Annotated in this window: 58 protein-coding genes and 6 pseudogenes (2 of these 64 running past the window's edge); 30 read left to right on the forward strand and 34 right to left on the reverse strand. The window is 65.6% G+C overall.

Going from position 1 to position 55,031, the window contains the following annotated elements; all coding sequences use genetic code 11:
• From BIO17B3_RS17235 to BIO17B3_RS17290, 12 genes are all read left to right on the forward strand, one after another.
• Positions 1–451 carry the 3' portion of an arsenate reductase (azurin) small subunit gene (locus BIO17B3_RS17235; protein ID WP_013107017.1) on the forward strand. The gene continues 89 nt to the left of window position 1, outside the view, so only the last 451 of its 540 coding nucleotides appear in the window; its start codon lies beyond the left edge, outside the window; its stop codon occupies positions 449–451.
• A 27-nt stretch (positions 452–478) separates the two neighbouring features.
• Entirely contained in the window at positions 479–3,004 is a 2,526-nt protein-coding gene (locus tag BIO17B3_RS17240; protein ID WP_156054951.1) for an arsenate reductase (azurin) large subunit, read from the forward strand.
• A gap of 150 nt (positions 3,005–3,154) precedes the next feature.
• Entirely contained in the window at positions 3,155–3,466 is a 312-nt protein-coding gene (locus BIO17B3_RS17245; protein WP_156054952.1) for a c-type cytochrome, read from the forward strand.
• Between the two features lie 108 nt (positions 3,467–3,574).
• Positions 3,575–3,943: a metalloregulator ArsR/SmtB family transcription factor gene (locus BIO17B3_RS17250; protein WP_232054331.1), complete on the forward strand. Its 369-nt coding sequence runs from the start codon at positions 3,575–3,577 to the stop codon at positions 3,941–3,943.
• 37 nt (positions 3,944–3,980) lie between these two features.
• A complete protein-coding gene (locus BIO17B3_RS19510) occupies positions 3,981–4,571 on the forward strand; it encodes a hypothetical protein (protein ID WP_232054559.1) in 591 nt (196 codons plus the stop codon).
• A 19-nt stretch (positions 4,572–4,590) separates the two neighbouring features.
• Complete coding sequence (locus BIO17B3_RS17260) at positions 4,591–5,187, forward strand: nitroreductase (protein ID WP_031406930.1); 597 nt, start codon at positions 4,591–4,593, stop codon at positions 5,185–5,187.
• A 28-nt stretch (positions 5,188–5,215) separates the two neighbouring features.
• Positions 5,216–5,512: a hypothetical protein gene (locus tag BIO17B3_RS17265; protein WP_051849131.1), complete on the forward strand. Its 297-nt coding sequence runs from the start codon at positions 5,216–5,218 to the stop codon at positions 5,510–5,512.
• Positions 5,509–5,850, forward strand: a complete 342-nt coding sequence (locus tag BIO17B3_RS17270; RefSeq protein ID WP_031406935.1) for a helix-turn-helix transcriptional regulator — start codon at positions 5,509–5,511, stop codon at positions 5,848–5,850. The genes BIO17B3_RS17265 and BIO17B3_RS17270 overlap by 4 nt, the downstream gene beginning before the upstream one ends.
• 41 nt (positions 5,851–5,891) lie before the next feature.
• Positions 5,892–7,028, forward strand: a complete 1,137-nt coding sequence (moaA, locus tag BIO17B3_RS17275) for a GTP 3',8-cyclase MoaA (RefSeq protein WP_094159107.1) — start codon at positions 5,892–5,894, stop codon at positions 7,026–7,028.
• A gap of 4 nt (positions 7,029–7,032) precedes the next feature.
• Positions 7,033–8,328, forward strand: a complete 1,296-nt coding sequence (glp, locus tag BIO17B3_RS17280; RefSeq protein ID WP_094161279.1) for a gephyrin-like molybdotransferase Glp — start codon at positions 7,033–7,035, stop codon at positions 8,326–8,328.
• A 136-nt stretch (positions 8,329–8,464) separates the two neighbouring features.
• Positions 8,465–8,962 (forward strand): Rrf2 family transcriptional regulator, encoded by a 498-nt coding sequence (locus BIO17B3_RS17285; RefSeq protein WP_172978991.1) that lies wholly within the window; start codon positions 8,465–8,467, stop codon positions 8,960–8,962.
• Positions 8,929–9,858, forward strand: coding sequence for a Crp/Fnr family transcriptional regulator (locus BIO17B3_RS17290; protein WP_094161281.1), 930 nt, complete (start codon positions 8,929–8,931; stop codon positions 9,856–9,858). Before BIO17B3_RS17285 ends, BIO17B3_RS17290 begins: the two co-directional genes overlap by 34 nt.
• Before the next feature lie 15 nt (positions 9,859–9,873).
• On the opposite strand, the pseudogene BIO17B3_RS17295 reads toward BIO17B3_RS17290, so the two are convergent.
• The 18 genes and pseudogenes from BIO17B3_RS17295 to BIO17B3_RS17380 form a co-directional block, all read right to left on the reverse strand.
• Positions 9,874–10,487, reverse strand: a pseudogene (locus BIO17B3_RS17295) (transposase); the annotation flags it as partial.
• 371 nt (positions 10,488–10,858) lie between these two features.
• Positions 10,859–12,145, reverse strand: a complete 1,287-nt coding sequence (locus tag BIO17B3_RS17300) for an arsenic transporter (RefSeq protein WP_094161282.1) — start codon at positions 12,143–12,145, stop codon at positions 10,859–10,861.
• 4 nt (positions 12,146–12,149) lie between these two features.
• On the reverse strand, positions 12,150–12,632 hold the full coding sequence (locus BIO17B3_RS17305) for a CBS domain-containing protein (protein ID WP_156054953.1): 483 nt from the start codon (positions 12,630–12,632) through the stop codon (positions 12,150–12,152).
• Entirely contained in the window at positions 12,619–14,043 is a 1,425-nt protein-coding gene (locus BIO17B3_RS17310; protein WP_141202417.1) for an FAD-dependent oxidoreductase, read from the reverse strand. Before BIO17B3_RS17310 ends, BIO17B3_RS17305 begins: the two co-directional genes overlap by 14 nt.
• Before the next feature lie 10 nt (positions 14,044–14,053).
• Positions 14,054–14,563, reverse strand: coding sequence for an arsenate reductase ArsC (locus BIO17B3_RS17315; RefSeq protein WP_156054954.1), 510 nt, complete (start codon positions 14,561–14,563; stop codon positions 14,054–14,056).
• 1 nt (position 14,564) lies between these two features.
• On the reverse strand, positions 14,565–16,343 hold the full coding sequence (gene arsA, locus BIO17B3_RS17320) for an arsenical pump-driving ATPase (protein ID WP_094161283.1): 1,779 nt from the start codon (positions 16,341–16,343) through the stop codon (positions 14,565–14,567).
• Between the two features lie 17 nt (positions 16,344–16,360).
• Positions 16,361–16,705, reverse strand: coding sequence for an arsenite efflux transporter metallochaperone ArsD (arsD, locus tag BIO17B3_RS17325; RefSeq protein WP_094161284.1), 345 nt, complete (start codon positions 16,703–16,705; stop codon positions 16,361–16,363).
• Positions 16,706–16,783: 78 nt separating this feature from the next.
• Positions 16,784–17,263 carry an arsenate reductase ArsC gene (locus BIO17B3_RS17330; protein WP_013106999.1) on the reverse strand — a complete coding sequence of 160 codons (480 nt, stop codon included), beginning with the start codon at positions 17,261–17,263 and terminating at the stop codon, positions 16,784–16,786.
• 4 nt (positions 17,264–17,267) lie between these two features.
• Positions 17,268–17,639 carry a helix-turn-helix transcriptional regulator gene (locus BIO17B3_RS17335; protein WP_013106998.1) on the reverse strand — a complete coding sequence of 124 codons (372 nt, stop codon included), beginning with the start codon at positions 17,637–17,639 and terminating at the stop codon, positions 17,268–17,270.
• 175 nt (positions 17,640–17,814) lie between these two features.
• A complete protein-coding gene (locus BIO17B3_RS17340; RefSeq protein ID WP_156054955.1) occupies positions 17,815–18,918 on the reverse strand; it encodes an NAD(P)/FAD-dependent oxidoreductase in 1,104 nt (367 codons plus the stop codon).
• Positions 18,919–18,950: 32 nt separating this feature from the next.
• Positions 18,951–19,274, reverse strand: coding sequence for a ferredoxin FdxA (fdxA, locus tag BIO17B3_RS17345; RefSeq protein WP_013106996.1), 324 nt, complete (start codon positions 19,272–19,274; stop codon positions 18,951–18,953).
• Positions 19,271–20,083: a uroporphyrinogen-III C-methyltransferase gene (gene cobA / locus BIO17B3_RS17350; protein ID WP_013106995.1), complete on the reverse strand. Its 813-nt coding sequence runs from the start codon at positions 20,081–20,083 to the stop codon at positions 19,271–19,273. Before cobA ends, fdxA begins: the two co-directional genes overlap by 4 nt.
• Positions 20,083–21,393 carry a sulfate adenylyltransferase subunit 1 gene (locus tag BIO17B3_RS17355; RefSeq protein WP_156054956.1) on the reverse strand — a complete coding sequence of 437 codons (1,311 nt, stop codon included), beginning with the start codon at positions 21,391–21,393 and terminating at the stop codon, positions 20,083–20,085. Before BIO17B3_RS17355 ends, cobA begins: the two co-directional genes overlap by 1 nt.
• Complete coding sequence (gene cysD / locus BIO17B3_RS17360; RefSeq protein ID WP_156054957.1) at positions 21,393–22,352, reverse strand: sulfate adenylyltransferase subunit CysD; 960 nt, start codon at positions 22,350–22,352, stop codon at positions 21,393–21,395. The genes BIO17B3_RS17355 and cysD overlap by 1 nt, the downstream gene beginning before the upstream one ends.
• The gene (locus BIO17B3_RS17365; RefSeq protein ID WP_156054958.1) at positions 22,349–23,209 is read right to left on the reverse strand and encodes a phosphoadenylyl-sulfate reductase; all 861 of its coding nucleotides are present in this window, start codon (positions 23,207–23,209) and stop codon (positions 22,349–22,351) included. Before BIO17B3_RS17365 ends, cysD begins: the two co-directional genes overlap by 4 nt.
• Positions 23,206–23,892 carry a DUF934 domain-containing protein gene (locus BIO17B3_RS17370; RefSeq protein ID WP_156054959.1) on the reverse strand — a complete coding sequence of 229 codons (687 nt, stop codon included), beginning with the start codon at positions 23,890–23,892 and terminating at the stop codon, positions 23,206–23,208. Before BIO17B3_RS17370 ends, BIO17B3_RS17365 begins: the two co-directional genes overlap by 4 nt.
• A gap of 12 nt (positions 23,893–23,904) precedes the next feature.
• Positions 23,905–25,764, reverse strand: a complete 1,860-nt coding sequence (locus BIO17B3_RS17375; RefSeq protein WP_156054960.1) for a nitrite/sulfite reductase — start codon at positions 25,762–25,764, stop codon at positions 23,905–23,907.
• A 5-nt stretch (positions 25,765–25,769) separates the two neighbouring features.
• Entirely contained in the window at positions 25,770–26,537 is a 768-nt protein-coding gene (locus BIO17B3_RS17380) for a sulfite exporter TauE/SafE family protein (protein ID WP_013106989.1), read from the reverse strand.
• On the opposite strand from BIO17B3_RS17380, the gene BIO17B3_RS17385 reads away from it, so the two are divergent.
• Positions 26,532–27,098, forward strand: a complete 567-nt coding sequence (locus tag BIO17B3_RS17385; protein WP_141130616.1) for a hypothetical protein — start codon at positions 26,532–26,534, stop codon at positions 27,096–27,098. The genes BIO17B3_RS17380 and BIO17B3_RS17385 overlap by 6 nt on opposite strands.
• A 102-nt stretch (positions 27,099–27,200) precedes the next feature.
• On the opposite strand, the gene BIO17B3_RS17390 is transcribed toward BIO17B3_RS17385, so the two are convergent.
• From BIO17B3_RS17390 to BIO17B3_RS17415, 6 genes and pseudogenes are all read right to left on the reverse strand, one after another.
• Positions 27,201–28,244, reverse strand: a complete 1,044-nt coding sequence (locus BIO17B3_RS17390; protein WP_013106987.1) for an alkaline phosphatase family protein — start codon at positions 28,242–28,244, stop codon at positions 27,201–27,203.
• 538 nt (positions 28,245–28,782) lie between these two features.
• The gene (locus BIO17B3_RS17395; RefSeq protein ID WP_094161291.1) at positions 28,783–29,490 is read right to left on the reverse strand and encodes a hypothetical protein; all 708 of its coding nucleotides are present in this window, start codon (positions 29,488–29,490) and stop codon (positions 28,783–28,785) included.
• Between the two features lie 78 nt (positions 29,491–29,568).
• A complete protein-coding gene (locus tag BIO17B3_RS17400; RefSeq protein WP_013106984.1) occupies positions 29,569–29,742 on the reverse strand; it encodes a hypothetical protein in 174 nt (57 codons plus the stop codon).
• A gap of 162 nt (positions 29,743–29,904) precedes the next feature.
• Positions 29,905–30,144 (reverse strand): annotated as a pseudogene (locus tag BIO17B3_RS17405) (winged helix-turn-helix domain-containing protein); the annotation flags it as partial.
• Between the two features lie 48 nt (positions 30,145–30,192).
• Positions 30,193–31,665: an ATP-binding protein gene (locus tag BIO17B3_RS17410; protein ID WP_041609031.1), complete on the reverse strand. Its 1,473-nt coding sequence runs from the start codon at positions 31,663–31,665 to the stop codon at positions 30,193–30,195.
• Positions 31,665–32,387, reverse strand: a complete 723-nt coding sequence (locus BIO17B3_RS17415) for a response regulator (protein ID WP_094161292.1) — start codon at positions 32,385–32,387, stop codon at positions 31,665–31,667. The genes BIO17B3_RS17410 and BIO17B3_RS17415 overlap by 1 nt, the downstream gene beginning before the upstream one ends.
• Before the next feature lie 221 nt (positions 32,388–32,608).
• On the opposite strand from BIO17B3_RS17415, the gene BIO17B3_RS17420 reads away from it, so the two are divergent.
• Positions 32,609–33,181 carry a Spy/CpxP family protein refolding chaperone gene (locus tag BIO17B3_RS17420; RefSeq protein ID WP_013106981.1) on the forward strand — a complete coding sequence of 191 codons (573 nt, stop codon included), beginning with the start codon at positions 32,609–32,611 and terminating at the stop codon, positions 33,179–33,181.
• Between the two features lie 174 nt (positions 33,182–33,355).
• On the opposite strand, the gene BIO17B3_RS17425 is transcribed toward BIO17B3_RS17420, so the two are convergent.
• From BIO17B3_RS17425 to BIO17B3_RS17440, 4 genes are all read right to left on the reverse strand, one after another.
• On the reverse strand, positions 33,356–34,855 hold the full coding sequence (locus BIO17B3_RS17425; protein WP_076611973.1) for an IS1182-like element ISThsp22 family transposase: 1,500 nt from the start codon (positions 34,853–34,855) through the stop codon (positions 33,356–33,358).
• A 270-nt stretch (positions 34,856–35,125) separates the two neighbouring features.
• A complete protein-coding gene (locus BIO17B3_RS17430; protein WP_141202419.1) occupies positions 35,126–35,353 on the reverse strand; it encodes a hypothetical protein in 228 nt (75 codons plus the stop codon).
• Positions 35,354–35,399: 46 nt separating this feature from the next.
• Positions 35,400–35,633 (reverse strand): zf-TFIIB domain-containing protein, encoded by a 234-nt coding sequence (locus tag BIO17B3_RS17435; RefSeq protein WP_232054332.1) that lies wholly within the window; start codon positions 35,631–35,633, stop codon positions 35,400–35,402.
• Between the two features lie 99 nt (positions 35,634–35,732).
• The gene (locus BIO17B3_RS17440; protein ID WP_156054961.1) at positions 35,733–38,075 is read right to left on the reverse strand and encodes a heavy metal translocating P-type ATPase; all 2,343 of its coding nucleotides are present in this window, start codon (positions 38,073–38,075) and stop codon (positions 35,733–35,735) included.
• Between the two features lie 87 nt (positions 38,076–38,162).
• On the opposite strand from BIO17B3_RS17440, the gene BIO17B3_RS17445 reads away from it, so the two are divergent.
• Together BIO17B3_RS17445 and BIO17B3_RS17450 are read left to right on the forward strand one after the other, a co-directional pair.
• The gene (locus BIO17B3_RS17445; RefSeq protein ID WP_156054962.1) at positions 38,163–38,591 is read left to right on the forward strand and encodes a Cd(II)/Pb(II)-responsive transcriptional regulator; all 429 of its coding nucleotides are present in this window, start codon (positions 38,163–38,165) and stop codon (positions 38,589–38,591) included.
• 58 nt (positions 38,592–38,649) lie between these two features.
• Positions 38,650–39,413 (forward strand): annotated as a pseudogene (locus tag BIO17B3_RS17450) (IS5 family transposase).
• Positions 39,414–39,423: 10 nt separating this feature from the next.
• Here BIO17B3_RS17450 and BIO17B3_RS19295 read toward each other — a convergent pair.
• From BIO17B3_RS19295 to BIO17B3_RS17465, 4 genes and pseudogenes are all read right to left on the reverse strand, one after another.
• Positions 39,424–39,516 (reverse strand): annotated as a pseudogene (locus BIO17B3_RS19295) (aryl-sulfate sulfotransferase); the annotation flags it as partial.
• A 32-nt stretch (positions 39,517–39,548) separates the two neighbouring features.
• Positions 39,549–40,124 carry a DJ-1/PfpI family protein gene (locus tag BIO17B3_RS17455; RefSeq protein ID WP_013106973.1) on the reverse strand — a complete coding sequence of 192 codons (576 nt, stop codon included), beginning with the start codon at positions 40,122–40,124 and terminating at the stop codon, positions 39,549–39,551.
• A gap of 479 nt (positions 40,125–40,603) precedes the next feature.
• Entirely contained in the window at positions 40,604–41,539 is a 936-nt protein-coding gene (locus tag BIO17B3_RS17460) for an oxidoreductase (RefSeq protein ID WP_094161301.1), read from the reverse strand.
• A 2-nt stretch (positions 41,540–41,541) separates the two neighbouring features.
• Positions 41,542–42,363, reverse strand: a complete 822-nt coding sequence (locus BIO17B3_RS17465) for an enoyl-CoA hydratase/isomerase family protein (protein ID WP_172978990.1) — start codon at positions 42,361–42,363, stop codon at positions 41,542–41,544.
• 208 nt (positions 42,364–42,571) lie between these two features.
• On the opposite strand from BIO17B3_RS17465, the gene BIO17B3_RS17470 reads away from it, so the two are divergent.
• Both BIO17B3_RS17470 and BIO17B3_RS17480 read left to right on the forward strand, forming a co-directional pair.
• On the forward strand, positions 42,572–43,018 hold the full coding sequence (locus BIO17B3_RS17470; protein ID WP_013106970.1) for a helix-turn-helix domain-containing protein: 447 nt from the start codon (positions 42,572–42,574) through the stop codon (positions 43,016–43,018).
• A gap of 548 nt (positions 43,019–43,566) precedes the next feature.
• Positions 43,567–44,253: pseudogene (locus BIO17B3_RS17480) on the forward strand (IS5 family transposase); the annotation flags it as partial.
• Between the two features lie 156 nt (positions 44,254–44,409).
• Here the strand turns inward: BIO17B3_RS17480 and BIO17B3_RS17485 are convergent.
• Both BIO17B3_RS17485 and BIO17B3_RS17490 read right to left on the reverse strand, forming a co-directional pair.
• Positions 44,410–44,991 (reverse strand): annotated as a pseudogene (locus BIO17B3_RS17485) (transposase); the annotation flags it as partial.
• A gap of 77 nt (positions 44,992–45,068) precedes the next feature.
• Positions 45,069–45,272 carry a hypothetical protein gene (locus tag BIO17B3_RS17490; protein WP_157869590.1) on the reverse strand — a complete coding sequence of 68 codons (204 nt, stop codon included), beginning with the start codon at positions 45,270–45,272 and terminating at the stop codon, positions 45,069–45,071.
• Between BIO17B3_RS17490 and BIO17B3_RS17495 the strand changes: the two genes are divergently transcribed.
• From BIO17B3_RS17495 to BIO17B3_RS17550, 12 genes are all read left to right on the forward strand, one after another.
• Complete coding sequence (locus tag BIO17B3_RS17495) at positions 45,256–45,474, forward strand: hypothetical protein (protein WP_172981022.1); 219 nt, start codon at positions 45,256–45,258, stop codon at positions 45,472–45,474. The genes BIO17B3_RS17490 and BIO17B3_RS17495 overlap by 17 nt on opposite strands.
• 172 nt (positions 45,475–45,646) lie before the next feature.
• The gene (locus tag BIO17B3_RS17500; RefSeq protein WP_050986058.1) at positions 45,647–45,976 is read left to right on the forward strand and encodes a YHS domain-containing protein; all 330 of its coding nucleotides are present in this window, start codon (positions 45,647–45,649) and stop codon (positions 45,974–45,976) included.
• Positions 45,966–46,256 (forward strand): DUF5676 family membrane protein, encoded by a 291-nt coding sequence (locus tag BIO17B3_RS17505; protein WP_013106969.1) that lies wholly within the window; start codon positions 45,966–45,968, stop codon positions 46,254–46,256. Before BIO17B3_RS17500 ends, BIO17B3_RS17505 begins: the two co-directional genes overlap by 11 nt.
• Before the next feature lie 23 nt (positions 46,257–46,279).
• Positions 46,280–48,112, forward strand: coding sequence for a DUF3141 domain-containing protein (locus BIO17B3_RS17510; protein ID WP_172978989.1), 1,833 nt, complete (start codon positions 46,280–46,282; stop codon positions 48,110–48,112).
• Positions 48,113–48,151: 39 nt separating this feature from the next.
• The gene (locus tag BIO17B3_RS17515; protein WP_013106967.1) at positions 48,152–48,577 is read left to right on the forward strand and encodes a hypothetical protein; all 426 of its coding nucleotides are present in this window, start codon (positions 48,152–48,154) and stop codon (positions 48,575–48,577) included.
• Complete coding sequence (locus BIO17B3_RS17520) at positions 48,526–48,975, forward strand: potassium channel family protein (protein WP_050985967.1); 450 nt, start codon at positions 48,526–48,528, stop codon at positions 48,973–48,975. Before BIO17B3_RS17515 ends, BIO17B3_RS17520 begins: the two co-directional genes overlap by 52 nt.
• A gap of 42 nt (positions 48,976–49,017) precedes the next feature.
• Positions 49,018–49,398: a hypothetical protein gene (locus BIO17B3_RS17525; protein WP_013106965.1), complete on the forward strand. Its 381-nt coding sequence runs from the start codon at positions 49,018–49,020 to the stop codon at positions 49,396–49,398.
• A 103-nt stretch (positions 49,399–49,501) separates the two neighbouring features.
• Positions 49,502–50,005, forward strand: coding sequence for a TlpA disulfide reductase family protein (locus BIO17B3_RS17530; protein WP_013106964.1), 504 nt, complete (start codon positions 49,502–49,504; stop codon positions 50,003–50,005).
• Positions 50,006–50,019: 14 nt separating this feature from the next.
• Positions 50,020–51,579, forward strand: coding sequence for a cytochrome c biogenesis protein CcdA (locus BIO17B3_RS17535; protein ID WP_041609028.1), 1,560 nt, complete (start codon positions 50,020–50,022; stop codon positions 51,577–51,579).
• Entirely contained in the window at positions 51,576–52,523 is a 948-nt protein-coding gene (locus BIO17B3_RS17540; protein ID WP_013106962.1) for a F510_1955 family glycosylhydrolase, read from the forward strand. The genes BIO17B3_RS17535 and BIO17B3_RS17540 overlap by 4 nt, the downstream gene beginning before the upstream one ends.
• A 165-nt stretch (positions 52,524–52,688) precedes the next feature.
• Positions 52,689–54,884, forward strand: a complete 2,196-nt coding sequence (locus BIO17B3_RS17545) for a copper-translocating P-type ATPase (protein ID WP_050985964.1) — start codon at positions 52,689–52,691, stop codon at positions 54,882–54,884.
• Between the two features lie 55 nt (positions 54,885–54,939).
• Positions 54,940–55,031: the beginning of a DUF302 domain-containing protein gene (locus BIO17B3_RS17550; protein ID WP_013106960.1), read on the forward strand. It continues 304 nt past the right edge of the window; the window shows 92 of its 396 coding nt (coding positions 1–92); the start codon lies at positions 54,940–54,942; its stop codon lies off the right edge, out of view.

Here is a 55,031-nt window from a genome sequence, read left to right on the forward strand (position 1 = left end):
CGCAATGGCCGCAGGCGGTGACCAAGCTGCGATTCAGGCGGCAGCCGGCATGGCTGTGCTGCCCTACCCGAAAACCGCGGTGGGCAAGGCCAAGGCGATGCAGGCCAACACCCCGGTGTCGTTCAGCTACCCGGACGCCGATTCGCCCTGTGTGGCGATCAAGATGGGCCAGCGCGTGGCCGGCGGTGTTGGCCCGGACGGCGACATCGTCGCTTACAGCAATCTTTGCACCCACATGGGCTGCCCCTTGATGTACGACCCGGCCACGCAGCGTTTCAAGTGCCCCTGTCACTACAGCATGTTCGATCCCGAGAAGTCGGGTCAGATGATCTGCGGCCAGGCGACCGAAGATCTGCCGCAAATCCAACTCGAGTACGACCCGGCCTCCGACAGTGTTCGCGCCGTGGCCGTCACCGGCCTGATCTACGGCCGCCAGGCCAACGTGCTGTAAGCCCATCACCGTCAGGAGACGAACACCATGTCGCAATTCAAGGATCGTGTCGCGCTGCCGCCGGCAGATGCGCAAAAAACCAATTTGACCTGCCATTTCTGCATCGTGGGCTGTGGCTACCACGCCTACACCTGGGATGCCGACCGCGAGGGCGGGCGAGCGCCCCACCAGAACGCGCTGGGGCTTGATTTTCGCAAGCAGCTTCCGCCCTTCGCCACCATCATGACCCCGGCGATGACCAATGTCCTGACCGACAAGAACGGCAAGCGTAAAGCCGTCATGATCGTGCCTGACAAGGCCTGCGTCGTCAACCAGGGGCTGAGCTCAACCCGCGGGGGCAAAATGGCGTCCTACTTCTACAACGCAGATGGCCTCACCAAAGAGCGTCTGCTTCACCCCCGTGTCTACTATGGTGACCAATGGATGGACACCTCCTGGGACTACGCCCTCCAAGTTTATAGTGGCATGGTCAAAAAAATTCTGGACGAAGATGGTCCAGACGAAATCGCTGTGGCCATGTTTGATCACGGGGGCGCCGGTGGAGGTTTCGAGAACACCTGGGGCACCGGCAAGCTGATCTTCACCGGTATCCAGACCCCGACGGTACGCATCCATAACCGTCCGGCGTACAACTCCGAATGCTTCGGCAACCGTGACATGGGCATATTCGAGCTCAACAACAGCTACGAAGACGCCGAACTCGCCGACGTGATCTGGTCGATCGGCAACAACCCCTACGAGAACCAGACCAACTACTTCCTCGTGCACTGGCTGCCCAATCTGCAGGGCGGCACGGTGGACAAGAAGAAGAAAATGTTCCCCGGCGAACCGGTCGGTCCGGGCAAATTCATCTTCGTCGACCCGCGTCGCAATCCGTCGATTTCGATTTGTGAGGATCTGGCCAAGGATCAGGTTCTGCACTTGGCGATCAATCCTGGCAGCGATGGCGCCCTGTTCAATGGCTTGTTGACCTACATCGTCGATCAAGGCTGGATCAACAAGGACTTCATCGCCAAGCATACGGAAGGTTTCGAGGCCGCCGTCAAGGCCAACGCCATGTCGTTGGACGAGTGCAGTCGCATCACCGGCGTTCCGGTGGCGCAGATCAAGCAGGCTGCGGAGTGGAGCTACAAACCCAAGGCTCCGGGTAAGCAGCCACGCACCATGCATGCCTTCGAGAAAGGCATCATCTGTGGCAACAACAACTACGTCACTGAACAAGCCATCGGTGCCGTTGTCGTGGCCACGCACAATGTGGGCAGCCGACGTGGGACAGGCTGGGTGCGCATGGGCGGTCACCAGGAAGGTTACACACGGCCCCCATATCCGGAACCCAAGTCCCGCTATCCGGCCGCCGACTTTCCCATTCCGCGCCATGACAAGTTGATCGAGGTTGATACCTACCTCATCAATGGCAAGGGCAAGATGATGACGTTCTGGGCGTGCAACACATTCCAGACCACCAACAATGCCCAGGCTCTGCGCGAAGCCGTCATTCGCCGCAGTCAGATCGTCAAACAGGCCATGGGCCAGGCCCGTGGCGCCACGCCCAAGGAGATGGTGGACGTCATCTACAAGGCAACGCAAAAGGGCGGGTTGTTTGTCGGGATGATGGATATCTACCCCACGATGATTGCCGAGGCGGCCCATGTGATGTTTCCGGGTGCTCTGCCGGGAGAAATGAACCACACCTCGATGAACGGTGAGCGCCGCCTGCGCATGTCCGAGAAGTTCATCGATCCCCCAGGCGAAGCCTTGCCCGACTGTCTGACCGCCGCGCGTATCGCCAACACCATTCGCGTGATGTACGAGGCCGAAGGCAATGCCAAGATGGCCAAGCGCTTCGAAGGTTTCGAGTGGACAACCCCAGAAGATGCCTTCAATGATGGATTCCGCCAGGTCGGTCGACCGGGCGCGCCCAAAATCGACAGCGAGGGTTACGCCACGGGCTACATGGCCACGTATGCACTGCTGCGCAAAGCTGGCAACAACGGCGTGCAGATGCCGATCAAGCAGGTTGATGGAGACAAGCTGCTGGGTTCGCCGACGCTTTATCCCGACGACAAGTTCGACACGCCCAATGGCAAGATCCAGGTCTTTCCAGCGAAGTGGGATGGTTGGCTCAAACAGGCAGCCGAGGTCAAGGCCAAGTACAAATTCTGGATCAACAACGGCCGGTTCAACGAAGTCTGGCAGTCTTGGTACAACAACCAATACGACCCCTTCATCATGGACCGTTACCCGATGGCGGTGATCCAGATGAATCCTGCGGATATGGCGACCCTCGGCGTCAAGCCGACCGATGTGGTCGAAATCTACAACGACTACGGCACCACGATGGCCATGGCCTACCCGGAGCCGACCATCAAGCCCAACCAGTCCTTCGTCGTCTTCGGCGCTCCCAAAGGGGTCGTGGGTTCCGTCGTGACCACTGCAACGGATGTGCATTTCCTCGAGTACCACAAGGGAACCTGGGCCGACATTCGTCGGGTCGGCTCGATGCCCGACTGGAAACGTACGGTCTCGACCAAGAGCCGCATGTACGGGGTTTGAATCGCCCCCATTCCCCCAGGCCGAGATGGCCTGGGGGAACCGCTGTCCTCCTCCTCGGGCGGCAGTTCCTTGGGCTCCTACCCTGGAGCCCATTTTTTGAATGCGGGAGTCAGTGCATTCCATGTCAAGCCATCAAAATTGAGGAACACGATGAACAAACTTCTTTTGTGCACATCCCTGGCCTTGTTCGCTGCCCAAGCCTGGGCCGCCCCTGACATGATGGCTCTGGCCAAGCAGAAGAACTGTCTGGGCTGCCATGCGGTGGACGCCAAGATCGTCGGCCCCTCCTACAAGGCCGTGGCCGAGAAATACGCTGGCAAGCCCGGTGCCGAGCAAATGCTGGTCAATGCCGTGATGCATGGCCATGTCGGCACCTGGGGTCAGGTGCCGATGCCGGCCAACGCCGATGTCACCCCGGCGCAGGCCAAGCAGTTGGTCGAGTGGATTTTGAGTCTGAAGTAAGCCCGTAGGCCAGAGGGCGGACCAGCCGAGGTCTCATTGAAAGAGGCCTCGGCTGGCATAACCGCCCACAATCTCTCAGGGAGTTCCCGTCTTCCCACACCGCCAAGCATGCGCTACCAACTTCCTTTTGCCCGCGACATGGGCAGCAACACGGGTTTGGGCGGACAAACCTTGCGCAGGCCTCTCGGCACGCGGGAGGATGACGCCACTGCGGTCTTCGAGGCCGCTGCCGAATTGTTCGCCGCCCTGTCATCCCCGATGCGATTGAGCATCGTCTGCCACCTGCGCGAGCAGGACATGAACGTGCAGCAGATTGCCAACCGGATCGGCAGCAGCCAGCCCAACACGTCCCTGCATTTGCGCCAACTGCACCAGATCGGCATTGTGGATCGGTCGAGGAGCGGCCAGTCGGTGACGTACCGCATCCGCAACAGCTTTGTCGCCGATCTGTGCGACATCGTCTGCCCAGGCCATTGAGGGCGCGTGCAACAGCACTTGATCAGACCTCACCGCCATGCATACCCCACCAGCCTCGCGCTCCAAACCCACACCCACGCACGAACTGCCGTTCGGGGCGACCCTGCGCAAGCTGCTCCTGATCATCCCGGCGAGCTTCGCGCTGCCCGTGATCGTCCTGCTTCTGATCGCTTCCTACCTGTCCAACACAGTGGGACCAAACCCGGATTCGTCGCCGATGTCCACCCGCGCCATCGCTCGGCGCATTGCACCAGTGGCACAACTCGTGGTCGCATCCGGCCCTCGAATGGCCGAAGAGTGGAACGCCGCCTCGCTCTCCGCGGCAGCGCCGACACCGAACGCCCAGGCCAAGACACCGGCCACCGCCCACGCGCCTGTGGGCGGCACCAGCGCTTCGGCCATGCTGACCCTGGCCCGGCGGAAGAACTGCCTGACCTGCCATACCGCCGATCACAAGGTCGTCGGCCCCGCGTACGAGGCCGTGGCCGAGAAATACGCGGGCAAACCCGGTGCCGAGCCGATGCTGGTCAATGCGGTGCTGCACGGCCGGCGTCGGCACCTGGGGCCAGGTGCCGATGCCGGCCGAACCGGGTACCAACTCGATCGAGCTGCCCTCGGCATATTTTGACTTTCCTATGTCCAACGCCATGACTCTCGCGGAACCGATCGACTACGCCGAACTCATTTGCGAGCTCGTGCGCAAACGCCAGCAGACCTCACCCAAGCGGCTGGGCGAACCCGGCCCAGATGCCGGGCAGGTTCGCGAACTCTTCACCGCCGCTGCACAGGCGCCCGACCACGGTTTGATCCTGCCCTGGCGCTTCGTGCATGTCTCGGACGCCGGGCGCCAGCGGCTCGGCGAGGCGTTCGTGCAAGCCCTGCTCGAACGCGACCCCGACGCCACCGCGCAGCAACGCTCCGAGGCACGGGCCAAGGCTGCGCGCGCGCCCTTCCTGGCGCTGGCCATCGCCCGCCCGCACGACGATGCCAGCCCCGAGATCCCGCCGCGCGAGCGCCTGGTCTCGCTCGGCTGTGCACTGCAAAACATGCTGCTGCTGGCGCACGCCCAGGGCTTCGGCGCCGGGCTGGTCAGCGGGCAGGCGATGGAGTCGAGAGCCTTGCGCGACTTGTTCAGGCTTGCCGACAACGAACAAGCGGTTTGCTTCATCGCTGTCGGCACGGTGGCCAAAGCCAAGACCAGCCGGGTGCGCCCGTCGCCTGTCGATTTCGTCGAGACGTTGTGAAACTTTCAGTCGACGCACGGAGATTTCGATGCAGACATCACCCCGAAAAACCACCCACCAAGTCGTGTATTTCGCCCAGAGTTTTCACCGCGGTGAGCCCGACCAGCGCAGCATGGTGCTGGCCATCGGCTCCCAAGGCTATGTCGAAACCGCAGCGCGCGCGCACCGTGATCTGCATCCCGAGGACGGCGTTGCCGTCTATCGGGCACTCATGGACGAGCCCACACCGATGAGCTATCGCCTTGTGGACTACTTCAGTTCCGAGCTCGGCGAAGCCTGGCATGAGGGTTTCGCCCCGCACTACCAGCATGGATTGCTCGAGTGACGCACGCCCCGCAGATTTTTGCCAACACCCTCGCGACGACCGACCAGGCCCAAGAAGGTGACGCACTGGAGGCGGTGTTCCAGGAGGCCGCCGAACTCTTCGCAGCCCTCGCTTGCCCGACGCGGTTGCAGATCGTCTGCCAGTTGCGCCACGGCGACCAGACCGTGCATGGACTGGTTGACTGCATCGACAGTTCCCAACCCAATATCTCGGGCCATCTGCGCCTGCTCAGACAGGCCGGCATCGTGCGCCGCGAGCGTAGCGGGCGACAGGTCACGTACCGCCTGAGCAGCACACTGGCCGACGCCTTGTGCGCAGCAGTCTGCATCGTCAACTGAGATGCCGCACGCGCTGCATCCATCCCGCCCTCAGCCCCTGTATGTCCGAGCGAACCATTCCCATCGTCGATCACCGCTACGCCTCCAGCGTGCCGGCCGTTCCCGCGCACTCCCTCGCGCCCGGTGCGCTGCTGGCCGACAAGTTGGGCCGGCCGCTGCACGATCTGCGCATCTCCATCACCGATCGCTGCAATTTCCGCTGCACCTATTGCATGCCCAAAGAGGTGTTCGACGCGCATTACGAATTCCTGCGCCACGCCGATCTGCTGCGCTTCGAGGAAATCGAGCGCCTGGCGCGCGTGTTCGTCGGCTTGGGCGTGCGCAAGCTGCGCATCACCGGCGGTGAGCCGCTGCTGCGCAAGGGCGTGGAGGACCTGGTGGCCATGCTCGCCGCCATCCGCACGCCGGACGGCGAGCCGGTGGAACTGACCATGACCACCAACGCCTCCATCCTCGCGCGCAAGGCCGAAGCACTGGCGCGGGCCGGTTTGCACCGCGTGACCGTGAGCCTGGACGCCATTGACGACGCCGTCTTCCGCCGCATGAACGATATGGACTTTCCGGTGCAAACCGTGCTGGAAGGCATCGCCGCGGCGCAGGCCGCCGGACTGCATCCGGTGAAGGTGAACATGGTGGTGCAGCGCGGTGTGAACGACGACCAGATTCTGCCCATGATCGAGCATTTCCGCGGCAGCGGCGTCGTGCTGCGCTTCATCGAATTCATGGACGTGGGCAACACCAACGGCTGGCGCATGGATCAGGTGCTGCCCTCGGCCGAGTTGCTGGCGCGCATTGCCCAGCGCCACCCGCTGCACGCGCTCGACCCCACCGTGCTGGGCGAAACCGCCGAGCGCTGGCTGCTGGACGACGGCAGCCTTGAAATTGGCGCCATCTCCAGCGTCACCCAGGCCTTTTGCCACGACTGCAACCGCGCCCGCTTGTCGATGGAAGGCAAGCTCTACCTTTGCCTCTTCGCCAGCCACGGCCACGACCTGCGCGCCCTGCTGCGCGGCGACGCGCAGCAGGGCATACAACAGGCGAGCGACGCCGACTTGCAGGCCGCCCTCGCCCAAGTCTGGAGCCGGCGTGACGATCGCTATTCCGAGTTGCGCGGGTTTGATGGCGCAGGCTTGCTGCAGGCCGTGCGCAAGCCCGAGATGTTTGCCATCGGAGGGTGAGCGCATGTCCGCAAGCCTGACGTTTCCTGATCTCGCCGCCGTCGTCTGTTGCGTCGGCAGCTACGACCCCGACGCCCTGCGCGTCGATCAGGTGCAGGACATCATCGCCTGTTTTGTACGCTCCGTGCGCACCGCCGAGCGCGTCGATATTCGCGCCGCGCTCGGGCGCGTGCTCGCCGCAGACGTCATCGCTCCGTTCGACGTGCCCTCGCACGACAACGCCGGCATGGACGGCTACGCGCTGCGCGGCGCCGATCTGGCGGCCGGCGGCGCGGCGGCGCCCACAGTTGTCGGCAAAGGTTTGGCCGGCCATGCCTACACCGGCGCCGTGCCGAGCGGCGCCTGCGTGCGCATCATGACCGGCGCCGTCATGCCCGAAGGCTGCGACACCGTCGTGCCGCAGGAATTCGTGCGCTTGGAAGGCGACGTCGTGCACATCCCTGCAGGCGTGCTCAAGCCAGGCGACAACGCCCGCCAGCGTGGTGAAGACCTGCGCGCCGGTCAACCCGCACTGGCTGTGGGCAAGCTGCTGCGCCCGGCCGATATCGGGCTGGTTGCATCGCTCGGCTTACCTGAAGTAATGGTGTGGCGCAAGCTGCGCGTGGCCTTCATGTCCACTGGGGATGAACTGCGCAGCCTGGGCGAGCCACCCGCGCAAGGCAGCGTGTACGACAGCAATCGCTACACCCTTTGGGCCATGCTCACCCGCCTGGGCTGCGAGGTGCTGGACCTGGGCGTGGTGCGTGACGACCCCGCCGCGCTCGAAACGGCGCTGCGCCAGGCCTGCGAAAACGCCGACGCCGTCATCACCTCCGGCGGCGTCAGCGTGGGCGAAGCCGACCATATGCGTGCGGTCATGGCCTCGCTGGGCGACGTGGTGTTCTGGCGCATCGCCATGCGCCCAGGCCGGCCCATGGCCTTCGGCCGCATCGAAAGCGCGGGCCACGGCGCCATGCTGTTCGGCCTGCCCGGCAACCCGGTGGCCGTGATGGTGACCTTCTACCACTTCGTGCGCGAGGCCCTCTTGCACATGATGGGGGCGCAGATGCAGCCCCTGCCGCTGCTGAGCGTGGTCGCGCAGACCACGTTGCGCAAGCGTCCCGGGCGCACCGAATACCAGCGCGCCGTGCTCGAACGTCTGCCCGACGGGCGCCTGGCCACGCGCACCACCGGCGACCAGGGCTCCGGCATCCTGCGCTCCATGAGCCGGGCCGACGGCTTCATCGTGCTGCACCACGAACAGGGCAGCGTGCAGGCCGGCGAGTTGGTGGATTTTTTGCCGTTCGAGGGGCTGGTGTGATGCGAATCTTGCAAACGCGTTGTGGCCAGCTTCTCGTGGAATCGGTGTCCTTTTGGCTGTGGGCGAGGCAAGATGGTTTCCCGCAGACAAGATCGCGCGTCGACCGGGTCCTGGGGCAAACATGCGGAGGCGATGCATGAAACCGACCCATCAGGAACAGCTTGTACTCGAGGTGATGTTGGCCCTGGCCAGGGCGCGCAGTGGGTCCGCCAGCGTGCGGGATCTCGGAGCGGCGCTGCAGATGGCCCCGTCCACCCTGAAAACCTTGTTCGAGCGCTTGATGGACGCAGGACTGCTGCGCTGCAAGTCCGCCCCTGATGATTGTTATGGGCTGGCACGCGCGCCACGTTGGATCACCGCGGCGGATATCGTTCTGGCGAGCCAACAAGGGCCAGGCGGGCCCGCCCGTGGCCAGCTGATCGGAGCGCGGAACCGGGCCAGCCTGGAGGCCACCGCATTGCGGGCACTCGAGACGGCCTTGAATCGTTGCAGTATGGAGTTTTTACAAGCGATCACGCTGCAGGATCTTGCTCTGGGCATGCCAGGCTGTGGGAACGCACGCTCCCATGCGTTCCAGCGGGAAGCACCAAGGCATCGCCCATGCGCCGCAAGTCAACCGGGAGCGCGAACGTGACGAGCCGGCAGCACAAGGGCGAGGGCGTCCGCAAGGGCCGCGCCCAATGCCACCAATGCGCGATTCGCGCACAGTGCGTCTTCAAGCATTGGCCCCTGGAGGATCTGGGCGCCGTTGCCGAGAATATTGACGACGTGGAGTATGGCCCCCGGCAAGCGCTCTACGAGCCTGGGCTGCGCGGCGACCATGTTTACGTGATCCGCACCCATCTCGTCACGCTGGCTTGCATCGAACCCGACGGCCAGCGCCGGATTTCCCGCATCGCCAAACGCGGGGACGTGATCGGATTGGAGAGTCTGGTCACCCAGCCCTTCCTGCATCGGGCTTCACCCGTCAAAACCGTGCGGGTCTGCCGCATCCCCATCACATTGCTCCAGAACGAGGACGCAGGGCGGTGCGGTTCGGACCTGGACATGCTGCTGGAGCATTGGCATCGTGCCCTGCAGCAGGCGGACGATGGGTCCTGTCTCTATGGGGGCCAGCGTCCCGTGACACCGCGGATGGCGCAATTGATCTTGGCGCTGACGGACGCGCCATCGGGTGAAACGCTGTTGCTGCCCAAGCTGGACGATCTGGCCGCCCTGCTCGGCGTGGCGATGGAGTCGGCCAGCAGAGCGTTGTCTCGGCTCAGGCAACGCGGTTGGCTCGTGCGACTGGGGCTCGGCCGCTACGCCATCGAACGCGACGCGCTCGTGGCCTATGTGCAGGTCCGGAAGCCGCTTTCGGCCCGGCAGCGTCGCGCGGGTATCGTACCTGGCGCCAAGAGGCTACAAGCTGAAGCGGGGTCTGCCCCGGCCACGCAGGCATCATCTCCGTCCACCGTTCCTCACCGCCGGTCCGGCGGTCAATTTGTCGGCATGGATCATGCGTCCATGCAGAATCGGCGGCTGCCTTGATTTCCTTTTCCCAGATAGCTCGGCAGCGCAGGCGCTGCTCTTGCGATACAGCCTGCTCTCAGGGTCGCTCGTCGAGGCATGCGTGGCGTGGCTGCGCGACTCGCCGTGCCAGTCCTCGGGCGGCCTGTCGTCATCGCTGCCATCCTTGCGCCGCACGCTCTTGTGGCTGGCCCACGCGTGGATCAGCGTGTCGTCCACGCCGAAGTGCTCGCCCGACAGCAGCCCGGGCCCCTGGGCCATCTCCACCGTTGCGTTGAATAGATCCGTGACAGCGTCGAATTCGATCAGGCGATCGCAGTTCTTGCTGAACACCGAGTGGCTCCGCACCGTGTCCTCGATCAACAGCCCGACAAACCAGCGAAACAGCAAGTTGTGGGAGATCTGCTCGGCGAGCTGGCGCTCCTGTACAACACCTGCAGCAGCATCGCACGCATGAGCTTCTCCGGCGCGATGCTCGGGCGCCCGCCCTTCGCATCGGCCTCGTACATTACCGAGAACTTCGCGTCTATCTTCGCCAGCGTCTCGTTCTTCCACTGGCGGATCGTGCGCAGCGGATGCGCCTGAGGCACGAACTCCTCCAGCTTCAACGTGCTGAACAGCGCCTCGTTGTACGCGTCGGCTCCTCGCATTCTCTTCCTCTCCCCGCTGGTCGCTGCTGCCAGCCATCCTCGTCGAACCAGGCGCGGCGCGCCAGTTCTTCAACGGCCTGCTGGGGTGTCATGCAGCCATGAACGCGCAGGCGACATCCGTCGCAGACCGTGAGTCGATCCCTGGATCCTTGATCGTGGCCTGTTTATCCGCGGATGAGGCAGCGGCAGTGGCGGCCAAGCTGGCACAAACGCAACTCGAGCTGCCCGATTTTCGGGCTTTCGTGGAATAGGCTTCGCGCGTGGCAATGCCACTGTTCTCGGCATCGCCGATCGATGATGAGAACGGGTCTGGCTGTGTAACGCATGTTGCCATGGACCCGCTTCGTATCCTGGCACGTGCGATGGACGCTTCAAGCCAGACTCAGACGCAGTGCGAGCGCGGTCAGCGTGATCAGTAGGACGGGCACGGTCAGCAGGACACCCACCTTGAAGTAATACCCCCAACCGATGGTCATGCCCTTGCGCGCGAGCACGTGCAGCCAGAGCAAGGTGGCCAGACTGCCGATGGGTGTGAACTTGGGGCCGAGATCACAGCCGATGACATTGGCATAGATCATGGCCTCGCGCACCGGGCCGGTGGCGTTCGTCGCAGCAACGGAGAGCGCACCCACAAGGACCGTTGGCATGTTGTTCATCACCGAGGAGAGGAATGCCGTCAGAATCCCGGTGCCGAACGCCGCGCCCCACACGCCGTGGCCCGCAAAAACATTGAGCAGGTCCGCCAGATACCCAGTGATCCCGGCGTTGCGCAGCCCATACACCACCAGATACATCCCCAGCGAGAAAATGACGATCTGCCAGGGTGCCTCGCGCAACACCTTCCGGGTGCTGATGACATGGCCGCGCGCAGCCACGCCGAGCAGAAGCAGCGCACCGAAGACCGCGACGGCGCTGACCGGCACGCCCAGCGGTTCAAGACCAAAGTACCCGAGCAGCAGGAGCGCCAGCACCACCCACCCGATGCGGAACGTGGCAGGATCGTTGATGGCCTCATGCGGCTGTTTGAGCTGCGCCATGTCGTATTGGGCGGGGATGCCGGGCCGGAAATAGAGCAGCAGCACGACCAAGCTGGCGGCGATCGCGGCGATATCCACCGGGACCATGATCGCGGCATAGGCGTTGAAGCCGATGTTGAAGAAATTGGCCGAGACGATATTGACCAGATTGGACACCATCAATGGCAGGCTGGACGTATCGGCGATGAAGCCGGCGGCCATGACGAAAGCCAGCGTTGCCGCCGGACTGAAGCCGAGCGCCAGCAGCATCGCCATCACGATCGGCGTCAAAATCAGCGCTGCGCCGTCATTGGCGAACAAGGCCGCCACGGCTGCGCCCAGCAGGACCAGGAAGGCGAAGAGTCCGCGCCCGTTGCCGCGCCCCCAACGTGCCACACGCAGCGCCGCCCACTCGAAAAAGCCGGCTTCATCGAGCAACAGGCTGATGATGATGGTGGCAACGAAAGTAATGGTGGCGTTCCAAACGATGTGCCAAACCGCCGGAATATCGGCGAGATGAATCACGCCGGTCAGAAGGGCGGCAATGGCGCCGAAAGTCGCGCTCCAGCCGATGCCCAGCCCGCGTGGTTGCCAGATCACCAAGACGAGCGTGGCGATGAAGATCAGCAGTGCGATCAGCATCGGCTCAGTTCTTGCGCATGGGGTTGAAGGCATCCGGGCCGCTGTTGGCCAGGCGCTTGACCAGATCGAAGCGCGAGATCATGCCGACCAGCCGTTCGTGCTCGATCACCGGCAGGGACTTGATGCTGTGATCCACCAGCAGACGCGCGGCCACGGTGACATGGTCTTCGGGTGCCACGGTGAGGACTTCCCGCGTCATGACCTGCGCGGCCGTGCGGCCCTCGGCCTTGTCCGGCTCCGGCGTACGCCGGCGAAACACGGAGCGGTAGAAGTTCTCCTTCCAGACCGATTCGCGCGGCTCCAACCGCTCGTCGGCCGCACGATGCACCAGGTCGCCCTCGGTCACGAGGCCGAGCAGGTGTCCCCCGGCATCGGTCACCGGAACGCCGTTGATGCGGTGCTCGATCAAGATGCGGGCGATCTCCGCCACGGGCGTCTCCGGTGCGATCCGGATCGGGTTCGGGGTCATCAGGTCACGGACTTTCATGCTGTGTTCCTTTCTCAAGATTTGTGGGTCGATCGGCGGTGAACGACTTGTCAGCACCGGTTTTCACCGCGCTCATCCAGGCCTGCGCTCCCATCTGCACCGGATCCCAGGGACTGCTGAACGGAGGTGTGTAGCTGAGATCGAGATCGTTCAAGTCTTCGACGCCCATGCCGTGGAACAGGGCTGCTGCGAACACGTCGATGCGTTTCGACACCTCCGAACGCCAGTGGCCGAGGATCTGCGCGCCGAGGAGACGACCAGTGCGGCGATCACCGGTCACCCGGATGCGGAGCTTCTGCGCTCCAGGGTAGTAGGCCTTGTGATCCCAGGTTTCAGTCTCGATGGTGACGGGATCGAAGCCGGCCGTGCGCGCCTCGGCTTCGCGCAAGCCCGTCCGTGCGATCGCCAACTCGAACACCTTCACGGTCTGGCTGCCGACCGAGCCCGCGAACAGACGCGCCCCGCCCACCGCATTCTCGCCAGCCACGCGGCCCTGTTTGTGCGCGGTCGTCCCGAGTGGCAGGTAGGCTGACCGCTGGAGTATCCGATGCCAGGTCTCGACGCAATCACCTGCGGCCCCGATGCCGGGGATCGTGGTTTCCATGCGCTGCGTGACGCGGATGGCGCCCGAGGGCCCCAGTGCAATCCCAGCCGTGGCGGCAAGGGTGGTGTCAGGGCGCACGCCGGTGGCGACCAGCACCAGATCGGCAGTGGCGGCAAACCCGCCCGAACCCGACACCGTAAGACCGCGCCGGTTGCCGGCGGCTTCGATGCGCTCGACGGTGCAAGCGGCTACGACCCGCACGCCATGGCGTGACAACTCCTCCCCGATCAGTCTGCCGAACGACGGATCGATGCTTGGGAACACGGGATCGGTATGGCTTACGAGCGTGACATCGACCCCCCGATGCCGCAGCGCGTCGGCCATCTCGACGCCGATATAACCCGCGCCGACGATGATGGCCGAACGCGCTTCGCTGCCCATGAGACGGCTCTGGACAGCGAAACCATCTCCCATGGTATGCAGGCCATAAACGCCGGGGAGATCGAGGCCGGGCAACCCTTGGGGACGGACTGGGACGGCACCGGTGGCGATGATCAGGTGGTCATAGCGCATCGTCTCCGCACGGCCGTTCGCCCCGCGCACGACATCGACCGTCTGGGTCGCTGGATGAACCGATACGGCCCGATGGTTCGTCAGGATGTCGATGCCGTCGAACGCGGTGCGATGGGCGAGCTGCCGGTGATCCGGCGTCTCGCCGCTGAGGTAAAAGGGCAGGCCGCAGATGCTGTAGTTCGGGTATTCGTCGGCCAACAGGACGGATATCTCGGCTCGGGGATCGATCTCGTGAGCCTGCAGCGCCGCGCTGATGCCCGCGTCGCTGCCGCCGATGACGAGGAGGCGCGTCATGCTGCTCCCTTCATGGGTATTCGGAGCGTTGTTGGCCCAGATCACGCAACTGGGTTTGCAGCGACATGCGGTCGATCTTGTCGATGGGCAGGGCGAGGAGCGGGCGGATGCGAGCGGCGATTTGAAAGTGCACGTTGGCGAAGGCCTTGAGTTGACGCTCACGATCCCCGACAACCGCGGCTGGATCAGCGAAACCCCAGTGGGCGGTGATGGGTTGACCAGGCCATGCGGGACAGGCTTCGCCAGCCGCCTGATTGCAGACTGTAAAAATGAAATCCATCGATGGCGCATCCGGCGCCGCAAACTCCGTCCAGCTCTTGCTGCGCAAGCCGCGAAGGTCATAGTGCTGACCGGCGAGAACTTCGAGCGTGAGCGGATGCACTTCGCCGCGAGGACGACTGCCCGCGCTGTACGCCTTGAACCGATCTCGACCGAGATGGTTCAAGATGACTTCTGCCATGATGCTGCGCGCGGAATTGCCGCTGCAGATGAACAGGGCGTTGTAGATTTTTGCGGCCATGTCAGGCTCTTTCGGTGATGAGGCTGGGGCGGGGAGCCAGTTCCAGCAGGCGATCGACGCCGACCGGCTCTTCTTTCAACAGTGGCACGACCGCGTAGCGCCGGGCATGGCGGGTCGCGACGGCGTCGATTTCCCGCAGTTCGTGGCTGGCACGCTGACGCAGCAAGAGCGAGTTCGGCGCGGCGGCCGCGATGCTGTTGTTGATGATCCAGGCCCAGGGCTCGATCCCGGCGCGGCGCAGGTCGGCTTGCAGGTTTGCCGCTTCCAGTACCGGGGTGGTTTCGGCCAATGTCACGATCAGCACCTTGGTCTGCCCGGCGTCCTGCAACTGCATCATCGGGGTGGTGTAGTGCAGCCCGGTGCCGGCCATCTGGCGGACGATTTCTCGATGATAGGCGCCTGTCGCGTCGAGCAGCAGCAAGGTGTGGCCGGTCGGTGCCGTGTCCATCACCACGAACTTCTTGCCAGCCTCGCGGATGATGTGCGAGAAGGCCTGGAACACCGCGATTTCCTCGGTGCAGGGCGAGCGCAGGTCCTCGTCCAGCAGCGCCCGGCCTTCCGCATCGAGCCGCGCGCCCTTGGTGGCCAATACATGCTGCCGGTAGCGCTCGGTTTCGATGTGAGGGTCGATCCGGTTGACCGTGAGGTTGTCCAGCGCGCCGCTCAGGGTCTCAGACAGATGCGCGGCCGGGTCGGACGTGGTGAGGTGTACCGGCAGGCCGCGATGGGCCAGTTCGGCCGCGATGGCGGCGGCCAGGGTGGTCTTGCCCACGCCGCCCTTGCCCATCAGCATCACAAGACCGCGGCCGTCTTCGGCGATGTCGTCAACCAGCTCGGACAGACTGGGCGCATCAAGCGCGACTGGAGCTACATCATCGTTGGGTGCTTGCGAGGCCGTCGTGGCCAGCAACTGGCGCAAGGCATCCAGCCCGACCAGGTTGAAGGGCTTGAGCGCGACCCGATCGCGGGGCAGGGCCTTGAGCACCTCGGGGATCGTGTCCAGTGCGGCCTGTTCGTGCGTGCAGATGGCTGCGGCCAGAGGGTCGTGCGCGGCTTCTTCCGGTGGCAGGACGCCGTTGATCACCAGATACTGCTGCGACAGGCCAATACCCGCGAGTTCCGCATGGGTGCGTGCAACCTCCCGCAAGGTGGCTTGCTGGGCGCGGGCCACCAGAACCAGGCGGGTGCGCTGGGCATCGGCCAAAGCCTCCACTGCCGCCTTGTATTGGGCGCGCTGCTTGCCCAGTCCGGCCAATGGGCCGAGGCAGGATGCATCCCCCTTGTCCGCTTCAAGGAAATCGCTCCACGCGCCGGGCAATTGCAACAGCCTGATGGTGTGGCCGGTCGGGGCTGTATCGAAAATGATGTGGTTGTAGTCAGCGGTCAGGGCCGAGTCGGTGAGCAACGCGGTGAATTCGTCAAAGGCGGCGATTTCGGTGGTGCAGGCGCCGGAGAGCTGTTCCTCGATGCCGTTGACGATGTCGTCCGGCAGCGTCCCGCGCACCGGGCCGACGATGCGCTCCCGGTACTGCTGCGCCGCTTGCTGCGGGTCGATTTCGAGAGCCGACAGGCCGGGCACACCATGGATGCGAGTGATCGTGTTGCCGATGGCCTGGCCGAACACCTGGCCAACGTTGGACGCCGGATCGGTACTGACCAGCAGCACCTGTTTGCCTTGCCCGGCAAGGTGCATGGCGGTGGCGCAGGACAGCGATGTCTTGCCCACGCCACCTTTGCCGGTGAAAAAGAAAAAGCGCGGCGGCAGTTCGAGAAATTTCATGACGGTATTTCCCGCGTTCAGCAGCAGCCCTGCGCGGCTTTCGACTCTGCTGCCGGTTGTGAAATGCCTGCCCAGCGAGCCAGCTCCATACGGTTGGGGTAGCGGCCCGCCAATGCCACTGCACCGTCCACCAGAACCAGGGGCAGGGCTTCCTGGCCGGAGCGTTCCAGGAATGCTTTGACCGTCGGGTTTTCGGCGAATGCCAGCGGTTGCCGGGCCAGATTGAAACGCTCGATCTGCGCACCGTTTTGCTTGGCCCAATCGGCGTCGGCCGAGAAGCGGACCAGTTCCTGATCGACATCCACACCGCACACGCCTGTGCTGCAGCACAGGGCCGGGTCATAGACTTGAATCTTTTTCATTTCAATACTCCTGCTCAAGTTGCAATGTTGCTCATGAAAAAGGCGATACCTCGCGACCGAGTTATCGCCTCGTCAGCTTCAAGGCGCCAGCAAGCCGATGTGTTCGAGTTCCGTCCTGAGCGCGGCGGGGTCTTTGCGCAGACTGTCCATGGGTGATGCCAGCAGGGCTTCGATGCGCGCACGCAAGATGCGGTAGGCGTGTGCAAATGCGGCATTGATTTGTTCTTCGGATCCGGTCGCCTTGGCCGGGTCGTCGACACCCCAATGTGCGCGCAGAACCGGGCCAAGATAGGCCGGGCAGGTCTCGCCTGCGGCGCTGGCGCACACCGTGATCACGATGTCGGGGGTGACAGGCAAGCTGTCCCACGACTTGCTGAAGAGCCCTTCCGTTGGAATGCCTTCACGTTCCAGCAAAGCCAGCGAGCGTGGATGCACCTGGCCGGTTGGATGGCTGCCCGCGCTCATGGCGTGCCAGCCCTCGGGGGCCAAGTGGTTGAAGGTGGCTTCGGCCAGCACGGAGCGGCAGGAGTTACCAGTGCACAAAAACAGGATGTTCACGTTGTCAGCTCTCTTGTGGCGTTGAAGAAAGGGGAGGAAGCACGCTCTCTGCGCATGGCGATGCGGCACGAAGGTCCACACAGTGTTCGGGATGACCGGCGCAGCATTCCTCGGTGAGATAGCCGATCAGATCCAGCATCAACGGAATGTTGGCCCGATAGCGTTGGAAGCGACCTTCCTGCTCGACCGAAAGCAGGCCGGTCTGCGTCATTGCTTTGAGGTGGAACGAGGTGTTGTTCGGCGGCAGGTCGAGTGCCGAGGCAATCTGCCCTGAAACCATGCCTTCCAAGCCTCGCTTGACCAGCAGGCGGTAAATGTCGAGCCGGATGCCTGAGGACAGGGACTCGAAAATTCGAATGGCAACAGATTTTTCCATGGTGCAACTATACAATGTGTATTGCAGCGTTGTCCAGTGATTGGATGCCTTGCACGCTGCCAATCTCGGGTCGCCCCAGGCGCATACATTTGGCAGATACTTTTGCTGGTGAGCGTCCCAGGAGCGGCGTGCCGCCCAGCCCCTCGTAAGGGTCAAGGAACCTTGGGGGTTTCAATCAATCGAAGACGGGAGTTTCGACGCCAAGCACCTTATGCAGTTTGGGGCTGGTGGTGGTGTACTGGAGGTGGATTTTCTTGTCCGGGAAGATGGTGTGGGCGGCGCCGAAGGCTGCCAGCGCGGCTTCGTGGAAGCCGCAGAGGATGAGTTTTTTCTTCCCCGGGTAGGTGTTGATATCGCCCACGGCGAAAATGCCCGGGATGTTGGTTTGGAACTTCTCCGTGTCGACCCGGATCTGCTTGCGCTCCAGGTCCAGGCCCCAGTGGGCGATGGGGCCGAGCTTGGGTGACAGGCCGAAGAACACCAGCAGCATGTCCAGCGGCAGGCGCCGGGTGATGCCGTCGTTGCCGGTGAGCTTGACCTGCGACAGGCGGCCATCGCCGTCGGCCTCGAACCCCGTGATCTGACCGACGACGAACTGCATCGCGTGCTGCTCGCACAGGGCGTGCATCTTGGCCACCGAGGCCGGCGCGGCGCGAAAGCCGTCGCGCCGGTGCACGAGGATGACGCTTTCGGCGCGGTGCGCGTCATCCTGGGCGAAGTGCAGCGCCCAATCCAGCGCCGAGTCGCCGCCGCCGACCACCACGAGATTTTTGCCGGCGAAGACCGCGGGGTTCTTCACGCGGTAGAACAACTGCGTGCCCTCGAAGGCGTCCAGCCCCTCCACTTTGAGGGTGCGCGGCTGGAACGAGCCCACGCCGGCGGCGATGAACACCGTCTTGGTGAGCAAGGTGGTGTCCTTGGAGGTGCGCACGACGAAGCGCCCGTCGTCCTGGCGCTGCAGCTCCGTCACGTCCTGTCCCAGATGGAAGGTGGGCTTGAACGGCTCGATCTGCTTGAGCAGGTTGTCGGTGAGTTCCTGGCCGGTGCACATGGGCACGGCCGGAATGTCGTAGATGGGCTTGTCCGGATAGAGCTCCACGCACTGGCCGCCCAGGTGCGACAGGCTGTCGATGACGTGGGCCTTGATGTCGAGCAGGCCGAGTTCGAAAACCTGAAACAAACCCACGGGACCGGCGCCAATAATGACGGCATCGGTCTCGATCGGCGGGGCGCTGGCCAGGGCCGCGTCGGCGATGGCCGGATTGATGTGCATTTCCATGAGGGATGAGGGGGCGGTCGGAATCCGGATGTTCAGCGCTCGAGAAACTGCAGCTTGCCGGGTTTGCCATTCCATTCTTCGCCGTCCGGCGGGGCGGGCTTGCGCTTGGTGATGCTGGGCCAGCGGCGCGACAGTTCGGCGTTGAGGGCAATGAATGCTTGTTGGTCGCCAGGGACGTCTTCCTCGGCGAAGATGGCGTTGGCCGGACACTCGGGCACGCATACGGCGCAGTCGATGCATTCGTCCGGATCGATCGCCAGGAAGTTGGGGCCTTCGCGGAAGCAGTCCACCGGGCAGACGTCCACACAATCGGTGAACTTGCACTTGATGCAATTTTCGGTCACGACAAAGGTCATCGGGGTTCTCCGCGATGCGAAACGATGTCTGCGGGCTGCAAACGCGGTCTGGCGATACTGTGTGCTGCAAGCGGCAGCGCAGCATGGGATGCACGCGAAACGGCCATGGCGTATGGCGAAACCGGGTGCGCTCCGGCGCCGACAATCACCACCGTCGGGCGACCACTGTGCAGCAGACAGGCCTGCGCCAGATTGGTCAGGGCGTGGCTGCTGCACAGCCGGTCCGGAAAGCCGGTACGGGAGACCACGGAGACTTCGGTCTGCGGTGCCCAGCCCGTTGCCATCAGTCGGCGTGCCAGCGCGCCGAGCTGCCGACCGGCCATGTAGAACACTTCGGTGTCGGCACAGCGGCTGGCGCGCAACTGTCCATCGTGGGTCATGGCCGTACTCAGCGCCACGCTGCGCCCGCGTCCGCGCCGTGTCAGCGGCCGGCCGGCATCGGCTGCTGCGGCCAGCGCCGCGGTGACGCCGGGCACGATTTCGATGACCGCGCCGGAGCCGTGCAATGCAAGCAGTTCCTCCTCGAGCCGACCGAACACGCTGGGGTCGCCGCCCTTGAGCCTGACAACCAGACGATGGCGCGACGCGCAGCGCACCAGCAGGGCGTCGATGCGCTCCTGCGCCGTGGCGTGGCTGAAGCCGCGTTTGCCGACATCGATCCACCGGGCTTGCGGCGCCAGTTCGCGCAGCGCAGGATCGACCAACGCGTCGCACAGTACGACGTCGGCCTGCGCGAGCAGGCGAGCGCCACGCAGGGTGATCAAGTCGGCAGCGCCAGGGCCGGCGCCGATGAAGACGATGCGGCCCATTACTGAACCGCTTCAACCAGCAGCGCGCCGCTGGTGCGATGACTGGCGGGATCAACGACGATCATCGCTCCCGCCACGCGATTGTCGACAAAAGTCGTCAGTGGCAGTGCTGACTGCGCCTGCAGGCGCACGCGGCCGATATCGTTGACCGCGAGCGTCTGCGCATCGACGTCCGTCAGGGTGTGAATGTCCAGCCGACTGCAGATGGCCGTGATGTGTCCTGCCACCCAGCGGTGCCCGTGGCGCAGCCAGTATTTGCGGCCGATGACCGCTGGCTCCGTATCCAGCCAGGCCAGGGTCGCTTCGAATCTCTGGATCGCATCGGGCTTGGGAGCTGAGAACAGCCCGACACTTTCGATCCAGTCACCCCGTGAGATGTCCACCTGGCGGTCGAGCACCAGTCCGGCCGACTGGCCCGCGGCGCAGCCATCGACGGCGACTCCCGCACGCCGCACCGCGACGACCTCGGCGCTCTCGCCGCTGGGGTGGATGCGGATCTTGTCGCCGGACTGGACCTGGCCCCTGGCGATGCGGCCCCAGACCGTGCGCGGCTGGTGGCCCAGGCCGTCGCCTTCGCGCGCCACGTATTGCACCGGCAGCAACAGGGAGCCGGTCTGCGGCTCCTCGGCGGCGGGCAGGGCTTCGAGCCATTGCAACAGGGTCGGCCCGGCATACCAAGGCCAGGACGTCGAGGCGATGGCGATGTTGTCGCCACGCAGCGCCGACACCGGCACGATGCCGGCGGGCGCGATGCCGGCCTCGGCGGCGAAGTCCAGCAGCGCATCGCGCACCGCCGCGAACGCAGCCTCGGCATCGTCCACGGCGTCGAGCTTGTTCACGGCGAACACGATGGACGGCAGGCGCAGCAGGCGCGCCAGCAAGGTGTGGCGCCGGGTTTGCGGCAGCAGGCGCAGGGGCGCGGCGCGCCAGTCGAGCTTGGTGATGTCGATCAGCACCACCGCGGCATCGCTGCCGGCGGCGGCCGTCACCATATTGCGCGTGTACTGCTCGTGCCCCGGGGCGTCGGCGATGATGAACTTGCGCCGCGGCGTGGTGAAGTAGCGGTAGGCCACGTCGATGGTGATGCCCTGCTCGCGTTCGGCCTCCAGCCCGTCGGTGAGTTGGGACAGGTCGATGCTGCCGCCCGCGGCCCGGCGTTGCAGGGCATCGAGCTGGTCGGCCAGGATGGCGCGGCTGTCGAGCAGCAGGCGGCCGATCAGCGTGCTCTTGCCATCGTCCACGCTGCCGGCGGTGAGAAAGCGCAGCGCCTTGTGGCGGTGTTCGCCGTTGGCATCGTTGTGCGTGTTCATCAGAAATAGCCTTCCTTCTTGCGCCGCTCCATTGAAGCGTCGGAGGTGCGATCGTCCATGCGGGTGGCGCCGCGCTCGCTCAGGGTCGCGGTCAGGGTCTCGGCGACGACTTCCGCCGCGCTGGCCGCCGCGCTTTCCACCGGGCAGGTGCAGGTCATGTCGCCCACGGTACGAAACCGCACCCGGGCCGTCTCCACCGCCTCGCCGGGCCGCGGCGGCGTCACGGCGGTCAGCGGCACCAGCAGACCCTTGCGGCGCAGCACCTGGCGCGGATGGCTGTAGTACAGCTTGGGCAGGGCGATGCTCTCGCGGGCGATGTACAGCCACACGTCCAGTTCGGTCCAGTTGCTGATGGGGAAGGCACGGAAATGCTCGCCCGGACGCAAACGCGTGTTGAACAGCGACCACAACTCGGGGCGCTGCTCCTTGGGTTGCCACTGGCCGAAGTGGTCACGGTGGCTGAAGATGCGTTCCTTGGCACGCGCTTTCTCTTCGTCGCGCCGGGCGCCGCCGATGAGGCAGTCGAAGCGGTGCTGCTCGATGGCTTCGAGCAGGGCCACGCTCTGGTGCGGGTTGCGCGATTCCAGCGCATGGCCCAGGCGCACCGTGCCACGGCGGATGGATTCGTCCAAGTGTGCGACGATCAGCGCGTCGCCCGAGGCTTTGACGAGGGCGTCGCGGAAGTCGATGACTTCGGGGAAGTTATGCCCGGTATCGACATGCAGCAAGGCAAACGGCAGCCGGCCGGCGTAAGCCCCGTTGGCCTGGCGCTGCTTGAACGCCTTTTCCGCCAGGCGCAGCACGACGCAGGAATCCTTCCCGCCAGAGAACAGCAAGGCCGGGCGCTCGAAACCACCCGCCACCTCGCGCAGGATGTAGATGGCTTCCTCTTCCAGAGCGTCGAGATGACGGTGGTCGATCTGCGGCAACAGGCGTTCGAGATCCAAAGGGGCGTTCATGCGTGGGCTCCTGTCGGTTCCGCGACGATGGTTGGTTTGGCGATCGGTTCTGCGACGAGGCCGTCTGCGGCGGCTCCATGCTGTCCGTCGCGTGGGTCGCGGGCAACGAGGCGTTGCCCGACATGCAAGCCGCATTCCTTCACCCCCTCCTGCTCCCACCACCAGCGCCCGGCGCGGATGTCCTCGCCCAGCGCGACGGCACGGGTGCATGGAGCGCAGCCGATGCTGGGAAAGAATTGGTCGTGCAACGGGTTGTAGGGAACGGTGTGCAGCGCGATGTAGTGCCATACGTCGCCCTGTGTCCAGTCGAGCAGCGGGTTGAGCTTGGTGCGGCCTTGCGCGTCACTCTCACGCCGTGCGGCCCGGCCGCGCGCGGGCGACTGTTCGTGGCGCAGCCCCGTCACCCAGGCGGCACGGCCTTGCAGCATGCGGGACAGGGGTTCGAGCTTGCGCAAGGCGCAGCAGGCATGGCGCAAATCGACGCTGGCGTACATGGCCCGCGGACCATGGCGCGCGACAAAGTCGCGCGCCGCAACCGCGTCCGGACGCCAGGTTTCGATATCGAGACCATAGTGCTGCCGCGCACGACCGAGCAGCTCCAGCGTCTCGCCGTGCAGCATGCCGGTGTCCAGCGTGGCGATGGCGATGGGCAGCGCATGCCGCGCGATCAGGTCGGTCAGGACCATGTCCTCCGCACCCAGGCTGGTGGCCTGCACGATGCGGCCGGCGAATTCCTGTGCTGCCACGCGCAGCGTGGCGAGCGCGTCCTGCACGCGCTGGTCGAAATCGGCACCGGGTTTGGCGTACAGGGCCGGCGCCGAGCCGTGCGGCGCAGCGATGGGGATGGCGCGCTTCATGCTGCGATCTCCAGGGCAAGACCAGGCCGCCCCAGATTTGCTTCGCCCTCGCGAGAGACGGGCCAGCCGGCCAGCCCCTGGAGCCGTTTCAGAAAGAGCGGTTGCGGATCGAGCACGTCACCCTGGTAGTAGGCCGGCTGCGGATGCGGGCTCGGCGGCGTCGCAGCACCCCCATCCGTCGACCCTCGAACTCCTCCCGAGCGGGGCAAGGAAACTGGGGAACTGGCCTGCGCCTCCTGGAGTGCCGCGTCGTCGAACCCAGGCCACAGCCCCTCGAAAAACTGCAGTGCCCGCTGTGCGGCCTGCAGGCTCTGGCCGGGGCGCAGCACCGCGGTGTCGAACCCGGTCCGCGCCAACGGCAGCGCCATGTCCACCAGCACCTCGCCGGTGGCGCGCAGCTCGCCACGGTAGCCCAGGCGCACCCGCAACAACCGGGCCTGGGAATAGGCACGACCATCGGTCCATTTCGGGAACCGCAGCTCGACGCTGGCGAAGCGCGACAGATCGATGGCGAGTGTGCGCACGTCAAGGTCGTTGGGAAGCACCAATCCGGCGATCCCAGGCGTGGGCCAGGTCGCGCTGGCCGTCTGCCACTGCTCGGGCGTGAACAGGAGAAGCCCGCCTGCGCCCGGCGCCAAGTCCGTGGCGCCACGGGCGCCGTCTGCGGAAGTGATGAATTTCATGCGCGGAGATCCTCAAGAAAACGCAGGGCCGCCCCAAGTTTTCTTAACCCCCATGGATGGCGGGTCGGCTAGCTGACCTTGGGGGCGCTCATGCGAAGCCGGTCGGCCGCCCGGAGTTTTCGCATCTCCTTCGGGTGCGGACTGCTGCGGGGCAGCGGCCTGGGGGTGTTCCTGGGTCGCGATCGCGCGGCGCACGGCATCGGCCGCAGCCTTGAACGGCTGCGCACCGACGTGGCGGGCGAAGGTTATGAACAGCTCGCCGGGCTGGCGCTGCCGCAAATACAGGGCGATCAAGGCCTCGACCACATCCGGAACTTCCTCGGCCGCGAACGAGGGGCCGATGATCTTGCCGGGCGAGGCCGCACCGCCAACCTCCGAGCCATCGCCGCCGCCAACGGTGATCTGGTACCACTCGGCACCGTCCTTGTCGACACCAAGGATGCCGATATGGCCACTGTGGTGATGGCCGCAGGAATTGATGCAGCCGCTGATGTTGAGGTCGATGTCGCCGATGTCGAACAGCTCGTCGAGGTCGGTGTAGCGCTCGGTGATGGCCGCCGCGATGGGAATGGAGCGGGCATTCGCCAGGGAGCAGAAATCGCCGCCGGGGCAGGCGATCATGTCGGTCAGCAGGCCGATGTTGGGCGTGGCGAAGCCGGCTTCCCGCGCATCCCGCCACAGCGCATGCAGGGCGGCGGCGCTCACCCAGGGCAGCACCAGATTCTGTTCGTGGCTCACGCGCAGTTCGCCGTGGCTGTAGCGCTCGGCGAGGTCGGCGGCGGCGCGCATCTGCTGGGCCGTGACGTCGCCCGGCGCCTGGCCCGCGCGCTTGAGCGACAGGGTCACGGCGCGCAAGCCGGGGATGCGGTGCGTGTGCACGTTGCGCTGCAGCCAGCGTAGGTACGCCGGCTCGTGCGCGGGCGCTGTGGCAAGGGCAGCGGTCGCATCCGGCGCATCCGGCCGCACACCGTGAGGCGGCGCAAACTGCGTAGCCACGCGGTTGAGTTCGTGCAGGGTGATGAGGTGGGCGGCACCGCCCGGATCGCGCTGCAGGATGTCGGCGAACTCGCGCTCGACGGCCGCGGTGAAGCGCGCTCCTTCGGCCTTCACCAGCATCTTGATGCGCGCCTTCCAGATGTTGTCGCGCCGCCCATAGCTGTTGTAGACGCGCAGGATGGCCTCGACGTACACCAGCAACTGCTGCCAGGGCAGAAAATCGCGAATGACGTCGCCGATCATCGGCGTGCGACCCATGCCGCCGCCCACCTGCACGCGAAAGCCGATCTGGCCGTGCTCGTCGCTCAGTGCCTGCAGGCCGATGTCGTACCAGCCGGCGGCGACGCGGTCTTCGCGCGCGCCGCTCACGGCGATCTTGAACTTGCGCGGCAGGTAGGCGAACTCGGGGTGCAGGGTGCTCCACTGGCGCAGGATCTCGCAGAACGGCCGCGGATCGACGATTTCGTCCGGCGCGATGCCGGCGAACACATCGCTGCTGATGTTGCGCACGCAGTTGCCGCTGGTCTGGATGCCATGCATGTCCACCGCGGCGAGGCGGTCCATGACGTCGGCGCTGTCGGCCAGGGCGATCCAGTTGTACTGCAGGTTCTGGCGCGTGGTGAAGTGGCCGTAGCCACGGTCGTATTCCTCGGCGATGTCGGCCAGGGCGCGCAATTGCTGGCTCGCCAGCGCGCCGTAGGGAATGGCCACGCGCAGCATGGGCGCATGGCGCTGGATGTACCAGCCGTTTTGCAGGCGCAGCGGCTTGAACTCCTCGTCGCTCAGGCTGCCGGCCAGATGGCGCTCGAGCTGGTCGCGGTATTGGGCGGCACGGGCGCGAATGAAGCGGCGGTCGAAATCGGTGTACTGGTACATGGCGCTCAGGCAATGATCTTGAAGCCGGCGAACGCCAGCGTGGCCGAGAGCAGCACGCGGGTCATGCGCTCGGGAAGAAAACGGGTGAGTTGGGCGCCGAGCCAGATGCCTGGAACCGAGCCGACCAGCAGCGCCAGCACCAGCGGCCAATCGACATGGCCCAGCGCCGCATGGCCGATGCCCGCCACCAGGGTCAGCGGCACGGCATGGGCGATGTCGGTGCCGACCAGTTGCCGCGCCGTCAAACGCGGATAAAGCAGGAGGATGCAGAGCGAGCCGATGGCACCGGCACCGACCGAACTCAGCGTGACCAGCACCCCCAGCACCGCACCGAGGGCGATGGTCAAGCCCGGCTTGCGCGACGGCGGCAAGCGCGCTTCGAGCCGCAGCGCCAGCCGCTGCCAGAACCCGCGTGACATCACCGCGGCGGCGGTCAGCAGCAAGGCGGCGCCGAGGGCCAGGCTGAGCACGCCGAACCAGGCCTTGTCCGCACCCGAGGCATGCATCGCCACGAGGGTGGCGAGCGCCGCGGGCAGGCTGCCGGCGAGCATCAGCCCGGCAATGCGGCGATCCACATGCCCATGGCGGTGGTGCGCCACGGCCCCGGATAGCTTGGTCAGCGCGGCGAACCACAGATCGGTGCCGATCGCCACGGGCAGGTCGAGCCGGAACACGCCGAGCAGCAATGGCGTCACCAACGAGCCCGCGCCAACCCCCGTGGCGCCGATCAGGGCGCCCGCGGCGAGGCCGAAAAGAGTGGCTTGGGCATGCATCAGTGGAGCTTTTCTGGGGTTGATGATGACGGTCGAATCCTAGGGACGGGCCGCACCAAAGCAAACGACAGTCTTCTCATACCGATAGATGCCAAGCGATATAAGCAAGGAAATAAAACCTCAAGATGGACTGCGGCCATGTATCCAAGTTGTGAGCGGCCTTTATCCCTGGACACGGGGTTCTGCGCGGAAATCGTTGGGCACCACCATCGGGTCAACGATCTGTTCGTTGGCGGCATCAGCGCCAACGACAAGCTGATCTACGTCGATGACGTGATCAAGGGTCGCCTGTTGGACTGTAAGATTTTGATCCAGCAAGCTGTCAACAACATCGCCGCGATGCGCTGCTACGTCGCATCGAAGCTCGGCGAGGAGGTCGATGTGCCAGATGAACTGAAGGCATGCATGACGCCCAAAATCACTTGGGATGGCCCGAAGTTTGGGCCAGTCAACTTGGTGGACGGTGTCTCCGGCTGTTCCCCGAGTTCCTGGTGCAGCTTTGCATCATGCACATGGTGTCGCGCGTTACCACCAAGCTGGACGCCGCGAGCGTTGGAGTGAGCATAAGGAAGTTGGCTGGATAGACACTCCATGCCGACATTGCCGATTCGCCCCGAATGGAAAGCAAGAAGCTCCCTGTTCAAGGGCGGATAGATCGGCGTATCAGTTTGCAAAGAATGAGGCTAAGTCACTCACCTGGTCGTCGCTGGTGAAGGCGAGCAAGGGAAGGTCCCACGACTCCTCGATCGTCTTGAGCATCGAATAGTGATTCGTCGCCTGATGATCCACCATGTGATATGGATGCATGCTGGAAATCGCGATCAGCGGCACATTGGCTCCCCCGTAGACGCCACCTTGTGGGAAGACCTGCGCACCCGGTTGCAAAATAGGGCTGTCCGGAGCGCCCTGAGTATTGGCCCAGCCTCCGTTAGCCGTGTTTCCGTCGTAGTCGCCCTCGTCCCAGGTGATGAAGATGACGTTGTTGCCGTTGTTCCAGATCGGCGACTGCATGATCGCCTTGACCATCTGACCAACGAATGCGTCGCCCTGGCTGTAGAGCAGTTGGGTGTTGCTGTAGGGGCACGCTGAACCTGACATGCCGTGCATGTCATGACAAACGTCAGGGGTGATCCAAACATACTTGGCAACATCACTGATACGAAGGGCTTGGGTCAGATTTCGAAGCGGCTGAACATGCGATGCTTCCTGCGGGTTGGCGTAGACGTTCTTGAACAGCATGAATGGATCATGCTTGAGGACGTACAAAGCAGAGCTTGCACCCCCAGCAGAAAACTGCCCCGTGAATCCCGCATAGGGGATCGATTGCATGTACGCCGCCCAAGAGATGTGGCGCGCATTCAGGGAATCGACGATGTTGCTGTGATTGAACTGCTGTGTCGGATCGTCGCTCTGGCTCCACCAGTTCGAGCCCGAAATCGCGGCCACGTAGTTGGGCAAACTCGGGTGGGTGACACCGTAGTAGTTGTCGGCGTAGCCGAAGGTGTTGATCAGGCGGTTGATCATTGGCATCTGGGGATTGCCAACCACGTTCTGGGCACCGGTGTTTTCCATCATGATGATGAAGACGTGGTCGAACCGCGGAATTTCGCGCTCGTGGTCACGGCCATGCATTGCATCAGCGCTGGCAGAAACGGCAAGGGACAGCATTGCAGCGGCGAGCAAAGTCTTTCCAAACTTGAGATTCATGGATTCCTCCGATGAGTGGCACAACTGGGAACTCGTACGCTAGGTATCGCGCGTGTCAGGCCCATGAAGGCAAGAGCCAAAGATGCAATCGGATGCAACAGTGAGATCGTCGACGTGTTTTTTCGCATTCGTACCCTGGTCAGGGGCGCGCGCGTGGATCGGCCTTCGGGCGATCACCTCGCCCGCACGGCGCCTCAGGTGCTGGACAACCAAGGGTCTTGCCGCTCCATCGGCACAGGGGCCGGATATAGCCCTCGCATTCGAGTTTGCGCGCCAGCGCTGGCTGATCGGTTGACGCTCGTGCCCGACGACGAGCACGAAGCGTCTGCCGCTGCGGGTGGACGCTGCGCTGCGGGCGCCTGCGGCAACGAGCGGGATCAACAGAGCGGAGGGACGGTCTTCACACATGCGAATCTCCGGATGACGTGGGCAACCTTGCGGACGCACCGCGAGCGCGTCCGGAGCCAGGTCATCGTCCTCATGGAGAGGTCGTTTCGGAAGATGCATGGCAGACGCCGCGCGACGAAAATCAACGGGTTCAGCGCCACACAGCATCGTCGGCGGCGATGAAGGCCTCGATTGCCCGGAGCATCCAGCGGTGATGGTGCTCGAGCAGCCAAGTCATGCTCAGAACCCCCAGGCCAGCCAGCCAGAAGCTGACCAGTCGGGGGCTGTCGGCCGGCAGCCAGGCCAGAATGCCGACCCAGATCAGCAAATTGACCCCCGCAGCCCAGGCCCAGCGGCGTGCCTGCGTCCAGGGATGCCGGATCGAGGCGTCCAGCACCTCGGGCCGCCACGGCGCCAGCACGCTGCGCAAGGGCAGGGCCTGGACAGCAATCCCCGCGTTGCGATACAGCGCCCGCCACCAGGCATCGGCCCGCCCGAGTTGCAGCACCCCATGGCCGTACAGCAGGCCGATGGCCAGGCTCAGGGCCAGCAGCAGGTGGCGTCCTTCCGCCGAGCTGCCCACCAAGACATGACCGGCCACGGCCAGGGCGATGACCAGAGGCGGCGTGCACAGCGTCACGACGACCATGCCAGCCAGCAGGCGGTGTGTGGCGCGGAGCCGGGCCTGCTGCAGCGGCATGCCGGCGCGGGCCGCGCGCTGTGCCAGGCGCCGGCACCCGCGCACGCCGGCTGCGGCGTCGCTCCAGAACAGGGCCAGGGTCAGGTCGCGCAGCCGAGCAGCGAGGCCTGCATGCGGGAGGGAAGCAGAGTCGGAATCGAAATCGAAATCGGTTTGCATGGTGATCTCCAGAAAAGGTTGGTGATCACCATCACAGCATGCGATCTGCGCGATGCAAGTCGCGCTCAGGGGGCCGGTTCAGGTCTGCGGCGGCCACGCAGGCCCTGGGCGGTTCTGCGCACGGGACAGGCGTGCGCGGCGTTCTTCGCGTCGCAGCTCGCGTTCTTCGAGCCAGTCGAGGGTGACGGCGACCAGCAGGCCAAGAGGGACCGCGGCGAAGACGATGAGCACCGGGATGCGTCGGGATGGCATGGCGAAATATCCCTGAAGGGCCGTGCAGGATAGGCGATCGGCTTGGGATTTGCGGCCGGCCGTTCGTGTGGTCGCCAATGTCATGTGCTGCGGATGAATTCAGATCGGCCGGGTGATGCGGCGTGGCAAGGCGCGGCGATGAATCAAGCTCGTATCCGTGGGTTGCTCGTAGGCTTTCTTGATGGGCTTCTGGGGGGGTAAATCCCCACCGTGCCAAGTACTTGCCCACCGTGCGCACGGGCGCTTGATGCCATGCTGCCGCTCGATGAGCAGGTCCACGGCAGCACGGCTCCCTGGGCAGAAATCCATCCTCAACTGCTCGGGGCGCTTGTCGATCATGGTGCGACGTGTCTGCTCTTCTTGCTCGGGCTTCAGTACACGCCCGGCACCCGGCTCACGTCCCAGCGGGGACGGCCGAATGGCTGACAGTTCAATCTTCATAGGACCGAATCAATAAGCATTCAGATAGCCGGGTTTGCGCGGCAGGTGCAACGTGGCCTCCAGGCCGCCATCCGGGTGGTTGCGCAAGGTCACATCGCCACCGGCCGCGCGCGCGATGTTGCGGGCGATGCCGAGCCCCAGGCCGGTGCCGCCGGTCTCGCGGCTGCGCGATGCTTCGAGCCGGTAGAACGGCTCGAACACCTTGCCGAGTTCGTCTGGCGCGATGCCAGGGCCCTGGTCCCGGATGCGAAGGGTGAGGGCCGCGGGGCCGTCTTCGACGATGATGCGCGCCTGCCTGCCGTAGAGGATGGCGTTGTCGATCAGGTTGGAGATGCAGCGTTTGAGCCGCTCCGGGTCGCCGACATAGGGGGCCCGTGCGCGACCTTCGATGAGAACCTCGCGGTGCATGTCCTGGTTGTCCGCCTGCAGGCTTTCGAGCAGCGCCGTGATGTCGATCGGCCGCGCCACTTGGGGTGGCTCAAGCCCGCGCATGAAATCCAGCGTGTGCGTCACCATCAGCTCCATCTCGCGCAAATCCTTGTCGAAGCGCTGGCGCAAGTCGGCGTCTTCCAGCAGTTCGGTGCGCAGGCGCATGCGGGTGATGGGCGTTTTCAGATCGTGCGACATGGCGGCGAAAATGCGGGTGCGGTCCTGAATGAAACGCACCAGGCTGGACTGCATGATGTTGAACGCATGCGCGGCACGCCTCACCTCGGTCGGCCCGGTCTCGGGCAGCGGCGGGCGGTTGATGTCCTTGCCCAGGGCATCGGCGGCGGAGGCCAGGACCGCCAGCGGCCGGGTCATCCAGCGCACCGCCGCGTACGACAGGACGAGCACCGTCAGCAGCAGCACCAACAGGGTCAGCAGCAGTCGCCACGGCGTGCTGGCCGGGCCTTGTGGCAACTGGGTGTCGAAAGCGACCCAACTGCCGTCGCGCAGTTGCACCTGGGTCAGGAACATCAAGCCCGATGCCATGAAGGGCCTCATGGCCTGCATATCCGGCATGCCCGGCATGCCCGGCATGGCTGCCGACATCGCCGCTGCCATGCCCGCATGTTCGCCCATCATGCCCTGGCGGCCGGACTCGAGCCCGGATGGCCTGGCGCCCGGCGCGGCCTGCCGGACGGAAACCCGCAGCGGCCGCGCATCGCCTAACGCGACATGCAGCGCAGCCGAGAACATGGCGGCATGCGGGTTGTCCAGCGCCGCGGCACTCGGCGCCTGCGGCGCTGCCTCCAGTCTTACCACCTGCGGCGGCACGCTGAGGATGGTGACGATGCGCTGCTGCTCGGCAGGGCCGAGGGAATCGAGCAGCTTGACGATGTCGGCGATGCGCTGCGCCGACTGCATGCCGCTGCTGCGCAACAGCAGGCGATCGCGCTCGGCGAAATTGATCGAGGCGCTCAGGATCTGGGCGAGCACCAGGCCGCTGAACAGGATCAACATCATCCGCCCGAACAGCGACGCCGGCAGCAGGCGCATCAAGCCGTTCCCTCGACCGGGGCCGACAAGACATAGCCGGCGCCGCGCACGGTCTTGATCAGGGCGGGGTCGCGCGGGTCGTCGCCCAGGCGCTGGCGCAAGCGGCTGACCTGCACGTCGATGCTGCGATCGAGCGGATCGGCCTCACGGCCCTGCGTCAGATCGACCAACTGGTCGCGGTTGAGCACCCGGTTCGGGTGACTCAGAAAAACCCGCAGCAGCCGGTACTCGGCGCCGCTCAGCGCGACCACCACGCCGGCGGGCGAAACCAGGTGGCGATGCGCGGTGTCGAGGGTCCAGCCGGCGAAGCGCACCTGGCGCGCCTCTTCCGGCTGAAGATTGCGCGGCAGGCTGCGGGCACGACGCAGGATGACCTTGATGCGCGCCAGCAACTCGCGCGCGCTGAAGGGCTTGGGCAGATAGTCGTCGGCACCCATTTCCAGGCCGACGATGCGATCGGTTTCCTCGCCGCGCGCCGTCAGCATCAGGATGGGAATGTCGGACTTGGCGCGCAAGTTTCGGCACAGGGTCAGGCCGTCGTCGCCTGGCAGCATCAGGTCGAGCACGATCAGGTCGACGCCGGAGGCCAGCAGCGCGCGCTCCATGGCCTTCCCATCGCCAACAGCCGTCACGCGCAAGCCGTTCTTCTGCAGATAAGCGCTCAGCAGGTGGCGAATCTCGGCGTCGTCGTCGACGATCAGGATGTGGTCGGAGGTTTCCATGCGCCGATTTTGGCCGGCTGGCCGGGTGCCCAGGAAAAAACAATGTAACGCAGCATGTCAACGCCAGGATTGCGGGCAGTGCGATACAAAAAAGTGTTTTGTTGACATGGCGCGCTTACATGCCGAGGCTGAAATGGGAACCGTTGCGAAGGACTTCCTTCCATCTGGCCCGGCGGGATCGTCCCACGGACCATTCGCTCAATTCAGACAGGAGCAGCACCATGAAACGCAGTCAGAAAGTCATTGTCGGCATCACCGCCGTCTTGTCCGCCGCCGCCATCGGTACGGCCTTTGCGCAATCCGGCGGCATGGGCGCATATCGCATGTCGGGCGTCGCCGCCGGCATGGAGCCGGGGTCCATGATGGGTGGAGGCATGATGGGCGGGGGCATGATGAGCGAGGGCATCATGGGTCAGCGCGGCATGGCCGAAGGCATGATGCATTGGGGTGATACCGCGGCGATGGTGGACAGCCATCTGGCCGACACCAAGGCCGCGCTGAACATCACCGCCGCGCAGGAACCCGCCTGGCAAGCCTTCGCCACCCAGGCCAAGCAGCAAGCCGAGGCCATGCAAACCATGCGCGGCAAGCTGCGGGAGGCGAACGCAACCGCCCCCGATCGCATGCAGGCGCGCACGCAGTTGTTGCAGCAACGCCTGACCGGCATGGAGGCCATGACCAAGGCCTTGAAGCATCTCTACGCCGTGCTGAGTCCCGAGCAAAGGAGCATCGCCAACCAGCGCCTGGGCATGATGGGCGGACAGCAGATGGGATTTGCCGGCCATGCCGAGTGAGTGCCTGTGAACGTTTCAACTTCCGCGATGATCTCAACGCATCGAGACGCCCATGCGCTGCGGACGGGCGCGACGAGTCGATTCGAGCCGCCGTTTGTTTGTTGGGACGAGCTTGGCGTTGATGCAGGGCCTGGTGGAGCGCAAACGCAGCCCGCGCCGACCCTTGCCGGCCTCTCAGGGCGCGAACGCGAAGTTCAGCGCCATCATCCGCTTCAAATTGTGGGCCAGCGCATGCCACAGCAACACGGCGCGCGCCTTGATCATTCCGCGCACGTTCAAGCGCTGCAAGCCGCGGTTGCGCAAACGGGCGTTGGCGCACTCGATGCTGGCAGCACGTTCCTTGTAGATTCGCTTGGCCGCCTCGGTGCCCATGCGCTGGCGCCACTGGCCCAGCGCCTGGCTGTCGCCGGGCAGCGCAGCATAGCGATCACGTTGCGGGGCCTTGGGCGCCACCACAGGCGCGAACGCTTGGGTGGCGCGCGCATCGAGTTCCTCGATGTGCGCGTGCTGGGCAAAGCCCCCATCGGTCAACCACTGCGCGGGCACTTGACCATAGCGGTCCTGGTGCTGCGCGTGCATGGGCAGCATCTGGTTCATGTCGCTGCCCGAGTTGATGAGGTCCACGCCGGTGATGATCAGGGTGGCGGTGTCCACCGCGAGTTGCGCATTGAACGCCGGGCGAAAGCCCCCATCGGCCATCTTCATCACACGCGCCTCGTGGTCGGTGGTGCTCACGCGCGGCTGCTTGGGTTTCTTGGCGCGCCTGGCCTCGTTGGGTTGTTCCTCGGCGCATTGCTCGCCCACGGGTTGCGTGGTCGGGGCCGCCTGGGGTTGCGCCGGCTCGTCTTGTGCCCTGTCGGCCTGCGTGCTGTTGGCTCGGGCCTTCTTGCCCTTGCCCGAGAGGCTCTTGTCGATCTCGGCCATCGCCTCGATGGCGCGCGCAATGCGTTGTTCGCGCTCGGTGGCCGCACGCTGGCGCGCCGCACGCACGCGGCGGGTGCCGGCCCCCGGATCGTCGCCCACCTCCTGCTTGAGTGCTTGCACCTGGGCCTGCGCGTCTTGCATGAGTTGCTCCAAGGTCTCGCGGCGCCGGAAGCTGGCCGCACCCGCCTGGGCGCGCACGCGCATGCCGTCGTGGGCCACCCGGTTCATGCTGACAAGCCCCTGCGACAGCAGACCCGCCACGCTGCGGGTGAGTTGGCCGTCCAACCACTGCGCATGTTCGACCCGGAAATCGCCCAGCGTGTGGTGGTTCACGCCCACCCCGCCGCACAGCCAGCGGTAGGCGTCATCCCTGTCGCACAGCCGACCCAGTTCGCGCGCCGAGCCCACACCGTCCAGCGTCGCGTACAGCCACAGACCCATCAGAATGGCCGGATCAATGGGCGCGCGTCCGACGCCGCCCTCAACGGCGCGGATCTGTCCGTGCAGGGCTTGAAGATCGAGCGACTGCACAAAGGCCCAGACGGCACGGGCCTGATGATCGGCCGGCAGCGTCGAGTCAAGATCGCAGGCCCGCCATTCGACTTGGTTGCGCATCGCGCTTTGCTCCCGCGGCGTCCCTTGGGGCTTACTGCGCTTCAGAGCAGCCGCACTGTCCGCAGGGACCGCCAAGCCCTCAAACAGGGCACCCGTGTGCCCGTTCGTTCCCGCTTCGTTCGTGATATTGCTCATGCCCAAAGACACGCAGCATTCGTGCCATCAAAATCAAATGTTCACAGACTCTGAGATCAACGGGCGGCTGAGCGCCTTGGCGCTCGGCTCACGCCGCAGTTCGATCCGTTACCAAGCGCAAGAGTCATGTCGACGGCAAGTCCAGCACAGTCCTATTGCGCACACCGGGGCGGTGAGTCGAACGCTTGGCTCGCCGCCTCCGAACCCGGCGTGGCCTGCAGCCCCGGATGCAAGGCGGCTGAATGTACCAACGCCGGACGAGCACCTCGATCACGAGCGGGACGAGAAAGCCAAGGAAAAATGCCGGCGCCTGCTCCAGGCTTTTTGCGCTGGCGTTTCCGTCAGCATTTTCAGCCCCAGCATGACAGCCACACCAAGGGAAAATCCGGCCATCGTGAGGAGCGGCAACGCCCGGCGCATCACTTCGAGCAAGAGTTTCGTCGCAAGCGCAGCAAAAAATGGTCGCCGGGACCGAGCATTTTGTTGGAAATTGCGCATGCCCTCCTCACCAGCACACTTGGGCGGTCAAGAGAGCTTTGCAGTCTCAGTCGAAAATTTCTTTCCAGAACGATTTGCGGCCCTGCATCGGGCCATAGCGCCCCTGATGTTTGCCACCGCCGTGGTGGCCGTCGTTTTGGCCATCACTTTCAGGCTGTGGCGATGAACGGCCCGCTTGCTGTGGTGCGTTGGCCGCCTCCTGTCGCTGGCTGCGCTCGATGATCTTGTCGAGTTCGCCGCGATCGAGCCAAACGCCGCGGCATTGCGGGCAGTCATCCATTTCAATGCCCTAGCGTTCAGTCGTCACCAAGGTGCTTTCCTTGCAGACGGGACATTTCATGACTGCATCTTCTTGTTGTGAAACCATGAACCCAGAACATCAAGCCGTTGCGCGGCGCAGCGACAGCAGCCGCATGCCGTTGAACACCACCAGCAGGCTGGCCCCCATGTCGGCGAACACCGCCATCCACAGGGTTGCCACGCCGCTCAGGGCCAAGGCGAAGAACACCGCCTTGATGCCCAGCGCGAGGGTGATGTTCTGCTTGAGGATCGCGGCGGTGCGCCGGCTCAAGCGGATGAAATCGGCGATCTTGCGCGGGTCGTCGTCCATGATGGCCACATCGGCGGTTTCCAGCGCGGTGGCGGTGCCGGCCGCTCCCATGGCGAAGCCGATGTTGGCGCGTGCCAGCGCCGGCGCATCGTTCACGCCGTCGCCGACCATGCCGACCGAGCCGTAGCGCGCATGCAGTTCGGCAACGGCGGCCTGCTTGTCCTGCGGCAGCAGATTGCCGCGCGCATCGGCGATGCCGAGCTCGACGGCAATCGCCCGTGCCGTGGCCGGGTTGTCGCCGGTCAGCATGACCGGCTCAACACCCAGCACCTTCAAGGCCGCAATGGCCTGCGCGCTTTGCGGCCTCAGGGTGTCGGCGACGCCAAACACGGCCACCGGGCCGACCGCGTCGCACAAAACGATGGCGGTCTTGCCGGCACGCTCCAGCACGGCAAGCTGCGCCTCCAGCGCGGCCGAACAGACCCCAATGTCTTCAGCCAGGCGGTGATTGCCCAGATGCCAAACCTGACCGGCGATGCTGCCTTTGACGCCGCGCCCTTGCAGCACGCCGAAATCATCGACAGGCATGACTGCGGCGCCCGGCTGCTGCGCGCGCCAACCGGCGACCAGCGCCTGGGCGACCGGATGGGTGCTGTGGTCATCGAGGCTGGCGGCGATCCGCAGGGCTTGCGCGATCGGCATATCGCCAAGCGGGATCGCATCGGTCAGCGCGGGCTTGCCGAGGGTCAGGGTGCCGGTCTTGTCGAGCGCCACGGCTTTGAGCAGCCGGCCGCCTTCGAGATGCACCCCGCCCTTGATGAGGATGCCCCTCCGGGCCGCCGCCGCGAGGCCGCTGACCACCGTGACCGGGGTCGACACCACCAAGGCGCAGGGGCAGGCGATGACCAGCATGACCAGGGCCTCGTACAGCCAGGAACTCCAGCCGCCGCCGCTCAGCAGCGGGCCGAGGATGGCCACGGCGATGGCGAAGACCACCACCGCGGGGGTGTAGTAGCGCGCGAATTGATCGACGAAACGCTGGGTCGGCGCGCGCTGTGACTGCGCGCTCTGGATGGCCAGGGCGATGCGGGCCAAGGTGCTGTCACCAGCCGAGGCCGTGACGGTGGCTTCCACCACGCCATCGGCCACGATGCTGCCGGCATACAGCAGGTCACCCGCTTGCTTGTCCACGGGCAGGCTTTCCCCGGTGATCGGCGCCTGGTTCAGCGCCGCGCGGCCGGAGTCGACGCGTGCGTCCAGCGGCACCCGCGCGCCGGTGCGCACCCGGATGCGGCTGCCGACCGCCACCCCGGCCACCGGCTTGGACTCCCAGGCCTCGCCAGCCTTGACCTCGGCAGTTTCCGGCGCGATGGCCGTGAGCGCCTTGATCGCGTTCCTGGCACGCTCCAGCGACAGCGCCTCGATCGCCTCGGCCACGGCAAACAGGAACACCACCATCGCCGCTTCCGGCCACTTGCCGAGCGCCACGGCCCCGGCCACGGCGATGGACATCAGGAAGTTGATATTGAGGGTCAGGTTTCTGAGCGCGATCCAGCCCTTCTTGAGGGTGGGCAGACCGGCGCTGAGGATGGACACGGCGGCAAGCGCCATCACCATCCACGAGGCTTCTTGCCCGCTCGACCAGGCGATGACCTCGGCCGCGACGGCGGCGGCGCCAGCCACGGCGAGCAGACCTTTTTGCCTTCGGCTCAGGGCGGGGGGAAGCACGGACACCGGCGCATTGGCTTCCAGCAAATTGGGTGCCATGCCCAGCTTGTCCAGCGCCACGGCAATCTCCTGGGGCTGATCCAAGCGGTGATACACCGTGAGCTCCCGATTCACGAGGTTGAAGTCGAGCTGCACAACCCCGGGCATGGCCTCCAGCTTGTTGCGGATCAGGCGCTCCTCGGTCGGGCAGTCCATCTTGTCGATGCGGTAGCGCACCCGGCTGGTCCCTTCGGGTGCCGGATTGGTGTTGCACACCCCCGTGAGGCAATCGGTCTGTGTCGCCGGGGCGCAGCAGGCATCGGCCGCCGCGTGGGCATGGGTATGCGCATCAGGGCCGTGGTCGTGACCATGATCGTGCGCATGATCGTGGTCACATGCGGGCTCATGGTCTTGCGCCTGGACAGGCAGGCGTAACGCTGTGCTGGTGGGGTCGTGCTGGCTCATGATGGCGGATCTCGGTGAACAGTGCGATCATTGAACAGCCCGTACCTGCTACAGGGTCAAGTGCCTTGCACGAGAGGGGAATGCAACATGCGAATCGGGGAATTGGCGCGGCGCGGCCACTGCGATGTGGAGACGGTGCGTTTTTACGAGCGCGAGGGCTTGCTGGACGCGCCCGCGCGCGAGGGCAACGGCTATCGCAACTACACCAGCGCCCACCTGGTGCAGCTCAACTTCATTCGCCACTGCCGCTCGCTGGGCATGGGATTGCCGGACGTGCGCGTGTTGCGCAGCTTTCAGGAGCATCCTGAATCGGCGTGCGACGACATCAACCATCTCATCGACCAGCAGATCGCGCGCATTCATCATCAGGTCGAATCGCTGCGCTTGCTGGAGCAGCAGTTGCACGCGCTGCGCGAAACCTGCCAGGCCAACCGGACGGCGAGCGACTGCGGCATCATGCAGAACCTGCAGCACGCTGCGGCTGGCGAGCCCTGCGAATGTCATGCGGAACCCTAGATAGTATCGTCACGAGATATGGCATGATGGCGTTGTTCGCAACGACCGCGCTATTGAGATGCCAGAGACTCTTCATCGACACGACCTATCAGACAGGCACTGGGAATTGCTCGAGCCCCATCTGCCGGGGCGAGCGGGGGTTTGGGGTGGGGTTGCGCAGGACAACCGCCAATTCATCAATGCCGTGTTCTGGATTCTTCGCACGGGCGCGCCGTGGCGAGACCTGCCGGCCTCGTATGGTGGGTGGAAAAACACCCATCGGCGTTTTTGTCGCTGGCGTGACCAGGGCATTTGGGAGTCGCTGCTCGAGCAGTTCATTGAGGAGCCTGATTTCGAATGGCTCATGATGGATGCCAGCCATTGCAAAGTCCATCCGCACGCCGCAGGAGCGCGGGGTGGCAATCAGGCCATGAGCCGTACAAAAGGGGGCTCAACACCAAGATACATCTGGCCGTGGATGCGCATGGTCTGCCGCTCAGAGCGGTTATTACAGAAGGTACCCGAGCGGATTGCGCAGAGGCTGAGCGGTTGATGGATGGATTCAGGATGCAGTGTCTACTTGCCGATAAAGGCTACGACAGCGATGCCATCGTGGCGAAAGCCCAAGAGCAAGGTGCGCAAGCCGTGATTCCGCCGCGCAAGAACCGCAAGCAACCCAGGGCATATGACAAGGCGCTCTACAAACTGCGCCATCTGGTCGAGAACGCCTTCCTGCATCTCAAGCGATGGAGGGGCATCGCCACGCGCTACGCGAAAAACGTCGCCTCATTCGTTGCCGCCGTGCAAATTCGATGCATCGTCCTCTGGCTGCGCATCTCGTGACGACACGACCTAGCCTGATGCTGGTGACCACCCCATGCAAGCGCACGGATCGCGTACGGCTTTCATAGCTGGTGGGGTCGGCACTGATGAAGATCTTGCACATGGCTGGGCTCCAGGAGGCCGTGGGTTGGAATGCTACAGGCTGATGCGCGTGCCGAGCACGGCCAGGAACTGGCCGATCCACGCCGGGTGCGCTGGCCAGGCAGGCGCCATGACCAGGTTGCCGTCCGTCACGGCCGCGTCGATGGCGATGCCCACGTACTCCGCACCGGCCAACTCGACCTCGATCTGGCAGGCGGGGTAGGCGCTGAGCTTGCGGCCCTTGATCAAGCCGGTGGCGGCCAGCAGTTGGGCGCCATGGCAGATGGAGGCGACGGGCTTGTTGTTGGTCAGAAAGTGCCGCGCGATCTCGACCACGCGCGTGTTCATGCGCAGGTACTCGGGCGCACGACCGCCGAGCACCACCAGTGCGTCGTACTTGGTGGGGTCGATGTCCCCAAAGCTGGCGTTGAGGGTGAAGCGGTGGCCAGGCTTCTCGCTGTAGGTCTGCTGGCCCTCGAAGTCGTGGATCGCCGTCATCACGTGATCGCCGCTTTTCTTGTCGGGCGCGATGGCGTGAACGGTGTGGCCTACAGCCTGCAGAGCCTGGAAAGGAACCATCACCTCGTAGTCTTCGCCGAAGTCGCCGCACAGCATCAGGATCTTGCTCATCGTGATTGTCTCCATTGGAGCATGTGGTTCCACCATTGTTCGCTGTACACGCCTGAGCTGGTAGTAGCTGCTTATCGAGCGAGTCGTGGTTTCCCCGGAACTGAAGCGGATGTGTATACCGTTCGGATTTGACCAGTGTGCCGACGCATCGTTGATCCATGCGCCTTGGGTACATGTCCTCACTCGACAGGAAACACCCGCAATTCTTCCCTGGTCACCGCAATTTCGGCCCCTTGGTCAACCTGACGTCGGCGCGAACAACTCAGATGAGACATCGCCGACAACTACGATCGTCAACTTGCTGAGCAAGCTGTTGCAGCTTGACTCAAGCAAAAACGCCTCCGGAAACCCGAGGCGGTTCACTGGCGCCAATGCGGACCGAGCGACACACGCCCCCGACCGCTCGCTGACGACTGCCCGCTCGGGGCAGACCAATCCAATCTACCGCAGGCGACGACACCAGTTCCCAAGTTGAAGGATCACTCGCTCAGATAGCGCACGCCGGTCAGCTTTTCGGACAGCGCCCATAGGCGGCGCGCGGAGTCTTCATCGCGCGAGGCTTGGTTGGAGCCCACCTTCTTGGGGTAGCCCCGATTCCCGCCCATGCGGTCCGGACCGTAGTAATCGCCGCCGCGCACATCCGGCATGCTGGCTGCGTAGAGCTGGGGCAACGCACCCATTTCGGCGGATTGCGCCAGCAGCGCGTTGCCCATCCGCATGAACATCCGACCCAAGGCGGACTTCTCCATCGTGGGCCCGGCGGTTTGCAGATTGGTGGCGGCGTAACCCGGATGCGCGGCAACGCTGATCGCCCGGGCTCCCGCCTTGCTCAGGCGCCGCTGCAGCTCGTAGGTGAACAGCAGGTTCGCCAGCTTGCTCTTGCCATAGGCGTCCCACTTCTTGTAGCGCTTGCGCTCCCAGTTCAGGTCACCGAAGTCCATGCTGCGCGTCCAGTTGTGCGCAAGGCTCGCTGTGCTGACCACGCGGGCGGCGGATGCCACCAGCAATACATCCAGCAGCAGGCCGGCAAGAGCGAAATGGCCAAGATGATTGGTGCCGATCTGCATCTCGAAGCCTTGCTTGGTCCGCACCAGCGGCAGCGCCATCACGCCGGCATTGTTGTGCAGGATATCCAGCTTCTGATGCCTGGCTTTGAAAGCCTTCGCAAATGCAGCGATGGAATCGAGATCGGCGAGGTCGAGCGCCATGAACTCGAGCTGCGCACCGGGCACTGCAACCTTGATCGCGTTCATTGCAGACTCGGCTTTCTCGCGTCCCCGGCAAGCCAGCACCACCTGCGCCCCGTTGCGCGCCAGTTCGAGCGCCGTGTGAAACCCCAAGCCGCTGTTGGCGCCGGTGACGACCGCCAGCTTGTTCTTCAGATCCGGCATGTCGGCCGTTGTCCAATGGCTCATTGTTATTCCCGTGGGTGTGTTTGCATTGATGGGCAGTCGACCCAGAAATTGCGCGCCAGCGGCCGCCGTTGATCCCACTTGCCCTTCTTGCTGGCGAAATCGACGACGCCGCTGCCCTGATCCGCATCCGGCACCTGCCAGGCGCCGTTGACCGCGCCGGAGAGCGCGCCCGACAACGCCTCGAAGCCCTGCGCGGTGTACAAATCGCACTCCACTCCCCGATTGATGATGAATTTCAGTTGTCTCACGGCCTGGTGATTCTTCACCCGGAATACCTCCAACAAATGGTTCACTTCCGCATCGAGTGCACCGATCGGCACGACCCGGTTCCACAGGGTGAGGTCCACGGCGCGGCGCGCACCGTGCAAGGCGCCGATCAGGTTGATCTCCTTGCTCATGCGCCGACCGATCAGGCGCGCCATGCGCGTGGTGCCGCCCCAGCCCGGGGTAATGCCCACATCCACTTCCGGCATGCCCCAGAGAGCCCGCTCAGTGGCAATGACGAAATCGCAGGCCATGGTGATCTCCAAGCCGCCGCCGACGGCCATGCCGTCGACCGCTGCGATGGTGATCTTGTCCAACTCCTCCAGCGTATTCGCCATGTGCTGGTAGTAGCGCACGCGGCGCATGACGTCGTTGGCATTGCCCCACTTGGGCATTTCGGTGATGTCGTCGCCGGCGCAGAAGTGCTCCCCCGCGCCTTTGATGATCAGATAGTTGATGTCGGTGGCGTCGCGCGCCTTTTCGAAGGCGCCGACCAGTTCGGCGGACAAGGACATGGACAGCGCATTGCGCCGCTGCGGACGGTTCAGCGTCAGCAGCATGGCGTCACCGCTTTGTTCAATGATCAGATCGTTGCTCATCCGCTTGCTCCTTGAGTTCGGGATGTGTTGCAGCGACGGGCTTGCACCTGGGCGCACAACCAGTCACAATCGAATGAATAGTTACACAGACGCTATCAAAATGCAAGTTAATAAAAAGAAATCAACCGGATCACGCCCCGAGGTCCCGGTCGCGCAGCGACGCCCGCGGGTGGATTCGATCGAGCGCGTGCTGTCGCAGGTTGGCGACGCCTGGACCTTCCTGATCCTGCGGGAAGCGTTTTTTGGCGTGCGCCGCTTCGATCAATTCCAGACCACCCTGGCGGCCGCGCCCAACATCCTGACCGACCGTCTCAAAAAGCTGGTCGCCAACGGCCTGCTACAGAGGCATCAATATCTGGAGCGTCCTCCGCGCTTCGAATACGGGCTGACGGAAAAGGGGGTCGACTTGTACCCAGCTATCGTGCTGCTCATGCGCTGGGGTGACCGCTGGCTGGACGAGGACAAGGGGCCGCCGTTGGTGTTGATGCACAGGCCCTGCGGCAAGGTGTCACAGCCGGTTTTGGTGTGTGATCAGTGCGCCGAGCCGATCAACGCGCGCGACATGGACTGGAAGCCGGGGCCAGGGGCTGAGCCTTCAGTCTCTGCGATGGCGTAGGTTGGTCTGATCATCGTGTCCGTGTCCGAGTTCGACTCTACCGAGCAAGAGGCGTTGTAACTTGCACCAGGTCATCGATGACATCGGCGAGTGCGCCCTGATTGTTGCCGGAAGGCCGCTGGAGCGCATCACCCAGCTCACCGAGGCGCTACCCGAGCATCCCCCTGTACAAGATCATCGACTGGTTTGCACAGCCGCGGGAGATGGTCGTCCACCCGACCTACATCGTGTTCTACCGCGTGACGGCCACCAGCATCGACATGCTCGCCGTCACCCACGCACGCCGCCAGTCCCCGGCTTGAGTGCTCGAAAGTGACAACATGACGATATAGCGTGACGCACACCGTGCGCAAGGCCGATGAGAACGGCCACCCCATTGAGATCATCCGCACCATCTCGGCACGTCGCGCCGACCGCACCGAAAGGCAACACGATGAAGCGCAAAACCGTGAGCCACACGCTGAAGACTCTGCCGATCTTGACCGGCGCAGCATGCCAGGCTCAAGGCGCTGGCAGCCAAGTCCAACAGCGAGATCGACGCCAGCGACAAGCTGGTGCAGGCCATCGAGACGGTGTACCCCAAGAGCGGTCGTCGCGGTCGCCCGCCCATTGGCGCCGAACGCATGCTGAGGCTGTATTGCATCCAACTGTGGTTTGGCTTGAGCGACGAGGGCGTGGAAGACGCCCTGTACGACAGTGCGGCATTCCGGCGCTTCGTCGGCATCGATCTGCGCACCGAGCGCGCCCCTGACTCGACGACCTTGCTGAAGTTTCGCCGCCTGCTGGAAACCCACGACCTCACGCGCGCACTGCTCGACGGGGTGAACGCCGGCATGCAAGAGCGCAGACTGCTGCTCAAGCGTGGCACGCTGATCGACGCTACCATCATCGCGGCGCCCAGTTCCACCAAGAACGCGCAGGGCACGCGCGACCCCGAGATGCGCTCGACCAAGAAGGGCAACAACTGGCACTTCGGCTTGAAGCTGCACATCGGCGTCGATGCCGAGTCGGGGCTGGCGCATACGGGGGTGACCACCGCTGCCCACGCAGCCGATGTGTCGCATGTGACTGAACTGCTGCATGGCGAGGAAGCGGACGTCTTTGCCGATGCGGGTTACACCGGCGTGGACAAGCGCGACGAGGTCACGGCCGCGCAGCAAGACGGCCGGATCGCACCGAACGTGAACTGGCATGTGGCCACCAAGCGCAGCCTGATCAAGAAACGTCCCGACGGCCTGGGCAACCCAAGTTCGACGTTCTGAGCAGATTTCAGCGATGGTCGGCGGTTGATAGATGTGTTGAATCAATGGGTTGAATGTCACCGTGGGGTGTTTTTCCGAAACTGTTTGTAGTGGCACGTTATTGACGCGAAGTAGTCGGCCCTGCAAAATTCATCTGATGCCACCGAGATTGGCATGAGCGAACGCATATCTAAGCGCGTTGACATTACCGGACGCAGGGGAGCCCAGGAAGTGGGCCAACCCGGCCACGAATTCAGGGCGCAATAAAAGGACCTTCAGCCCCAGACGCACCATCGCCCGCAGCAACCAGCGCAGGTTGTAGCCCGCCGCGCAGAGCACCGCATGCAACGCATCGCCGGTGGCCCCTTGCAACCAGCAGCGATCCATCCGGTTATCCGATTTCAGATGCCCGATGGCCGGCTCCACCGCCTGCCGGCGTTTCAGCCATCGGCGCTGTTGCAGCGTCAGCGGCTTGTACTTGCCCCGGTGGATGATCTCCACGCCAGGGTTGTCCTTGTCCACGCCCCGATAGCCCAAGTCGACCACCACCTGCTTGGGCACTTTGCCCGTCCCCTCCAGCAAAATGCCCGTCTGTTCCAGTTGCGGGTTCAACACGTGGCCATCGTAGGGGTTGCCCGGGAAGGTCCGGGCGCCCACCATCAGCCCGCTCTGATGGGCGCCCGCAATGCTCGTCTTGACCCCGAACTCGTAGGGCTTGCGCGCCTTGCCCTTTGTGTACAGCGTCAGAAGAACCCAAGTCGGGACTGCTGCGGCGGCAGCTCAAAGCCGCATAGCTCAGTTGTGCAACGTCACGCTTCTTTTGCGGCCTTTCGCCGGCTATCCGCCGTCGGCGTTCCGGGCGTCGTGGCCGACGCGACGCGGACGATCGAGATCGCCGTGGACGATTCGATGCGCTTCACACCGGACGCGATGTAGGTGCAGCGGGGGCAGACCGTCCGCTTCATCCTCGTCAACCAGGGGAAGATGCGGCACGAGATGACCATCGGGACCATGGCCGAACTCCAGGAGCACGAGAAGATGATGGCGGCGATGCCCGACATGGCCAACGGCGTCGAACCCAACATGGTCGCCGTGCCGCCGGGAGGAAAGGGCGAACTGGTCTGGCACTTCGGCCAGGCCGGGGCGGTGGATTTCGCCTGCACCATGCCCGGCCACATGCGGGCCGGGATGCTGGGCAAAGTGCTGGTCCGGTAGCCCCGCATCGGGTCCGGCTTCGCCTTGCAAATTCATGACGCAGATGTCATGGGATGGTCATGCGCGGGACAGCGACGGATGCCTATACTCGGATCGAGCAATCGGAAATCGCGCACTGACTGCGGATGGGCCGGGTCTGCGATGCGCGGTGCAAGCTGAGGAGGGCAGGCTCATGGGCACACTGCTGTACTTACTGCTGATCGCCGGCGTGTTTTTCGTGATGATGCGCTTCGGTTGCGGGGCGCACGTCATGGGCCACGGCGGACACGAGGGCCACGACCGCGCTGGTGGAGGGGCTGGCGGCGCCTCCGGCGGCCCGGCGCCGGACAAGGCGGTCGACCCGGTCTGCGGCATGAGCGTGGACACCGCCACCGCCAGGTCGGCCGTCTACCGCGGCCGGCCGTACTGGTTCTGCTCCGCAGAGCACCGCGACCAGTTCGAGGCTGCGCCCGAGCGCTACGCCATGGCGGACCAAGAGAAGGAGCACTCCCATGCCCACTGAAACCTGGCGTCCCGCCAATCGCCCGCGCCTGCCGGTGGTCGCCCTTGGCATGAGCCTGGGGATCTTCCTGGCCATCACCTTCGCCGCCTGCGTCGGCTTCGATCTGCTCGTTCCCGGGCAGGCCATGTACCAGAGCTGGCTGAAGCTGCTGCCCGGATTCACCTGGCTGAGCTGGCCGAGCTTCCTGCTCGGCCTGGGCGAGAGCTTCGGCTACGGCTGGTACGTGGCGCTGATCTTCGGCCCGCTGTTCAACTTCTTCGCTGCCCGGCTGACCGAATGAGGCTGCGCCCGGAAGAGCTTCCCATGCACGCGATCCCACGCAAGTCTCCCCGTCGGTCCGCTACCCCGACGCAAGTCGCCGCTGCGCCCGCGCCGGTTCCCGCGCCTGCCGTCGCCGCAACGCCGGCGGCGCCGGAGCCGAACCCGGCACCGCCGGCAGCGGCCGGCTTCCTCCCGCTGGACTATGCGCGCGACGTCGTCGAGCGTTCGATCCTGTTCTGGGACACGCTGCGCCAGCGCGCCGACGACCTGATCGCCCACGAGCGCGCCGGCAAGCCGCCGCTGCTGGACTTCGACTACGAGACGCTGCTCGACGCGCGCCGCTTCGAGCGCCCGGCCAACTACGCACTGCTGCGCATCACCCGCATTGGCGAGGACCGCTGCGAGGAGTGCTGCACCGACGCGTCCAAGCCCCCGGTGATGATCGTCGACCCGCGCGCCGGCCACGGCCCGGGGATCGGCGGGTTCAAGCGCGACTCCGAGGTCGGCATGGCGATGCGCGAGGGCCATCCGGTGTACTTCGTCGTGTTCTTCCCCGAGCCCTGCCCGGACCAGACGCTGGCCGACGTGCTGCATGCGCTGCGGCGCTTCGTCGAGGTCGTGGCCGAGCGCCACCCCGGAACGCGACCCGTCCTCTACGGCAATTGCCAGGCGGGCTGGGCCATTGCCCTGCTGTCGGCGGACTGCCAGGGGCTGGCCGGGCCGGCGGTGCTCAATGGCTCGCCGCTGTCGTACTGGGCGGGCGAGCCCGGGGTCAACCCCATGCGCATCGCCGGCGGCTTCGTCGGCGGCGCCTGGATGACCCACTTGCTCGCCGACCTCGGCGACAGCCGCTTCGACGGCGCCTGGCTGGTGCAGAACTTCGAGACCCTAAAGCCGGAAGCGGTGTGGGAAAAATACGCCTGCCTGTTCGTCGCGGTCGACACCGAGCGCGACCGCTTCCTGGAGTTCGAGCGCTGGTGGGGCAGCTTCTACTTCCTCGGCCGCGAGGAGATCCTCTCCATCGTCGAGAACCTGTTCATCGGCAACCGGCTCGAGGAAGGCGGGGTGCGAATCTGCGACGGCTGCTTCGCCGACCTGCGGCGCATCCGCAATCCGCTGGTGATCTTCGCCTCGCACGGCGACAACATCACCCCGCCGCACCAGGCGCTGGGCTGGATCCCGGCGGTTTACGAGGACACCGCCGACCTGAAGGCCGCCGGCCAGCGTATCGTCTACCTGATCGACCCGCACGTCGGCCACCTGGGCATCTTCGTCTCGGCCAAGGTGGCGCGGCTGGAGCACCGCGCGATCCTCGAAAGCCTCGCCGAGATCGAATCGCTCGAGCCCGGCCTGTACGAGATGCGCATCGACAATCCCTCGGGCGATCCCGACTCGCGCAAACCGGCCTACGCCGTGCGCTTCGAACCGCGCGAGGTGGAGGACCTGAAGTTCCCCGCGACGCCCGAGGCGTTCGAGCGCGTGCGGCAGGTTTCCGAGGCCAACGAGCGTCTCTACCGCGACTGGGCCGGCCCGTTGGTGCGCGCTCTGGCCAACCCATGGAGCGCCGCGGTCCTGGAGAGACTGCACCCCATGCGCACCAGCCGCATGCTGCTGTCCGGGGAGTTCAACCCGTGGATGGGCGCGGTGCGCGAACTCGCCCGGCAGGTCGGGCAGCGGCGCAAACCCTTGCCGCCCGAGCACCCGCTGATGGCCAGCGAGAGCGACGCCGTGCGCCGGACGGGCGCGGCGATCGGTGCATGGCGCGAATGGCGCGATGGCCAGGACGAGCGGATGTTCGCCCTGCTGTACGGCGCCGGGCAGCCTGCCGCTGCCGCCAAACCCGCGACACGCAAAGGCGCGTCCCATGGTCGGTGAAGCAGCGTCGGCCGCGGCGCTGACCGCGGTCGGCACGGTATGAAGACGCGCACGTCCTGGATCGGCTTCAACGGCGTTCCCGCGGGGGAGAGACGCGCGGCCCGCGCGCTCGGCAGGTTCGCTGCGCCGTGGATGATCGGCATCGCCCTGCTGGCGATGCCCTCGTTCTACCTCGAGGACCTGCAAGGCAATGCCCTGTACGCAGGCTGGGGGCTGCGCATCGACGCGCTCATCTTCGCCGCCTTCGCCGCCGAGACCGCGCTGACGGCGACGCTGTGCCGCAGGCGCTGGCGCTACCTCGCGGCCAACTGGCTCAAGGTCTTCATCGTCCTGGTTTCGGGGCTGGCGCTGCTCGGCGCCAACCGGGGCTGGATGCCGATCGTCCACCTGCTCCACCTGCTCTACATCGCCCTGTGTTCGCCTGGCTGCTGGGCCATGTCCGCCGTGTGTTCTCCGACAGCGTGATTCCCTACGCTGTGCTGCTGGGGGCCGGAGCGGTGCTGCTGGCGGGAGTGGGCTTCTACCGGATCGAGCCGACCATCCGCACCTACGGCCAGGGCGTGTGGCTGGCGTTCACCACCGCAGCCACCGTGGGATACGGCGACTTCGTCCCGACCACCGCGGCCTCGCGGGCGCTGGCCGTGCTGGTGGTGACCGGCGGCTACGCGGTGTTTTCGCTCGTCACTGCGGGCGTCGCCGCGTTCTTCGTGGGCGAGAGCGAGAAGAAGGCGCAGTGCGACATCCAGGACGAGTTGCGGTTGCTGCGCGAGGAGGTACGGAATCTCCGGCGCGACCTCGCCGCTTCCCGCCCCCGCCTGTGCGAGAAAGCCCCGGCCGCGTCGGGGGATTCGAAGAGCCTATGATTTTCGGTGCAACGGTCCGGCCATTCCCACTTCCCCGAACGCATGAGCGCCTTGCGCATCGCTTTCATCGCCTTTGTGCTGGCAGTCTTGCCACTGCACGGCTGGGCGTACGCCGTAATGCCCGCGGCCGCCACGGCGATGGCTGGGACTGCATGCGGCCATGCGGCTCCAACGTTCGGACACGGGTCGGCCGCGCGCGCCACGAGCCTCGCCGCACCGCCGCGTCCGTTCGTGCGTCACGGCGCAGGCTGTCCTGCCGGCGGCCAGTCGACCTGCCATGTCGTCTGCGGACTGACGCTGGCGACGGTTTCGGCGCCGGCCGTGTCCTTCCTGCCGCCTGCCGCAGCGGCTGTGCCGCAACCCGACGACCAGCGCCTCCCCAGCGCGCCGCCCGACGCATCCTACCGGCCGCCCCGGGCCTGAATCTCCCGACGCCTCACTGCGGGGCGGCCATGTGGCCGTCCCTTCCGGGGGACGCCGGCATCCGCCGCGGCCGTCCCCGTGAACGATCGATCGAGGTTTTCCCATGCGCATTCGTCTGCGATCCGTCGTTGCGGCCGGCGTGGCCGCCGCATTGGTCGCCGTGGCCTATGTCGCGCTCACCGACCACCCGCCGGCGCCGGACGCGACCTTCGTCCTGCTGTCTGGCCGGAAGCTGACCACCACGCAGTTGCGCGGCAAGGTCTACCTGGTGAACTTCTGGGCGACCAGTTGCGCCACCTGCATCAAGGAAATGCCACAGATGATCCAGACCGACCAGCGCTTCAAGGGGCGGGATTTCGCCTTCGTCGCGGTAGCGATGAGCTACGACCCGCCGGACTTCGTCGAGCAGTACGCCCGCACGCGCCGCCTGCCCTTCGACGTCGCCCGCGACGCCGACGGCAGCGCGGCCCGCGCGTTCTTCGGGGTGCGGATGACGCCCACCACCTTCCTGGTCGACAAGCGCGGGCGCATCCTCAAGCGCATCCTCGGTGAACCGGACTTCCCGGAACTCCACCGCCTCATCCGCCGCGAGCTGGCCGCTTCGTGATAGGTGCGACCGACATGTCCCTTTTCTTCGAAATCGCCCTGGCCCTCGCCGCGGGCCTGCTGCTGAACCTGACCCCGTGCGTGCTACCGGTCATCCCGATCAAGGTCCGAACCATCCTGCGCGAGGCCGGCGAGGGAATCGGAGCGCGGGCCGTGTCCGCCGCCCTGTTCGCTCTCGGCTCGGTGTCGTTCTTCGCGGCGCTGGGACTGGCCACCGCGCTGCTGCACTTGCAGTGGGGGGTGTTGTTCCAGTCGCGCGCGGTGCTGGTCGGGCTGGTCGTGGTGATGCTGGTGCTGGCGGCGGCGAGCTTTTCCGCGCGCAGCCTGCCGGTGCCGGCAGCGGTCGCGCGCCTGCGCGGTGGTCGCCATCTCGAGCCGCTGGTGTCGGGTCTGGTCGGCGGCGTGCTGTCCACGCCGTGCACGGGCCCCCTGCTCGGCGGCGTGCTGGTCTTCGCCCTGACCCGACCGCCGGCGGACATTGTGACGCTGTTCGTGGCCATCGGTTCGGGGATGGCGCTGCCCTACGTCGTGCTGCTGCTGCGGCCTGCCCTACTCGCCCGGCTGCCGCGAGGCGGGGCCTGGGCCGAGGTGGTGCGCAAGAGCTTCGGCTGGCTGCTGCTGGGCGGCGCGGTCTTCTTCGCGCAGAGCCTGCTGCCGGCATGGGTCGCTGATGCAGCGTGGATTGCGTTTCTCGCCGCGCTGGTGCCGTGGGCCGCTGTCACCGCGCTGCGCGCCACTGACCGGCGCACCCGGTGGGCCGCGGCGCCGGCCATCGCCTACCTGGGCGCCGGGTTCTGGCCCGCTGCCGGACAGGGCATCCCCTGGCAGCCGCTGCGCGCTGGCGACGCCGGCGCCATCGGCGCGCTGCATCGGCCGGCGCTGGTCGAGTTCACCGCGCAGTGGTGCCTGAACTGCCGCATCCTGGAGAAGACCGTGTACCGCGACCCGGCGGTGGCGCGCGCCGTGCGCGCGGCCGGCGCCGTGCCGCTGCAGGCCGACCTCACCCGCCCCGACCCCGTCCTGCAGCGGCTGCTGGCGAAGTACGGCGGTGCCGGCATGCCGTTCCTGGCGATCCTCGATCGCAACGGACGCGAGGTGGGGCATCTGTCCGGGCTGTTCACCGCCGGCACGCTGATCGAGCGGCTTTCCACCCTGCAACCTGTTTCGACGGCCGGCATGGCCGCGCCGGTCGACTCCGCGTCGGAGGTGAGCGCGAGCGTCACTGCGGCAGCCGGCGGCGCGACGGTGATCCTGCACATCGCCCGCGGCTGGCACGTCTACGCCAATCCGCCCTCGGCGCCCTACCTGATCCCCGTGTCGGTGCGCGTGCTGAGCGACGGGCGCGCGCTCGACGGGCGGCCGAGCTATCCGCCCGGCACGACCATCGGCTTGCGCATCGACGGCCGCGACATCCTCGTCTACGAGAACGACGCGCGCATCGGCCTGCCCGGCCTGGCAAGCCTGCGAGGACAAGGACCTTTGCCTACCGCCGACGACCCTGAGCGCCGCGGTGCGGTGAGGCGATCCACTTTTTTCAGCTTTCTCTTGATCCCAACCGAAAAGGAGTTGCAATGAGACATTTCCCCACCCGGCGGCTCGCAGCCGCCTTGCTGGCCGCAGCCGCGACGATGCTTCCGGCCTGGGCTGCCGGCCCGGCGATGCCGGCCATGGCGGGCATCGCCGCCGCGGGCGCGCCGGTCGAGCTGATGCACGTGCACGGCCTGGCCTTCGGCCCCGACGGCACCAGGCTCTACATCCCCGACCACCACGGCGTGGCGGTGTACTCGGCGGGACGCTGGTCCACGCTGCCGAGCGCGTCCAACGACTACATGGGCTTTACCGCCACGCGCACGGCGTTCTACAGCAGCGGCCACCCGGCGCCGGGGACGAACGCGGTCAATCCCATCGGCCTGGTCAAGAGCACCGACGGCGGCCGGACCTGGCACACCCTCGGCCTGCGCGGCGAGTCGGACTTCCACGTCATGGCGGCCGGATACGCCTCCAACGCGGTCTACGCGATGGCCATGGAGCGCAACAGCCGCATGCCCGAGCCGGGGCTGTATGGCACGGTCGACGACGGCTTCGTCTGGAAGCATGCGGCCGCTGACGGCCTCGAGGGCGAGGTGTTCGCGCTGGCCGTGCATCCCACCGATCCGCGCATCGTCGCCGCGGCGACCAAGAGCGGGCTGTACCTGTCCACCGACGCGGGCGCGCATTTCCGCGCCGTCGCCGGCAACGCCCAGTTCCTGTCGGTGGCGTTCGACCTCGACGGCAAGCATCTCTGGTACGGCAGCTACGACGGCCAGCCGCACCTGACGCGCATCGCCTTCGCCGGCGGGTCCAGCGCGCCGCAGGCCGTCGCGCTGCCGCCGCTGCGGGAGGACGCGGTCGCGTACGTCGCGCAGAACCCGGCGCGCCGCGGCGAGTTGGCGATCGCCACCTTCCGGCGCGACGTCTATCTCTCCCTCGACGGAGGACGGAGCTGGAAGCAGATCGCCGCCGCCGGGCGCACGCGATAGGACGCTTCGCCTGCCCGCCGGCGCGAAGGCCGACCGTCGGCCGGCGGCGAACATGACATCGACGTCATGATCCGGTCATCTGCCTGAAAGCGCCGACCGCCTAGACTGGTCTTGCTGGGCCGCCGTCGGAGACGCGCGGGCTCCGCCCGATGGAGAGCGAACACCATGAACGATACGACCCATCTGCACCCGCACGAGGCACACCCCGGACCCGCGTTGAGCGCTCGCCCGGCGTCCGGCGGCACGCGCTACACCTGCCCGATGCACCCGCAGATCGTGTGCGACGCGCCGGGTTCGTGCCCGATCTGCGGCATGACGCTCGAGCCGCTCACGGTGCAGGCGCAGGACGAGGACAACCCCGAGCTGGCATCGATGACCCGGCGCTTCTGGGTCGGCCTGGCGCTCACCCTGCCGGTGCTGGCGCTGGCGATGATCGACTACCTGCCGGGGATCCACGCCGCCGCGCTGCCCGGCGCCGCGGCCTATCCCTGGATCGAGTTCGCTCTCGCCTCGCCCGTGGTGCTGTGGGGCGGCTGGCCGTTCTTCGTCAAGGGCTGGCGTTCGGTGGCGACGTGGAACCTCAACATGTTCACCCTGATCGGGCTGGGCGTGGGCGTGGCCTACGCCTACAGCGTCATTGCCCAGGTCGTCCCGCAGATCTTTCCGCCGGCCTTCCGCGACCCCGCCAGCGGCCACGTGGACGTGTACTTCGAGGCGGCCTCGGTGATCGTCACCCTGGTGCTACTCGGGCAGGTGCTCGAGTTGCGCGCGCGCAGCAGCACCAACGCGGCCATCCGCGCGCTGCTGGGCATGGCGCCCAAACTGGCGCGACGCATCGCGCCCGACGGGACCGAGGCCGACGTGCCGCTGGAGCAGGTGCAGGTGGGCGACCGGCTGCGCGTGCGCCCGGGCGAGAAGGTTCCGGTCGACGGCGTCGTCCTCGAAGGCGCGTCCTCGGTGGACGAGTCGATGATCACCGGCGAGCCCATGCCGGTGGAAAAAGGTGCGGGCGACAAGGTGGTCGGGGCCACCGTCAACAGCAGTGGCGCGCTGGTCATCCAGGCGCAGCGCGTGGGCGCCGACACCCTGCTGGCGCAGATCGTGCACATGGTCTCGGAGGCCTCGCGCAGCCGCGCCCCGATCCAGAAGCTGGCCGACCTGGCCTCGGCGTACTTCGTCCCCGCCGTGGTCGTGACCGCCGCGCTCACGTTCGCCGTCTGGGCGGTGTTCGGGCCGGCGCCGGCCATGGGGTACGCCGTGATCAATGCGGTGGCGGTGCTGATCATCGCCTGTCCCTGCGCGCTCGGCCTGGCCACGCCGATGTCGATCATGGTGGCCACCGGCAAGGGAGCCGCCGCCGGGGTGCTGTTCAAGAACGCCGAGGCGATCGAAACCTTGCGCCGCGTCGACACCCTGGTGGTCGACAAGACCGGCACGCTCACCGAGGGCCGGCCGCGGCTGCAGGAGGTGATGCCGACGCAAGGCTTCGCGGCCGACGAGGTGCTGCGCCTCGCGGCCAGCCTGGAGCGCGGCAGCGAGCACCCGCTGGCGGCGGCCATCGTGCAGGGTGCGCAGAACAAGGGACTCGCCCTGGAGCCGGCCACGGACTTCCAGGCCGCGCCCGGCAAGGGCGTGACCGGGACGATCGCGGGCGCGCATGTGCTGCTGGGCAACGCGGCGCTGCTGTCGGCCAACGGCGTGGGCACCGCAGCGCTGGCCGCGCCGGCCGAGGCGCAGCGCGCGCAGGGGCGCACCGCGATGTTCCTGGCGGTGGACGGCCAGGCCGCCGGGCTGGTGGCGGTGGCCGATCCGGTCAAGGCGACCACGCCCGAGGCGATCCGGCAACTGCACGCCGAGGGCCTGCGCATCGTCATGCTCACCGGCGACAGCGAAACCACGGCCAAGGCCGTGGCACGCGACCTCGACATCGACGAGGTCATCGCCGGGGTGCTCCCGGACCAGAAGGCGCAGACGGTCAAGCGCCTGCAGGCCGAGGGCCGCTTCGTCGCCATGGCCGGCGACGGCATCAACGACGCCCCGGCGCTGGCGCAGGCGCAGGTGGGCATCGCCATGGGCACCGGCACCGACGTGGCGATGGAGAGCGCCGGCGTCACCCTGGTCAAGGGCGACCTGCGCGGCATCGTGCGCGCCCGGCGCCTGAGCCGTGCCACCCTGCGCAACATCCGGCAGAACCTGTTTTTCGCCTTCGTCTACAACAGCCTGGGCGTGCCCGTCGCTGCGGGCATTCTGTACCCGTTTTTTGGCATTCTGTTGTCACCGGTGATCGCGGCGGCGGCGATGTCGTTCAGCTCGGTTTCGGTCGTGGCAAACGCCCTGCGCCTGAGGCGCGCGCGCATTTGAAAAACTGGGCCCAGGCCAGACAGGCCTCTCTTTCATCGTTCATTGGAGAATCGTCATGAGTTCTTATGTGTTTACCGTCACGAGCAACAAAGACTTCGAGACCACGGTGCAGGCCGCGACCGATGCATTGAAAGAGGAGGGCTTCGG

Origin of the sequence: Thiomonas sp. OC7 (genome assembly GCF_900634595.1) — a bacterium.
In the GTDB taxonomy this organism is placed as follows: domain Bacteria; phylum Pseudomonadota; class Gammaproteobacteria; order Burkholderiales; family Burkholderiaceae_C; genus Thiomonas; species Thiomonas arsenitoxydans.

Coding starts and splice junctions, on each gene's coding strand:
- BIO17B3_RS17305 (WP_156054953.1), bottom strand. CDS start 12,632: ATGAAAGTCCGTGACCTGATGACCCCGAACCCGATCCGGATCGCACCG.
- BIO17B3_RS17455 (WP_013106973.1), bottom strand. CDS start 40,124: ATGAGCAAGATCCTGATGCTGTGCGGCGACTTCGGCGAAGACTACGAG.
- BIO17B3_RS17250 (WP_232054331.1), top strand. CDS start 3,575: ATGCGCTACCAACTTCCTTTTGCCCGCGACATGGGCAGCAACACGGGT.
- BIO17B3_RS17540 (WP_013106962.1), top strand. CDS start 51,576: ATGAGACATTTCCCCACCCGGCGGCTCGCAGCCGCCTTGCTGGCCGCA.
- BIO17B3_RS17425 (WP_076611973.1), bottom strand. CDS start 34,855: ATGAGCAATATCACGAACGAAGCGGGAACGAACGGGCACACGGGTGCC.
- moaA (WP_094159107.1), top strand. CDS start 5,892: ATGTCCGAGCGAACCATTCCCATCGTCGATCACCGCTACGCCTCCAGC.
- BIO17B3_RS17490 (WP_157869590.1), bottom strand. CDS start 45,272: ATGGTCCCGATGGTCATCTCGTGCCGCATCTTCCCCTGGTTGACGAGG.
- BIO17B3_RS17335 (WP_013106998.1), bottom strand. CDS start 17,639: ATGGAAAAATCTGTTGCCATTCGAATTTTCGAGTCCCTGTCCTCAGGC.
- BIO17B3_RS17260 (WP_031406930.1), top strand. CDS start 4,591: ATGACTCTCGCGGAACCGATCGACTACGCCGAACTCATTTGCGAGCTC.
- glp (WP_094161279.1), top strand. CDS start 7,033: ATGTCCGCAAGCCTGACGTTTCCTGATCTCGCCGCCGTCGTCTGTTGC.
- BIO17B3_RS17285 (WP_172978991.1), top strand. CDS start 8,465: ATGAAACCGACCCATCAGGAACAGCTTGTACTCGAGGTGATGTTGGCC.
- BIO17B3_RS17340 (WP_156054955.1), bottom strand. CDS start 18,918: ATGGAAATGCACATCAATCCGGCCATCGCCGACGCGGCCCTGGCCAGC.
- BIO17B3_RS17245 (WP_156054952.1), top strand. CDS start 3,155: ATGAACAAACTTCTTTTGTGCACATCCCTGGCCTTGTTCGCTGCCCAA.
- BIO17B3_RS17505 (WP_013106969.1), top strand. CDS start 45,966: ATGCCCACTGAAACCTGGCGTCCCGCCAATCGCCCGCGCCTGCCGGTG.
- BIO17B3_RS17370 (WP_156054959.1), bottom strand. CDS start 23,892: ATGAAATTCATCACTTCCGCAGACGGCGCCCGTGGCGCCACGGACTTG.
- cobA (WP_013106995.1), bottom strand. CDS start 20,083: ATGGGCCGCATCGTCTTCATCGGCGCCGGCCCTGGCGCTGCCGACTTG.
- BIO17B3_RS17535 (WP_041609028.1), top strand. CDS start 50,020: ATGTCCCTTTTCTTCGAAATCGCCCTGGCCCTCGCCGCGGGCCTGCTG.
- BIO17B3_RS17530 (WP_013106964.1), top strand. CDS start 49,502: ATGCGCATTCGTCTGCGATCCGTCGTTGCGGCCGGCGTGGCCGCCGCA.
- BIO17B3_RS17380 (WP_013106989.1), bottom strand. CDS start 26,537: ATGCATGCCCAAGCCACTCTTTTCGGCCTCGCCGCGGGCGCCCTGATC.
- fdxA (WP_013106996.1), bottom strand. CDS start 19,274: ATGACCTTTGTCGTGACCGAAAATTGCATCAAGTGCAAGTTCACCGAT.
- arsA (WP_094161283.1), bottom strand. CDS start 16,343: ATGAAATTTCTCGAACTGCCGCCGCGCTTTTTCTTTTTCACCGGCAAA.
- BIO17B3_RS17545 (WP_050985964.1), top strand. CDS start 52,689: ATGAACGATACGACCCATCTGCACCCGCACGAGGCACACCCCGGACCC.
- BIO17B3_RS19510 (WP_232054559.1), top strand. CDS start 3,981: ATGCATACCCCACCAGCCTCGCGCTCCAAACCCACACCCACGCACGAA.
- BIO17B3_RS17415 (WP_094161292.1), bottom strand. CDS start 32,387: ATGGAAACCTCCGACCACATCCTGATCGTCGACGACGACGCCGAGATT.
- BIO17B3_RS17445 (WP_156054962.1), top strand. CDS start 38,163: ATGCGAATCGGGGAATTGGCGCGGCGCGGCCACTGCGATGTGGAGACG.
- BIO17B3_RS17510 (WP_172978989.1), top strand. CDS start 46,280: ATGCACGCGATCCCACGCAAGTCTCCCCGTCGGTCCGCTACCCCGACG.
- BIO17B3_RS17395 (WP_094161291.1), bottom strand. CDS start 29,490: ATGCAAACCGATTTCGATTTCGATTCCGACTCTGCTTCCCTCCCGCAT.
- cysD (WP_156054957.1), bottom strand. CDS start 22,352: ATGAACGCCCCTTTGGATCTCGAACGCCTGTTGCCGCAGATCGACCAC.
- BIO17B3_RS17525 (WP_013106965.1), top strand. CDS start 49,018: ATGAGCGCCTTGCGCATCGCTTTCATCGCCTTTGTGCTGGCAGTCTTG.
- BIO17B3_RS17430 (WP_141202419.1), bottom strand. CDS start 35,353: ATGCGCAATTTCCAACAAAATGCTCGGTCCCGGCGACCATTTTTTGCT.
- arsD (WP_094161284.1), bottom strand. CDS start 16,705: ATGAAAAAGATTCAAGTCTATGACCCGGCCCTGTGCTGCAGCACAGGC.
- BIO17B3_RS17265 (WP_051849131.1), top strand. CDS start 5,216: ATGCAGACATCACCCCGAAAAACCACCCACCAAGTCGTGTATTTCGCC.
- BIO17B3_RS17460 (WP_094161301.1), bottom strand. CDS start 41,539: ATGAGCCATTGGACAACGGCCGACATGCCGGATCTGAAGAACAAGCTG.
- BIO17B3_RS17300 (WP_094161282.1), bottom strand. CDS start 12,145: ATGCTGATCGCACTGCTGATCTTCATCGCCACGCTCGTCTTGGTGATC.
- BIO17B3_RS17375 (WP_156054960.1), bottom strand. CDS start 25,764: ATGTACCAGTACACCGATTTCGACCGCCGCTTCATTCGCGCCCGTGCC.
- BIO17B3_RS17310 (WP_141202417.1), bottom strand. CDS start 14,043: ATGACGCGCCTCCTCGTCATCGGCGGCAGCGACGCGGGCATCAGCGCG.
- BIO17B3_RS17400 (WP_013106984.1), bottom strand. CDS start 29,742: ATGCCATCCCGACGCATCCCGGTGCTCATCGTCTTCGCCGCGGTCCCT.
- BIO17B3_RS17240 (WP_156054951.1), top strand. CDS start 479: ATGTCGCAATTCAAGGATCGTGTCGCGCTGCCGCCGGCAGATGCGCAA.
- BIO17B3_RS17420 (WP_013106981.1), top strand. CDS start 32,609: ATGAAACGCAGTCAGAAAGTCATTGTCGGCATCACCGCCGTCTTGTCC.
- BIO17B3_RS17390 (WP_013106987.1), bottom strand. CDS start 28,244: ATGAATCTCAAGTTTGGAAAGACTTTGCTCGCCGCTGCAATGCTGTCC.
- BIO17B3_RS17315 (WP_156054954.1), bottom strand. CDS start 14,563: ATGGCCGCAAAAATCTACAACGCCCTGTTCATCTGCAGCGGCAATTCC.
- BIO17B3_RS17290 (WP_094161281.1), top strand. CDS start 8,929: ATGCGCCGCAAGTCAACCGGGAGCGCGAACGTGACGAGCCGGCAGCAC.
- BIO17B3_RS17435 (WP_232054332.1), bottom strand. CDS start 35,633: ATGGATGACTGCCCGCAATGCCGCGGCGTTTGGCTCGATCGCGGCGAA.
- BIO17B3_RS17465 (WP_172978990.1), bottom strand. CDS start 42,363: ATGCTGCTGACGCTGAACCGTCCGCAGCGGCGCAATGCGCTGTCCATG.
- BIO17B3_RS17440 (WP_156054961.1), bottom strand. CDS start 38,075: ATGAGCCAGCACGACCCCACCAGCACAGCGTTACGCCTGCCTGTCCAG.
- BIO17B3_RS17385 (WP_141130616.1), top strand. CDS start 26,532: ATGCATCAGTGGAGCTTTTCTGGGGTTGATGATGACGGTCGAATCCTA.
- BIO17B3_RS17355 (WP_156054956.1), bottom strand. CDS start 21,393: ATGAACACGCACAACGATGCCAACGGCGAACACCGCCACAAGGCGCTG.
- BIO17B3_RS17495 (WP_172981022.1), top strand. CDS start 45,256: ATGACCATCGGGACCATGGCCGAACTCCAGGAGCACGAGAAGATGATG.
- BIO17B3_RS17500 (WP_050986058.1), top strand. CDS start 45,647: ATGGGCACACTGCTGTACTTACTGCTGATCGCCGGCGTGTTTTTCGTG.
- BIO17B3_RS17515 (WP_013106967.1), top strand. CDS start 48,152: ATGAAGACGCGCACGTCCTGGATCGGCTTCAACGGCGTTCCCGCGGGG.
- BIO17B3_RS17410 (WP_041609031.1), bottom strand. CDS start 31,665: ATGCGCCTGCTGCCGGCGTCGCTGTTCGGGCGGATGATGTTGATCCTG.
- BIO17B3_RS17365 (WP_156054958.1), bottom strand. CDS start 23,209: ATGAAGCGCGCCATCCCCATCGCTGCGCCGCACGGCTCGGCGCCGGCC.